Below are 55,690 nucleotides of genomic sequence, written 5' to 3' on the forward strand. Positions count from 1 at the left end.
GTGATGACCGCCTCGGTCACCTCCCGCCCGGTCGCGGCCTCGATATCCTCTTTCAGGCTGCGCAGCACGATCGCCGACAAATCTTCCGCCTTGAAGGCGTAGCGGCCGATCTTGATCGTCCGGTTGGTGCCGATAAAGCGCTTGAAGCTGGTGACCGCCTCGGCCGGTTTCAGCACCCAGTGATTGAGCGCGGGCTTGCCGACCAGTGTCGTGCCGTCGGGCAATATCGCGACCGCCGATGGCGTCAGCAGATCGCCCAATGCGTTGGGGATCAGCCGTGTCTCGCCATTTTCAAAGATTGCCGCTGCGCTGTTGGTCGTACCCAAATCGATGCCGACGATCATTCCGCCCCCAAGACCCCCGATAGCGGCGATCCCGATGATCGCGCCCCCAAAACGCGGCCTGCCTCAACTCGTTTCGTCGATCAATGCAAAGTTCATCCGTAAATCAATGCGCTTCGCCCCAGCTCTTGCCGATGCCGACCTCGACCTCGAGTGGGACCGACAGAGTCAGCGCGGGCTCGGCGGCGCCCGTCATGACGCGGCGAATCACGTCGCCCGCGGCTTCGGCCTTGTCTTCGGGCGCCTCGAAGACGAGTTCGTCGTGGACCTGGAGCAGCATCTTGACTTCGGCGAGGCCTGCGTACTCCAGCGCTTTCGGCATCCGCGCCATCGCGCGCTTGATCAGGTCGGCGCTGGTGCCCTGAATGGGCGCGTTGATCGCGGCGCGCTCGCTGCCCGCGCGTTCGTTCTGGTTCGGCGCCTTGATGCGCGGGAACCAGGTCTTCCGCCCGAACAGCGTCTCGGTGTAGCCGCGCGCCCGCGTCGTTTCGAGCGTGTCGGTGATATAGTCCGAGATGCCGGGGAAGCGCTCGAAATAGCGGCTGATGAGCGCCTGCGCCTCGTCGGGCGTGATCTCGAGGCGGTTCGCGAGGCCCCAGCGGGAAATGCCGTAGAGAATCGAGAAATTGACCGTCTTGGCCTTGCCGCGCGTGTCGCGATTGACCTCTCCGAACAGTTCGATCGCCGTGGCGGCGTGGATGTCCTGTCCCTGCGCAAAGGCTGCCTTGAGTTCGGGAACATCGGCCATATGCGCCGCGAGGCGGAGTTCGATCTGGCTATAGTCGGCCGCGATCAGCACCTTGCCCGGTGCGGCGATGAAGGCGTCGCGAATCTGGCGGCCGGTTTCGGTGCGGATCGGGATATTCTGCAGGTTCGGATCGGTCGACGATAGACGCCCGGTCTGCGCGCCGACCAGGCTGTAGCTGGTATGGACGCGGCCGGTCTTCGCGTTGATCTGCTGTTGCAGGGCGTCGGTATAGGTGGATTTGAGCTTCGCGAGCTGGCGCCATTCGAGGATCTTCCGCGCGATCGGCACCCCGTCGCGTTCGAGCCGTTCGAGTTCGCTCTGGTCGGTCGACCAGTCGCCCGACTTGCCCTTGCGCCCGCCTTTGAGCCCGAGCTTGTCGAACAGGATTTCGCCGAGTTGCTTCGGGCTTCCAATGGTGAAGGGCTGGCCCGCGAGTTCGTGAATCTCGCCTTCCATGCGCAGCATCTCGCTTGCAAATTCAGCCGACAGCTTCGCCAGATAGTCGCGGTTCACGGTGATGCCGACACGCTCCATCCCCTCGACGATCGCGGCGAGCGGGCGGTCGACCATTTCATAGACGCGCGTCCCGCCTTCGAGCGGCAGACGGAGTTTCAGCAGCTTCCACAGCCGCCACGCCACCTCGGCATCCTCGGCGGCATATTGGGTCGCCCGGTCGAGCGGCACTTCGGCGAAGCTGATCTGCGATTTGCCGGCGCCGCATATTTCCTTGAACGACAGGCAGACATGGTCGAGGTGCAGCTTCGACAGTTCGTCGAGGCCGTGACCGTGCTTGCCCGCGTCGAGTGCGAAGCTCATCACCATCGTATCGTCATAGGGCGCGACGGTCAGCCCATGCTGCGCGAGCACGCCGATGTCATATTTGAGGTTGTGGCCGACCTTGAGCACCGCATCGTCGGCAAACAGCGCGCCGAGCCGCGCGAGCGCCTCCTTCATCGGGATCTGCGCGGGCTTTTCGGCAAACATGTCGGTGCCGCCGTGGCCGAGCGGGATGTAGCAGGCCTTGCCTGCGCCCGTCGACAGGCTGACCCCGACGAGGTCGCCGGTGACGCTGTCGAGGCTCGCCGTCTCGGTGTCGACCGCAACGACATGGGCCGCGTGCGCCTCGGCAATCCAGCGGTCGAGCGCATCGAGCGTCGTCACCGTTTCATAGCGCGCACGGTCGATCGTCGGCCATGCGGGCAGGGCGGGCGTCGACGGGGCGACGGGAGCCGCGGGTGCAGGCGTTCCGTTCGCGCGCGGCAACGTCGGCGGCCCGCTCGGTGTCGTGCCATTGTCGAGTTTGGCCGAGAGCGAACGGAAGCCATGCTCGTCGAGAAAGGCTTTCAGCGGCGCGGGCGGGATCGCGCCGAGCTTCAACGAATCGAGCGGATCGGGCAGCGGCACGTCGCGCTTGAGGTCGACCAGGATGCGCGACAGTTCGGCCATGCTGCGATGCTCGATCAGATTTTCGCGCAGCTTGCTCGGCTTCATCGTTTCGGCGCCGTCGAGCGCGGCGGTCAGATTGCCATATTCCTGGATCAGCTTGGTCGCCGTCTTCGGTCCCACACCGCGCACGCCCGGGACATTGTCGACGCTGTCGCCCATCAGCGCGAGCACGTCGCCGACGAGGTCGGGGGTGACGCCGAATTTCTCGTCGACCGCCGCCAGCCCGAGGCGGACATTCTTCATCGTGTCGAGCATGTCGACGTGCGGGCCGTCGGCGGGTTCGCGGATCAGCTGCATCAAATCCTTGTCGGAGGACACGATGGTGACGTCCCAGCCTTCGCGCACCGCGGCTTCGGCGTAGGAGGCGATCAGGTCGTCGGCCTCGAACCCCTCCATCTCGATGCACGGCAACGAGAAAGCGCGGGTCGCGTCGCGGATCAGCGGGAATTGCGGGCGCAGATCCTCGGGCGGCTCGGGCCGGTTCGCCTTGTACTGGTCGTAGATTTCGTTGCGGAACGACTGGCTGCTATGGTCGAGGATGACCGCAAGGTGCGTCGGCCCGTCGGCGTCGTTGAGGTCCTTCGCGAGCTTCCACAGCATCGTCGTATAGCCGTAAACCGCGCCGACCGGCACCCCGTTCGGGTTCGTCAGCGGCGGCAGGCGGTGATAGGCGCGGAAGATGTAGCTGGAGCCATCGACCAGATAGAGATGATTCTTCTCGGACATGGCGGCGGTGTAGCAGCGGCGGCGCGGGCGGCCTAGCTGTGTCGGCGCGAGGCGCCGACGGGCCGTCTCGAATGTCTGTTTCGGGGGCGGCTATCCGTCATGCCGTCTTTCTCCATCGTGCGCCGGAATTCCAAAGTTCAGGAAAGTTCAGCCTTATGCGTTCCCCATTTTGGCCCGGAAGCGCCTCGCACGCCTCGCGGCGGCCGCAAGTTCGATCGCTTCTGTCCGATCGATGAAAGAGCGGTAGGAAGGCTGGCACAACGGGATAAAATAGGAAAGGCCTGTTTGAAGGCGGTGTCTGCTTTGGGGTGGGGAGCAGTCGCAAGCTCCTCCCTGTGGCGCAGCCATGGGGAGGGGGACCGCTCGCGAAGCGAGTGGTGGGCCGCGACGTCGGCGCGAAAGCCCCTCCGTCAGCGCTTCGCGCTGCCACCTCCCCATCGCTGCGCGACAGGGAGGATCTTATGGCCGCAACCTGTCGCTTCCGGTCGTTGCAGCAGGTGACCTTATCCCCGATATGCGATAGCCAGCCTTGCTGCCGCGGAAACTGCCGCGGCGCGCGCGTCGTCGGTGGTGCCGCCCGCAACTTTCGCCAGCGCGACGCCCATGCGGCGATACGGGCGCGTGACGGGCTTGCCGAAGATGCGGGCGTCGACCGCGGTCTGGGCATTCGGCGGGGTCAGCGCGTCGGCGAGACCGGTGATCGCGAAATCCTCAGCATCGCGGTCGGCGAGCAGCACCGCGCTGGCGCTGGCGTCGGGCGCGACAATCGCGGGGATGGGCAGGCCGAGGATCGCGCGGGCGTGAAGGTCGAATTCCGACAGTTCCTGCGAGATCAGCGTGACCATCCCGGTGTCGTGCGGGCGGGGCGAAAGCTCCGAGAAGATGACCTCGTCGCCCTTCACGAAAAATTCGACCCCGAAGATGCCGTGGCCGCCAAGTGCGTCGACCACCTTGGTTGCCATATCCTGCGCCGATTGCAGCGCCGCCCCCGACATTGCCGCGGGCTGCCAGCTTTCGCGATAGTCGCCGCGTTCCTGCCGGTGGCCGATGGGCGGGCAAAACGACACGCCATCCTTGTGGCGGACGGTCAGCAGCGTGATTTCATAGTCGAAGTCGATGAAGGCTTCGGCGATCACGCGCAGCCGGTCGCCGCGCATCCCTGCGGCGGCATAGTCCCACGCGGCGTCAACACCGTCGGCATCCCCGACCGTGCTCTGCCCCTTGCCCGACGAGGACATGACCGGCTTCACAACCAGCGGGAAGCCGATGCGTGCGGCGGCGGCGGCGAGTTCCTCGCGGCTCGTTGCATATTCGAAGGTCGACGTTTTCAGGCCGAGCTCGCTCGCGGCAAGATCGCGAATGGCATCGCGGTTCATCGTCAGCTGCGCCGCGCGCGCCGACGGGACGACATGGAAGCCCCCGGCCTCGACCTCGGCGAGGATTTCGGTACGGATCGCCTCGACCTCCGGCACGATATGGTCGGGCTGGTGCTTTTCGATCGCGGCGCGCAGCGCGTCGCCGTCGAGCATCGAGAAAACCTCGCGCGCGTCGGCGACCTGCATGGCGGGCGCGCCGTCATAGCTGTCGCACGCGACGACATGGCAGCCTAGCCGCTTTGCCGAGATCACGAACTCGCGCCCGAGTTCGCCCGAACCGAGCAGCAGGATTTTGGCGGTGGGGGTCATGGGCGCGCTCCGTGGATGGCTGGAATGCGGCGGCTCTAGTCGCGCCTGCCGGGATTCGCCAGTGCGGGTTTCATATGTCGAGGATGCGGATTTCGGGGATCAGCGCCCACCAGAGCAGGGCGCCGAGCGCGGCGAGCGCAGCCGCGAAGGCATAGGCGTAGCCACCAAGATAATCGACGATCAGTCCGGTGATAATCGGACCGACGGTCCCCGACACATTGCCAAACGCGTTCTGGACGCCGACCCAGCTTCCTGCTGCGCGCGGACCTGCAAAAATCTGCGCGACCGCAATTCGCAAGCCGTCCCCAAAGCCATGAGGGAGAGATCACAGGCGGCGGGGAGGCGCTCGACGAATTATGAGGGCCAGTGCGAGGTGTCGTGGTCGGGATGCTGGCGATTGCTCGCCCGGATGGCGCTGGCGACGCTGCTCATCGTCTCTTCGGTGGTGCCTTCCGCGCTGATCGGCAGGTTGGCGAAGAGGGGGAGCTGGCCTTCGACGCCGAATTGCATCCGCGGCGCGAACTTCGCGGGTTCGTCGAACGAGCCCGTCGTCAGGTTGATGTGCTTGCTGTCGAAATAGTCATAGGTGAGCGGCGTGCCGCAGTCGCGGCAGAAGCCGCGTGCGGCCTTGTCCGAACTGTTGAAGGTCGCCGGGCTCCCGCGCGTCCACGTCAGCGCGTCGCGCGGCACCCCGATCAGCGCCGCGAAGAAATTGCCGGCGGCCTTCTGGCACATCCGGCAGTGGCAGATGTGCGACGTGTCGAGCACCGCGGTGACATGCCAGCGCACCGCCCCGCACTGGCAGCCGCCCGAGGCTTCGGTTTCGATGCGTTGAGGGCTGTCCATCTCTTCTCACTCCGGTTGAACTGTCCGATGGTCCTTTAGGGTCCTGACCCTAAGCACCGAAACAGCAGCGGGCAAATTACCTCGTCGAAAACTGTTCGCCACCCTTCTGCCGAATCTCCGCAATCGGCCGGTCGGCGGCAGAATTGCGGGCGCGGCGCTCCAATAGCGGCCGTGCATCGAACCGATAGCCAAGGACGATTTTCCTGCGCGGCGGCGGCGCGCGATAACGCCCGCGACAATCTCTCGCAGGAGTTCCCCCATGAACCGCTTCAAGTTTCTGATCCCGCTATTCGTCACCGCTTCCTTCGCAGCGGCCGTCCCGGTCGCTCATGCACAGGCGGCGCCTGTCCGTGCCGAAACGGCCGCCGATGTCCTCTCGCTGCGCAGCGCCAACGGTTTCGATGAAACGGTCTCGAAACTTACCGCCGATGTCGCAGGGAAGGGCATTCGTCACTTTGCGACGATCGACCAGGCCGACCTCGCGCGCGGCGCGAACCTGCCGCTGAAGCGCTCGACGCTCGTCCTGTTCGGCAACCCGCCGCTGGGGGTGCAGTTCCTGCAATCGAACCCGCTCGCGGGGCTCGACTGGCCGGTACGGATGCTCGTGACCGAGGACGCTGCGGGCGCCGTCACCGTATCGTGGACCGACTTCGATGCCATCGCCAGGCGCTACCGGATCACCGACCGCGCCGCGCAGTTCAAGATGGCGGGCGAGGTCGCCGCCTCGATCGCGAGTGCCGCGACCCAATGATTCCGTCCGCTGGCATCCTTGCCGTGGCGCTCGTCTCCGCCGCGCTGATGGGGCTCGCCATCCAGCGCGGCGCGACCTGTATGGTGGCCGCGGTCGATGAGGCGATGAGCGAGGGGCGCTACGGGCGCGCCGCCGCGCTTGCCGAGGCCGCGATCTGGGTCGGCGGGCTGGCTGCGATCGCGGCGGCGGCGGGCTGGCTGCATATGACGCCCGCCGCCTATGCCGTCACCGGCTGGACCGTCGCGGGCGGCGTGCTGCTGGGTGTCGGCGCGTGGGTCAATCGCGCCTGCGTGTTCGGCGCGGTCGCCCGGATCGGGGCGGGGCAATGGGCGTGGCTGGCGACACCGGTCGGTTTTTTCCTCGGCTGCCTGGTTCCGGTGGAGGCACCGATGGGCCATGCGGGATCGTCGTTCGGCGCCGGGACCGAGGGCGCCGTAATCGTCACGCTGTTCGCGGCTTGCGCCATCTGGCGCGTCAGCCAGCTGTTTTCCGCCGAGCATATCGGACGCCATCTGTGGCACCCGCATCGCGCGACGCTGCTGATCGCGGTGACCTTCGTGACGACGCTGCTCAGCGCAGGGTACTGGGCCTATACCGACGCGCTCGCGGCGCTCGCGCGGTCGATGGATGCGATGCTGTCGCTGCGCGTGCTGATGGTCGCCGCGCTGCTCGGCGGAGCGGTGGCGGGCGGCGCGATCGCGGGCAAGCTGCGCCGCGAGCGACCGCGCGGGCCGGACGTGCTGCGCTGCCTCGCCGGCGGCGCGTTGATGGGCACCGGCGCCTCGCTCGTGCCGGGAAGCAACGACGGGCTGATCCTGCTCGGGCTGCCGGCGCTGCTGCCGCACGCGTGGGTCGCCGTTGCGACGATGGCGCTCGCCATCGCGCTGGCGATCCGGCTTGCGGCTGTAACCGGGGAGGCTGGCACCGCGAAGCCTTGAAACTGGCGGCGTCGGCCGGTTGCTGATAGTCTTGCTGCCGCGTTGCTTTGGGGACGACGCTTATGGAAATGCAACAGATCCGCTATTTCGTCGCGCTCGCGCAGACGCTCAATTTCACGCGCGCGGCGGAGCATTGCAACGTCAGCCAGCCCGCGCTGACCCGCGCGATCCAGCAGCTCGAGCATGAACTCGGCGGGCCGCTGTTCCACCGCGAGCGCAACAACACGCACCTGTCCGAACTCGGACGGATGATGATGCCCTATCTCGAGAGCGTGGCCGAAAGCGCGCGCGCGGCCAAGGCGGCCGCAGCATCGGCGAAGAAGGCCGAGCATGTCACGCTGACCCTGGGGGCGATGTGCACGATCGGTCCCGATCTGGTCGCCGACCTGATCGTCCGTTTCCAGGCTGCGCATCCCGATATCGAGGTGAAGGTCATCGACGGCGAGGCGTCGATGATGATCGACGCGCTGGAAAAGGGCGATATCCACCTGAGCCTTGTCGGCGTGCCCGACGATCTGCCCGAGCAATTCCACCAGCTGCCGATCTTCGAGGAACGCTTCGTGATCCTGTTGCCGCCGGGGCATCGCCTTGCCGAACGCAATGCGATCCGCGTCGGCGATCTCGATGGCGAGCCCTATGTCGGGCGGTCGACCTGCGAAGTGTTCAAGATGGTTGCGCGCGATTTCGCGAAGCAGGGCGTTTTCCCGAAGAAGGTGTTCAGCTCGCCGCGCGACGATTGGGTGCAAAAGATGATCAAGGCGGGCCTCGGTTTCGGATTTTTCCCCGAGAATAGCGTGACGGATCCCGACCTGGTCGTCCGCCCGCTGATCGAGCCCGAATATAGCCGCACCGTCTATCTCGCAACGGTGCGCGGGCGTCCGCATTCGCCCGCGGTGGGCGCGTTCGTCCGCGAGGCGCGGCGGCACAGCTGGCCTGCGCTCGAAGCCTGAAATCAGCAGCAGTCGGAAGACGCGCCGGTGCAGTCCACGAGCAGATCGTGGCAGTCGGCGATGGCGTCGATCGCCATCGCGACACCGGCATGGGCGGCGGTCTGGATCAACATCTCGATCACCTCCTCCTTGCTCCAGCCGACATGGAGCGCGGCCTCGACATGCTGGCGAAGCTGCAACGTCGACCGGCCGAGCGCGGCGAAGGCGGCGATCGCCCCCATTTCGCGCACGCGCAGGTCGAGGCCGGGGCGGGCAAAAATGTCGCCATAGGTGAAGCCGACGGCGGTTCGCACGAAGTCGGGCGCGACCTCGGCGGCGCGGTTGCGACGCTCGTCCTGCGTCGACCCGGTTTGCGAGAGGATGTCGATCCCGGCGCGATAGGAGTCGGTCAAATCAGTTTTCCTTGGGCAAGGATATGGGACGCGAAAACATGGGCGGTGCAGCACCGGCGACGATGCGCCGGTGCTGCGCCGGGAGCGGTCCGGGACGGAGGATTGGACACACTCGCTTGGCCTTGGGTCAGTCGCGCGCCTTGACGTCGGCCGACAGGAGTACGGCAGGAGTCTTTCCGTTGTTGCGCCACCAGTGCGAGATGCCGTCGGACTCGCTCGAGATGTCGCCGGCGGCGTGGTCGATGCCGACCGAGCAGCTGCTGCGATATTCGGTGACCGCGCCCGAAACGACGATGATCAGCGCGGGGCGTCCCGCGTGGCTGTGAAGCGGGACGATGCCGCCCGGCTGGACGACAAGGCGGCGCATTCTGAGGTCGCGGTTCGCAACGCCGATTTCCTTTGCAAGGTCGACCGAACCGATCACGGTGTCGGTGACGTTGGAGGGAGCGGTCGGCGCGCTGTCGAGGGCGTTGGCGGCGGTCTTGCCCGCGGGGCAGGTGCCCGCGAAGGCCGGGGTGGCGGCCACGAAGCTGGCCGTTGCGGCGAGAACCGCGAGGGTCATGCGATTGAACGTCATTGCGATATTCCTTTTGCCTGAAAGAAAACTGAAGCCCCGGAAAGCGGCGATGCCGACGCAAGGGAGCGGGGGTCGGTAACGGCTGCGCCGCTTCCCGGGGCTCGATCAAACTAGCCGGGGGCATCCCGCGCGGACATTCGATTGTCCGCATGGTTTCGATGCACGAACGGCATTTCAGCGGCCGCGTCGGCGTCGGCATAGTTTTTCCGGACCCAATGGAGGAGAAGCATGATGACCGTTCAGCCGCTGGCCGAACTCAAGCCCGACCGGCCGCTCGCCGGGCGCGTTGCCATCGTTACCGGATCGACAAGCGGGATCGGCCTGGGGATCGCCCGCGCGCTGGCCGCGGCGGGCGCCGACATCGTGATCAACGGGCTCGGCGACGCAGCGCAGATCGAAACGGCGCGCCGCGAGCTTGCGGACGCACACGGCGTTCGGGTGGATTATGACGGCGCCAACCTGCTGCAGCCCGATGGTGCGGTGGCGCTGGTCGACAACAGCCTGTCGCGCTTCGGCCGCGTCGACATCCTCGTCAACAACGCCGGCATTCAGCACGTCAGCCCGATCGAGGATTTTCCGGCGGACAAATGGGACGCGATCCTGGCGCTCAACCTCTCGGCCGCCTTCCACGCGATCCGCACCGCCTTCGGCCCGATGAAGGAAGCTGGCTGGGGACGGATCATCAACGTCGCGTCGGCGCACGGTCTGGTCGCCTCGCCCTTCAAGAGCGCCTATGTCGCCGCGAAACATGGCATCGTCGGGCTGACGAAAACTGTCGCCCTTGAAGGCGCGCGGCACGGCGTGACCTGCAACGCGATCTGCCCCGGCTATGTCTGGACGCCGCTGGTCGAGAACCAGATCGGCGATACCGCGAACGCGCGCGGGATCAGCCGCGAAGAGGTGATCGAAAACGTCCTTCTTGCCGCGCAACCGAGCAAGAAATTCGCGAGCGTCGACGAGCTCGGCGCGCTGGCGGCGTTTCTCTGTTCGGAGGGTGGACAGTCGATCACCGGCACCGCCTTGCCGGTCGATGGCGGATGGACGGCGCAATGACGCCCCCGGCCCGAATGCGCGCGCCGTTGCCGCCGCACCTTGCAGCTTTCTTCGTGTCCAGGCCGGTGCAACCGGCGCCGCGCGGCGAGGGGACCGTCCCCCCGCGCGGCGTTCTGGCCCAGTTCTTGCGGCGCAGCATCGGGCGATGAAGACCGACGGCTCCCCCCTGCATGTCGTGATCGTCGGTGCCGGCTTCGGCGGCCTGGCCGCCGCACGCGCGCTCGCGCGCGGCAATGTGCGCGTGACGCTGGTGGACCAGCGCAATCATCACCTGTTCCAGCCCTTGCTCTATCAGGTCGCGACCGCCGGATTGTCCCCGGCCGATATCGCGGCGCCGATCCGCTCGATCCTGCGCCATCACAAGAATGTCCGCGTGCTGCTCGACACCGTCGTCGACATCGACGCGGCGGATCGCCGGGTATTGCTCGCCAGCCGCCGCACGCTGCGCTTCGACCGGCTGATTGTCGCGACCGGCGCGCGGCACAGCTATTTCGGGCGCGAGGAGTGGGAGGCGCACGCCCCCGGCATCAAGTCGATCGACGACGCGACGACGGTGCGCCGCAAGGTGCTGCTCGCGCTCGAGCGCGCCGAGACCGAGCCCGATCCCTTGCGGCGGCAGGCGTTGCTGACCTTCGTCATCGTCGGCGGCGGGCCCACCGGTGTCGAGATGGCGGGCGCGGTTGCCGAGCTTGCGCGGCGATCGGTGTCGCAGGATTTCCGCAGCATCACGCCGCATTGCTCGAAGGTGCTGCTGGTCGAGGCGGGCCCGCGCCTGCTCGCTTCCTTTCCGCCCGCGCTGTCGGCCAAGGCGCGAAAGGCGATCGAGGATCTGGGCGTCACGGTGATGACCGACCAGCGCGTCAGCGCGATCACCGATGCCTATATCGAAGTCGGCGGGACTCGCGTGCCGACCCACACCGTCGTCTGGGCGGCAGGGGTTCGCGCCTCCGCCGCGGCGATGTGGCTGAAGGCCGAAGCCGATCGTGTCGGCCGCGTCATCGTCGATCCCGACCTGTCGGTGCCGGGGCACGACGGCATCTACGCGATCGGAGACACGGCGTCCTTCACCGACGCGGCGGGCCGCTGCCTGCCAGGCATCGCGCCGGTCGCGAAGCAGCAGGGGCGTCATGTCGGCGAGCAGATCCTGCGCGGCCGCACAAAGCCCTTCCGCTACCGCGACTATGGCAATCTCGCGACCATCGGCCGCCACCGTGCGGTCATCGATTTCGGCTGGCTGCGGCTGTCGGGCGTGTTCGCGTGGTTCGTCTGGACCACGGCGCACATTTTCTTCCTCGCGGGCTTTCGCAACCGGCTGCTCGTCGGGGCGAACTGGCTCTGGAACTACCTCACTTTCGAACGCGGCGCGCGGCTGATCACCGGCGGCGACGCCTCGCTGCATGGAGACCAAGCATGAATCTTTCCAAGGAACTCGAAGCCCACGGCCAGCAGGTGCTCGTGCTGCAGGGCGGCGGCGCGCTCGGCGCCTATCAGGTCGGCGTCTATCAGGCGCTCCACGAAGCGGGGGTCGAACCCGACTGGGTGATCGGAACCTCGATCGGCGCGATCAACGCCGCGATCATCGCCGGCAATGCGTTCGACGACCGGCTCGACTGCCTCACCGAATTCTGGCGGCGCGTCGAGCATGGGCATGTCTTCGACGAAGCGTTGCCCGCGCAGGTCGCGAGCTTCTTTCGCAACTTCACAACTGTGGTCGGCGGCCTGCCGACCTTCTTCACCCCGAATCCCGGCGCCTTCGGCAGCGTCTATGCGACGCTCGGCGCCGAGCAGGCGGGTTATTATTCGACCCAGCCGCTGCGCACGACGCTGTCCGACCTGATCGATTTCGACCGCATCAACGGCGGCAACATGCGCCTGACGGTCGGCGCATCGGCGGTGACGACGGGCGAGATGCATTATTTCGACTCGCGCGACCGGCCGCTCCGTCTCGACCATGTGATGGCGTCGGGCGCGCTGCCGCCGGCTTTTCCCGCGGTGCGGATCGATGGCGAGCTTTACTGGGACGGCGGTATCCTGTCGAACACGCCGGTCGAGGTCGTCTTCGACGATAATCCGCGCCGTGATTCGGTGGTCTATGCGGTCCATATCTGGAATTCGCACGGGCCCGAGCCGGAGACGATCTGGGACGTGATGAACCGCCAGAAGGACGTCCAATATGCGAGCCGCGCGGGCACGCACATCCGCCGCCAGCGCCAGCTCCACCGCCTCCGCCACGTTATCACCGAACTGACCGCGCTGCTTCCCGAGGGAAGCCGCGAGAAGCCGGGGGTCGCCGAACTGGCGGCTTACGGCTGCCCGACACGGATGCATGTGATCCGGCTGCTGGCGCCCGCGCTCGCGAACGAGGATCACAGCAAGGATATCGACTTCAGCCCGTCGGGCATTCGCCAGCGCCGCGAGGCGGGATATGCCGACACGATGCGGACGCTGGAGGCGGCGCCGTGGCGCGGCGACTTCGACCCGCTCGAAGGCTTCATCCTGCACGAGGCAATCGGCGGCCATATGGTCGAGCCGACCTGCGGATGACGGCTTTCGCATCGAAACGATGCGTTCTGGGTAGCGGACGCGGCGCCCGTTTTGGCCGAAAGAACGGATACGCCCTTCGGGCGCCAACAACGGAAAGGTTTTTCATCATGAACAAGTCGACCATCGCGCTTGCCGCTGCCGCTCTTTCGGTCCTCGCCACCGCCGCCGTTCAGGCGGGTCCGGTCGCGCCGCAGCCCGGCAAGGACAAATGCTATGGCATTGCGCTCAAGGGCAAGAATGACTGCGCTGCTGGCCCGGGTACGAGCTGCGCCGGGACCTCGACCACCGATTACCAGGGCAATGCCTGGAAATATGTCGCGAAGGGCAGCTGCGCGAAAATCAAGACGCCGAAGGGCGTCGGTTCGCTGACCCCCAAGAAGCGCTGACGCGCCAATATTATCGAGGCGTCCCGGCCCTGCGCCGGGACACCCATCCTGTGGAGAGGATGCCATCATGTCTGATCTTGCTGCCGTCCGGCGGACGGTCGCCGACACGCGCTCGCGGTCGTGCGTTTCGCCGGGCGCCCATCATGCGATTCCGCCGTCCACCGCCGCCGAAGCGCTCGCCGCAAATTATCCGGTGGTCGGCGCGATCCTGGGGCATATGTCCTTTGCCGACCTCGCGGCCGAGTTCGTCGCCGAGGTGCCGCCGACCGACCCGAACCTCGCCGCCTATGGCTGCCGCTTTCCCGAATGGATCGTGGGCCGCAAGCTGGGCCGGGTATTGCCCTATCTGTCGTCGGTCGCGGCGATCGACCGATTGCATCACGCCGCGGCGCGGGCGCCCGCCGACACGCCGGTCTCGCGGGACGTCATCGCGGCCATGACGGCCCAGCAATGGTCGTCGAGCCGTGTCAAGCTGCATGCAGCGACGCGTTTCGGATGGTTCGCGGTGCCCGCTCCCTCGATCTGGCTCGGCCATTTCGCACCGTCGCGCGCCGAGGTCGCGACCGAATGGAAGGCGGAAGGGGTGCTGATCACCCGTCCAGCCGGTCGCGTCGAGGCCCGCCGGATCGGACCTGCCGCACACCGCATCCTGTCGGGCCTGCGCATCGGTGAAACCATCGGCGTGTCCACCGCGGCGGCGCACGCGCTCTATCCCGGCGCCGACATCACCGGGACGATCCATGATATGCTGGACAGCGGCGCGATCGCGGCGCTTCGCCCGCGGTAGCGCATCAGGCGGGTCAATGCGCTGAGGCCATCCCCTGACCATCATCGATAAGGAAAAATCAATGCTGCTTTCCCTGCTCGCAGCGACCGGCGCCGCCATGCAGCCGGCCGCCGGCGCGACCGAAGAGCCCTATGCGCGCACGTCGCAGAATGTCGTCGTCCCCGTGCAACGCGAACGCCAACGCGATCTGGAAGAATGGGGTTATGCGGATGCGGTCGTCGACGGAGACCGTGTGTGGCTGTCCGGCGTGGTGGCGGGGCTTCGCCCGGACGAGACGGTCGCGGATCAGGAAGCGGCTTTCGAGCGGGCGTTCCAAAGGATCGGCGACGTGCTCGAACGTTCGGGTGCGAGCTTCGACGGCGTGGTCGAGATAACCAGCTTTCACACCGATCTGCCCGCGCAGATCGAAGCCTTCAAGGCGGTGAAGCATCGCTATATCCGCGGGCCGTTTCCCGCATGGACCGCGATCGGCGTGACCCGCCTGGTCCCCGACCGGGGGTTGGTCGAAATCAAGATCGTCGCGCGCCGCAGGCCGGGATATGAAAGATCCGCACTGGCCTTGGCCTTTTCGGACTTCGCAATCCCAGGTCACCCCGGTCGCAATCGCCCAAGGCGGTGCGGATCCTATGGGGATCATGGCGCGCGACGGCTCCTTCGAAAGCGGGAAGTTCCAACGACCGGAAACACTATGGGAAATTGTTTCCTCGAGGGGCCGCGGTCGGGACGCCTGATCGGGCGCGCGAAAGGCGGACTGCTCCGCCTTCGCGCTCGCTGCCACCGGCACCTCTCGGCCCTGATCGACGAGTCGTTACCTTGGGGGCTCCCGATAATTGGTCATTCTGCGCGATTTGCTATTCCCACTCGATCGTGCCCGGCGGTTTCGACGTATAGTCATAGACCACGCGGTTGATGCCTTCGACCTCGTTGATGATACGGGTCGCGCAGCGCGACAGGAAGCTCGCGTCAAAGGGATAGATGTCCGCCGTCATGCCGTCGGTCGAGGTGACCGCGCGGAGCGCGCAGACGCTGTCATAGGTGCGATAGTCGCCCATCACGCCGACGGTGCGGACCGGGAGCAGCACCGCGAACGCCTGCCAGATCGCGTCGTAGAGGCCGGCGTTGCGGATCTCCTCCAGATAGACCGCGTCGGCCTTGCGCAGGATGTCGCAGCGTTCCTTCGTCACTTCGCCGGGGATGCGGATCGCGAGGCCGGGGCCGGGGAAGGGGTGTCGGCCGACGAAGATGTCGGGAAGGCCGAGTTCCTTGCCCAGCAGGCGCACCTCATCCTTGAACAGCTCGCGCAGCGGTTCGACCAGCTTCAAGTTCATGCGTTCGGGCAGGCCGCCGACATTGTGATGGCTCTTGATCGTGACGCTCGGGCCGCCGGTGAAGCTGACGCTCTCGATGACGTCGGGATAGAGCGTACCCTGGGCAAGGAAGTCGGCGCCGCCGATCTTCTTCGCCTCTTCCTCGAACACATTGATGAATTCGCCGCCGATGAACTTGCGCTTCGCCTCGGGGTCGGTGACGCCGGCGAGGCCGCTCATGAAGCGTTCCTCGGCGTCGACGACTACCAGCGGGATATTGTAATGGTCGCGGAACAGGCGCTCGACCTGCTCGCGTTCGTTCATGCGGAGCAGGCCGTGGTCGACGAAGACGCAGGTGAGCTGCTCGCCGATCGCTTCGTGGATCAGCACCGCCGCGACCGCGCTGTCGACGCCGCCCGACAGCCCGCAGAGCACGCGCTGGTCGCCGACCTGTTCGCGGATCTCGGCGATCTTGGTGGCGCGGAATTCGGCCATCGTCCAGTCGCCCGAGCAGCCGCAGACGTGGCGGACGAAATTGGCGATCAGCCTGGCGCCGTCGGGCGTATGCACGACCTCCGGATGGAACTGGGTGCCGTAATATCGGCGCTCGTCATTGGCGATCACCGCAAAGGGAGCGCCATCGCTGACCGCGACGATGCGGAAGCCGGGCGCGAACTCGGTCACGCGGTCGCCGTGGCTCATCCACACCTGATGGCGTTCGCCGACGTTCCACAGCCCGTCGAACAGCACGCAGGGTTCGGTGACGGTCAGGAAGGCGCGGCCGAATTCGCCGTCGCGCTCGCCATCGACGCCGCCGGGTTCGACGCGGCCGCCGAGCTGCTGACTCATCACCTGCTGGCCGTAACAGATGCCAAGGACGGGCAGCCCGCTGTCGAACACCGACTGCGGCGCGCGCGGGCTGCCGTCGGCGGGTACCGATGCGGGCGAACCCGACAGGATCACGCCCTTCGGCTGCATCCGCGCGAGCGCGGCTTCGGCGGCGTTGAACGGGACGATTTCGCTATAGACCCCGGCTTCGCGGACGCGGCGTGCGATCAGCTGGGTTACCTGGCTTCCGAAGTCGATGATCAGGATCGATTCAGGCGCATCGGATTTGGGGGCGGCGGGAGAGTCGGGAGTCGGCATGGCTGGCCGATAAAGAGGCGCGCCCCTGCTGTCCAGCGGTCGATATCGGCCGTTCGTGGAACAGCGATGGTCCCGACACATTGTTGCGACAATTGCGACATAGCTGAACCGCGAACAAAGAGCCGTGTCAGGCCGTGTTAAGCGCCGGCGTGGCAAGAAAAAACCAAGATAGACAAGAACAAGGCCTCTCCCCCATGAAACAATATCGCCTCTCGCTTTCCACTCGCGCGATCCTGCTGGCCGCAGGCGCGTCGCTTGCGATGCCCGCGATGGCGGAGGACGAAGGCGCCGCTGCCACCGCCGCGGTTGCCGATCAGCCCGCCGCCGATCCGGCGCCGTCGACGGCCGACGACGATTATGACGATCTGGATGGTGACGAGATCGTGGTCACCGCGCCGCGGTTGGCCGGCCAGCTCGAGACCGACATCGCGGCCGAGGCCGAGCTCGATGAAGCGGCGATCGCGAGCTATGGCGTGTCGAATGTCGCCGACCTGATCACCGCGCTGGCGCCGCAGACGCGCTCGGGTCGCGGACGCGGCAGCGGACGGCCGGTGATCCTCGTCAACGGACGCCGTATCGGCGGCTTCGGCGAGGTGCGCAACCTGCCGCCCGAGGCGATCGCGAAGGTCGAGATCTTCCCCGAGGAAGTTGCGCTCCAATATGGCTATTCGGCCGACGAGCGGGTCGTGAACCTCGTGCTCAAACCCAATTTCCGCCAGTTGGCGATCGAGGCCGAGGGCGGCATTCCGACGCAGGGCGGCCGTTTCCAGAGCGAGATCGAACCGAGCTTCGTCGCTATCGGCCAGAACGGCCGCGTCAACCTGAACGGCGGTTGGGAGCACAGCACGATGCTCCTCGAACGGGAGCGCGATCTGGGCGATACCGGACGCAGCCTGCTCCCCGAAACGGATACTTATTCGATCGACGGGACGATCCAGCGCAGCCTCGACAAGGTCACCGACGCCTCGCTCAACATCCGCTTCGACCAGACCGACAGCCTGTCGTTCCTGGGTCCCCGGAACGGCGATGTCGACGATCCGCTGACCCGCGACAGCCGCAGCACGAACCTGACCTCGACCGCGAGCGTCAACGGGATGCTCGGCGACTGGCGCTGGTCGCTGTCGGGCAATTATGCCGATGCCGACCAGCGGACCTTCACCGACCGCGACAGCGGCGCGCGCGACCGGTTCGACAGCAGCCAGCAGACCTTCGGGGGCAGCGGCAATCTGTCGGGGACCGTGACCGAGGGCTGGGCGGGGCCGATCCGCCTGTCGATGACCGGCAGCTATTCGGGCATCCGCTACGACAGCCGTTCCGAACGCTCGGGCGCGGTCACGACGAGCGACCTTGGCCGTGACCTGCCGAGCGTGTTCGGATCACTGACCATGCCGTTGCTCGATCCCGACTATCATGTGGGCAAGATCGGCACCGTGTCGCTGACGCTGAGCGGCCAGGCGGCGAACCCCAGCGATTTCCAATCGCTGACGAGCTGGGGCGCGAACCTCAACTGGGGGATCACCAGGAATTTTTCGCTGATCGCCAGTTTCAACAATGACGAGGCCGCACCCGGCATCCAGCAGCTCGGCGCCGCGCCGCTGGTGACGCCGGCGGTGACCTATTACGACTTCGCGACCGGCCAGACGGTGCAGATCACGACGACGACGGGCGGCAATCCCTTCCTCCGCGCCGAACAGCGCCGCGACCTCAAGCTCGGGCTGAACTGGTCGCCGCCGATGGTCGAGGGGCTGAATGTCTCGGTCAATTACAACCGCAACAAAAGCTATGACACGGCGAACAGCTTCCCGCTGCTGACGCCCGAGATCGAGGCGGCTTTTCCCGACCGGGTGACGCGCGATGCGAACGGCGCGTTGGTCGCGCTTGATCAACGGCCGGTCAATTTCGATCGCACCGAAAACTCGCAGATTCGCTGGGGGTTCAACTTCGGCAAGAGCTTCGGCCAGCCCGCGCAGGGAGGACCGGGCGCGGGGCGTCCGGGCGGCGGTGCGGCACGCGGCGAAGGCGGCCCGCCTCCCGGCGGCGCACCCGGCGCGGAGCGTCCGCGTAGCTCCGGCGGTCCGGGTGGCGGAGGCGGCGGCGGCTTCCGCGGTCGCGGCGGTCCCGGCCTGTTCGGCCAGCCGCAGGGCGGGCGCTGGCAGGTCTCGCTCTATCATACGATCAAGCTGACCGACACGGTGCTGATCCGGCCGGGTGTGCCCGAACTCGACCTTTTGAACGGCTCGGCAACGGGCAATGGCGGCGGCAGCAACCGCAATCTGGTCGAGCTCGACGGCGGGGTCTTCTACAAGGGGCTCGGCGCGCGCGTCAGCGCGAAATATGACAGCGGCAGCACGGTCATCGGCGGCAGCGCGGGCGACCTGAAGTTCGGCGATCTTGCGACCTTCAACCTGCGCTTCTTCGTCGATTTCAGCCAGAAACCCGAAATAACGAAGAATCTTCCTTTCCTGAAGGGCTCGCGCCTGCGGTTGTCGGTCGACAATCTGTTCGACGCCCAGCGCCGCATCACCGACGCGAACGGGCTGGTGCCCATCAACTACCAGCCGGGATATACCGACCCGCTCGGTCGCTATGTCGAGCTTGAGTGGCGCAAGTCCTTCTAGGCGAGGCTGGGCGTGGCCATCAGCGGTTCGATCTCCGCGGTCTCGCCGGACGGGACGAAGGTCAGCGCCTGCAGGAACTGCGCGGTGCAGGCTTCCCAACTGTAGCGCGCGCCCAGCGCGGCCGCGTCGGCGCGGCGGCATGCAAGCGCCGCCGCGATCGCGCGATCGAGGCTTCCGTCGAGCGCACCTGCACTGTCGCGGATAATGTCGCCCGGCCCGGGAACCGGATAGGCAGCGACCGGCGTGCCGCACGACAGCGCTTCGATGACGACGAGCCCGAAGGTGTCGGTGCGGCTGGGGAAGACGAAGACGTCGGCCCCGGCATAGGCGGCGGCGAGCGTTTCGCCGCCGAGCTTGCCAAGGAAGCGGGCTTCGGGATAGCGCGCCTGCAAGTCGGCGAGCGCGGGGCCGTCGCCGACGATGACCTTTGTTCCGGGCTGCGCGGTTTCGAGGAAAGCCTCGATATTCTTTTCGACCGCGACCCGGCCGACGTAGAGCTGGATCGGCCGCTGCAAGCCGTCGAACGCACGGAGGGGGGCGCGGTCGGGGTGGAACAGCACATGGTCGACGCCGCGTTCCCACATCATCGTCTGTGTCAGGCCCTGTTCGGCAAGCTCGTGCGCGAGGCTGCGCGTTGCGACCATGATGTGGCGCGCCGGGCGGTGGAACCAGCGGATGAAGCGCCAGACGAAGTCGGGCGACACCGGCAGCCGCGCCGCGACATATTCGGGGAAGCGCGTGTGATAGGCGGTGGTGAAGGGGAAATGATTCTGCAGGCACCAGCGCCGCGCCGCTAGGCCGAGCGGTCCTTCGGTCGAGATGTGAATCGCCTGCGGCGCAAAGGCGCGGATGCGCCGCCCGACCGCGCGCCGCCCGGCGAACGCCAAGCGGATTTCGCCGTAGGTCGGGCAGGGGACCGACCGGAATAGGTCGGGCGAGATCACGCCCACCTCATGCCCCTTGGCGCGAAGTTCGGCGATCGTCGCCTGCAACGTCCGGACGACGCCGTTGACCTGCGGGGCCCAGGCGTCGGTGACGACCAGGATTCTCACGCGGTGCGCCTCAGGCCGCCTTGGCCGGTGCGGGCAGCGACATCTGCGCGGGGGCGTTGCGCGCCGCGACTTCCTGCGCCCAGTGCAGGATTTCCATGCGTCCGTCGTGGTGCTCGACCAGCGCGGTGCATCCCTCGACCCAGTCGCCGTCGTTGTAGTAATTGACGCCCTCGATCTCGCGCATTTCGGCGCTGTGGATGTGGCCGCAGACGACGCCGTCGACCCCGCGCGAGCGCGCCGCGTGCGCCACGACTTCCTCGTAGCGGCCGATGAACTGGACGGCGTTCTTGACCTTGTGCTTCGCGACCATCGACAGCGACCAATAGGGCAGGCCGAGCTTGTGGCGCACCCAGTTCACCACGACGTTGCACTTCATCAGCCCGGTGTAGGCGGCATCGCCGACAAAGGCGAGCCAGCGGTGCGCGAGCATCACCGCGTCGAATTCGTCGCCGTGAACGATCAGCAGTTTCTTGCCGTCGGCGGTTTCGTGGACAGCCTCCCGCCGGATTTCGACGCCGCCGAAGTCGAAGCCGTCGAAGGGGCGGACCATCTCGTCGTGGTTGCCGGGAACATAGACGACGCGCGTGCCGCGCTTTGCGCGCTTCAGCACGCGCCAGACGACGTCATTATGTTCGGGCGGCCAGAAGTGGCGCTTCTTGAGCCGCCAGCCGTCGATGATGTCGCCGACCAGGTACAGCGTCTCGCAATCGACATGGTCGAAAAAATCGATCAGCAGCGGCGCGTTGCAGCCGCGCGTGCCGAGGTGGATATCGCTGACCCATACGGTGCGATAGCTTCGCCGTTCGCCGATCACGCGTTCCGGAATATGGGGATCGGTCGTGAAGGGGTCGGCAAAACGGGCGGGGATCGGCAGGGTCGAGATCGATGCCATGTCGTACTCCGTAAGCAGCCTTGGCTGCCCACGGCCTAGACAGGAGTTTTGTTACAGGGTGCGACGCGAAGCCGGGACAGTTTGAAGAAAGTTTTGCGGCGGTTCGGTGACGGTCCTCCTTGTCCTCCCTGTCGCGAAGCGATGGGGAGGTGGCAGCGCGGAGCGCTGACGGAGGGGCGACAGCGCCGGCGTCGCTGCCCCTCCACCGCTTGCTTCGCAAGCGGTCCCCCTCCCCACGGCTTTGCCGCAGGGAGGATCAAACGCGCCGGATCACCAGGTTCCGGATTTCGCTCATGTCCTCGATCGCGAAGCGCACGCCTTCGCGACCAAGCCCGCTGTCCTTCACCCCGCCATAGGGCATATTGTCGACGCGGTAGGAGGAGACGTCGTTGACGACGACGCCGCCGACGTCGAGATGGTCCCACGCTTCCAGCACCTTGTGGATGTCGCGCGTGAAGATGCCCGCCTGCAGCCCGAATTTACTGTCGTTGACTTGGGCGAGCGCGTCGTCCCACTTGCTGAACTTCGACAGGACCACGACGGGACCGAACGCCTCTTCGCGCACAACGTCGGTGTCGGCCGGAACATTCTCCAGCAATGTCGCTTCGAGCATGTTGCCCTCGCAGCCGCCGCCCGCGAGCAAGGTCGCGCCGGCGCCAACCGCGGCGTCGATCCAGCGTTTCAGCCGCTGGGCTTCCTTCGCCGAGATCATCGGGCCGATGAAGGTGTCGCGAAGCTTCGGATCGCCCGATTTCAGCGTCTTGACCTTCGCCGCGAGCATGTCGCGGAAGCGGTCGTAGATATCCTCGTGGATAATCGTGCGCTGCACATGGATGCAGCTTTGCCCCGATTGATAGTAGCCGCCGAAGATGATCCGCGCGAGCGCATGGTCCAGGTCGGCGTCCTTGTCGACGATCACCGCGGCATTGCCGCCGAGTTCGAGCACGACCTTCTTCTTGCCCGCCTTGGCTTTGAGATCCCAGCCGACACCGGGCGAGCCGGTGAAGCTGAGCAGTTTCAGCCGTTCGTCGGTGGTGAAGAGGTCGGCGCCGTCGCGGCTTGCGGGCAGGATGCTGAACGCCCCCTCGGGCAGGATATCGCATTCGGCAAGCACCTCGCCCATGATGATCGCGCCCAGCGGGGTCATCGACGCGGGCTTCATCACGAAGGGGCAACCGATTGCGATCGCCGGCGCGATCTTGTGCGCGGCGAGGTTGAGCGGGAAGTTGAAGGGCGAGATGAAGCTGCACGGGCCGATCGGCACGCGTTTCCACATCCCCATATAGCCCTTCGCCCGCGCCGAAATGTCGAGTGGCTGGACCTCGCCGTAATTGCGCGTGGCTTCCTCGGCGGCGATGCGGAAGGTGTCGATCAGGCGTGTAACCTCGCCCTCGCTGTCGGCGATGGGCTTGCCCGCCTCGACGCAAAGGGCGTAGGCCAATTCGTCGAAGCGCTCGCGGAAACGCGCGACGCAGTGGTTGAGGACATCCTGCTTCTCGAAACTCGCCAGCCGCGCCATCGGCTCGGCGGCGCGGACCGCCCCGGCGATCGCCTCGTCGATGACGTCAGGGGTCGCGAGCGCGGTGCGGAACGCGACCTCGCCGGTATATTTGTCGATCACCTCGAGGTCGGTGTTCGGCTGCACCGCCTTGTTGTTGAGGTAGAGCGGATAGACGTCCTTCAACTTCACAATCATTCTCCAACGCTCGCCAACGCTGTCATCCCCGCGAAAGCGGGGACCCAGAGCGGCATTAACCGTTCACTCGATCGTAGAGATCGAGCCATTGCGGATTGGCACGTTCGATCAATTCCAGTTTCCACGCTCGCCGCCATTTCTTGATGGCCTTTTCGCGAGCGATCGCTTCGTTCACATCGGCAAAGGCTTCGGCATGCACCAAGCGATGAACGCCATATTTAGAAGCAAATTTTGAACCCTCGCCATTCCGATGCTGCCAAATCCGCTGGGACAAATTGGCCGTCACGCCGGTGTAAAGCGTGCCATTGCGTCCGCTGGCGAGGATATAGACGTGATAGGTTTGTTCCATTCGACTCCTGGGTCCCCGCGTTCGCGGGGATGACAAGAAGGGGCGCCCATCTGTCATCCCCGCGAAAGTGGGGACCCAGGAGCGGCCAAACTCGATCCTATAATTCCTTCGACAGCTTCTTGATGTCGATGTTAAGGATCTGGTCGTTCTCCGAATAATCGACCGGGCAGTCGATCAGATGCACGCCCGGCGTGTCGCGGGTATGCGCGAGCAGTTCCTTCAGATGCGCGGCGCTTTCGACACGGTGCCCGTGCGCGCCATAGCTTTCGGCATATTTGACGAAATCGGGGTTGCCATAGGTCAGGCCCCAATCCTTGAAGCCCATGTTCGCCTGTTTCCAGCGGATCATGCCGTAACTGCTGTCGTTCAGGATCAGCACGGTGAGGTTGAGGCCGAGGCGCACCGCGGTCTCCATCTCCTGGCTGTTCATCATGAAACCGCCGTCGCCGCAGATCGCCATGACCTTGCGGTCGGGATAGACCATCGCCGACATCATCGCCGACGGCAGGCCGGCGCCCATCGTCGCGAGCGCGTTGTCGAGCAGCACGGTGTTCGGCTTGCACGCCGTATAGCCGCGCGCGAACCAGATCTTGTACACGCCATTGTCGAGGCAGATGATCCCGTCGTCGGGCATCGCGTCGCGGATCGACTGCACCAGATGCGGCGGAAAGATCGGGAAGCGCGTATCGGCGGCGAGCGGCGCGGTATGGTCGACCTCGGCCTTGCGGAAGGCGAGCATATGGTCGAACCTCCACCCGCCGTTGGGGACGATGTCTTCCTTCATCTGCCAGACGGCGTTGGCGATGTCGCCGATGACCTCGATATCGGGGAAATAGACAGGATCGACCTCGGCGGTCTTGCTCGACACATGGATCACCGTCGGGCCGCCCTGCTTCATGAAAAAGGGCGGCTTTTCGATCACGTCGTGACCCAGGTTGACGATGCAGTCCGACGCCTCGACCGCGCGGTGGACGAAATCGCCCGCCGACAGCGCGGCACAGCCGAGGAACTTCGGATGCCGTTCGTCGATCACGCCCTTGCCGAGCTGGGTCGTCAGGAACGGAATGCCGGTCTTTTCGATGAACTGCAGCAGCATCCGGCTGGTCATCGTGCGGTTCGCGCCCGCGCCGATCACCAGCACAGGCGATTTGGCGTTTTCAAGAGCCTTCACCGCCTCGCGGATCGATTTCACATCGGCGTTCGGGCGGCGCGAATGGCTCCGCTTCAGCGGCGTCGAGTCCGTATGCTCGTCGGCAATATCCTCGGGCAGCTCGATATGCACCGCGCCGGGCTTTTCCTCCTCGGCAAGGCGGAAGGCTTCGCGCACGCGGCTCGGGATATTGTCCGACGACGCCATCTGGTGCGTATATTTGGTGATCGGCGACATCATCGAGCAGACGTCGAGGATCTGGAAGCGGCCCTGCTTCGATTTCTTGATCGGCTTTTGCCCCGTGATCATCATCATCGGCATCCCGCCGAGCTGCGCATAGGCAGCGGCGGTGACGAAGTTGGTTGCGCCCGGCCCGAGCGTCGCGAGACAGACGCCGGTCTTGCCGGTGTGGCGGCCATAGGTTGCGGCCATGAAACCCGCGCCCTGTTCGTGGCGGGTCAGGATCAGCTTGATCTTCGTCGAGCGCGAGAGGCTGTCGAGAAAGTCGAGATTTTCCTCGCCCGGAACGCCGAAGATATATTCGACGCCTTCTTCCTCCAGGCACTCGATGAACAGGTCGGATGCTTTTTTCACGGTCAGTCGCCCCCTCAGCCGGCACCCTCTATGGTGCGGTCCTCAGTCGGTGCCGGCGACCCCTCAGCACAATGATGATGCAGCGGTTCCCGTCGTAAGCCCCGCGAGTCCCTGCTGCGTCGGGGAAGGTTTGTAACGAGGGTATAAAGGCTTGTCACCCACCCGTGGCGATCCGCTTCGGGCCGGCCGCCCGCTCAATCGATGTCGAACAGTCCCGCCAATTGCTCGACCATCGTGCCGCCGAGCTGTTCGGCATCCATGATCGTGACCGCGCGGCTGTAGTAGCGGGTGACATCGTGCCCGATGCCGATCGCGCAAAGTTCGACCGGCGACTTCTTCTCGATCCACTCGATCACCTGGCGGAGGTGCTGGTCGAGATAGGCGCCGTGGTTGACCGACAGGGTGCTGTCGTCAACCGGCGCGCCATCGCTGATCACCATCAGGATGCGGCGTTCCTCGGGACGGCCCACGATCCGGTGGTGTGCCCACATCAGCGCCTCGCCGTCGATATTTTCCTTGAGCAGCCCTTCGCGCATCATCAGGCCGAGCGACTTGCGCGCGCGGCGATAGGGTTCGTCCGCGGGCTTGTAGATGATGTGGCGAAGGTCGTTGAGGCGGCCGGGATGCGGCGGCCGTCCGGCGGCCAGCCAGTCCTCGCGGCTTTGCCCGCCCTTCCAGGTGCGCGTCGTGAAGCCGAGGATTTCGGTTTTCACGCCGCAGCGCTCGAGCGTGCGCGCGAGAATATCGGCGCTGATCGCGGCGATGCTGATCGGCCGACCGCGCATCGATCCCGAATTGTCGATCAACAGCGTCACGACGGTGTCGCGGAAATCGGTGTCGCGCTCGACCTTGTAGGACAGCGAACTGCCCGGCGAGACGACGACGCGCGCGAGGCGCGCTGCGTCAAGCTGGCCTTCCTCCTGATCGAAATCCCACGCGCGGTTCTGCTGCGCCATCAGGCGGCGCTGCAGCCGGTTCGCGAGCTTGGTCACCGCGCCCTGCAGATGCGTCATTTGCTGGTCGAGATAGGCGCGCAGCCGCGCCAGCTCGTCGGCGTCGCAGAGGTCTGTCGCGGCGACGATCTCGTCATGCTTCTCGGTGAAGCGGACATAGTTGAAGTCGGGGACGTCGGTCGGCAGGCGGTTGGGACGGACGGGCAACATCCCCTCGTCGCCTTCGCCGCCCATCTCGGGCTCGCCGTCGGCTTCCATCTCCTGCGCGTCGGGGTCGCTGTCGCCATCGTCGGCCTGATCGCCCGCCATCTCGGCGCGCGCGTCGACCTGGCTCTCGCCGCTGCCGCCGTCTTCGCTTTCCTGCTCCTCCTGGCTTTCGTCGGCCTCGGATTCATCCTCTTCGCCGCTATCCTCGCTTCCTTCCTCCATCGGCTCGTCGCCATAGATGAGGTCGAGGTGGCGGAGCGCGACCTTCGCGGTTTCGGCGAACGCGGCCTGATCGTCGATCAGCATCGCCAGCGCGTCGATGTCGCTGCCGGCTTCCTTGGTGATCCACTCGCGGACCAGCGACAGTCCGGTCTCCGTGCCCTGCGGCGCCCGTTCGCCGGTCAGCGCCTCGCGCAGCAGCAGTTCGAGCGCGCTCGATACCGGCACATCATCCTTCGCCTGCGCGCGGCTGATCGGATCGCTGCGCATCCGCATCTGGAGCGACGCAGAGAGGTTCTGGCGCATCCCCGCCATGTTGCGCGCGCCGAGCGCCTCGATCCGCGCGCGCTCCATCGCGTCGAAAGCCGCGGCGGCGAGCGGTTCGGCGGGGCGGGCGGCGTTGTGGATCTTGTCGCTGTGATGCTTCATCCGCAGTGCATAGCTGTCGGCGAAGCCGCGCGCTTCGGCGACCTGATCGCGCGGCAACGTCCGCGACGGGGTCGGCACCTTGATCGCCTTGCCGATCTGCACCGGCGCATCGGCCGTGAAGCCGACCTCGACTTCTGCGTCGCGGGTGACCGCGCGCGCGACGCTCGACAGCGCGGCCTTCAGATCGTCGAGGGGAGATTGGGTTGCCATATCGAGTCGGCTCTAACCAGCTTTTGGGGCGGAAGGAAGAGAGGGAGGCGCGCCGCGCCGCTCAATCCTCTTCGTCGCCGGGCGTGCGGCTGCAAACCGCATTGTCGTCCGGCTTGGGATCGGCAGGGTCGGGGACAAGGCGAAAGACATGCGAGAGGTGCGTCGCGACGCGCTGCGCCCGCGTTCGCTTGTCGGCGATGACGTCGACAAAATCGCGGCACGCGGCTGCGCTGCGCAGGAAATTGCTGTGCCCCGACGCCCCGCGCGATACATCGGTCGTGTCGACCACGGTCAAGCCCGGAACCCCCGCGGGATAGCAGCGCTCGGGCAGCCCCTTCGCCTTGAGATCCGCGGCCTGGAACGGATCGAAGCAATAGGGAGAGCCGAGCCGCGGATAGCCGTGAAGCGCCCGCGACAGCGCCAGCGCCTTGTCCTTCAGCGACGTATAGACGGTGATCCGCCGCCCGAGCGCGACGCGGTCGGGAGCCAGCACCTCTTCGACGATGTCGCGCTCGAACGTTTCGCGGTCGACGTCGGGCGAGGCGAGGATGATGTTGGAGATATTGCCCGTGCGTTCGGCGCGGCGCGACAGCCGGTCGGCGGCCCCGATCGCGGGGATTACCAGCCGCGCGCCCAGCGAATGCGAGACGATCACGATCTCCTTCACCCACGGCTTGTCGGCAAGGCTGCGCAGGAAATCGCGGAAGTTCCGCACGTCGTGGTACATGTTGGTTTCGTCGACCGCATATTTCAGCACTTCGCCCTGCGAGGGCCAGCTATATTCGACGATCGGCCCGTCGAAGCCGGTCATGCGCGCGATTTGTGCGGCGTCCTTCGATGTCGTCTCGAACGTCTCGCGATAGCCATGGACATAGAGCAGCACGCGTCCCTGCCGCCGGTCGGTCTCGGCCTGCAGCGCGCGCCACCAGTCGCCCTCTTCCTGAAATGCCATCGGCGTGCGCAGCGTCTTGTTGCCGGCCTTCTCGGCCCGCCCCGGCGCGGCGAAGCGGCCGAAGCGCGTCCGGTCGCCCCGGTAACCGAGCAGGCGAACTTCGTCGGTCCGGCAATCGGGCAGGCGGGTCGTGACGAAAAACAGCGGCAGCGCCTCACCGTCGACGGGGGCGCCCGCCTGCGCGGTGCAACGCGGGTCGGCGACATAGTCGGTATGGCGAATCTTGCCGTAGTCGACCGGCGAGATGCAGCCCGAAAGCGTCAGCGCCGTGGCCGCCACCATCAGGTGGCGCGGACGCATCACTTTCCGACGACCCCCTCGGGCAAGTCTTCGCCGAACACGCGCTGGTAATATTCGGCAACGATCATCCGCTCGGCCTCGTCGCACTTGTTGAGGAACGACAGGCGGAAGGCGAAGCCGAGGTTGTTGAAGATCGCGGCATTCTGCGCCCAGCTGATCACCGTGCGCGGCGACATGACGGTCGAGATGTCGCCGTTGATGAAGCCCTGGCGGGTCAGATCGGCGACCTTCACCATATTGGCGACGGTCGCATCGTCGGTGCCGGGAACCTTGGCGAGGATGATCGCGCTTTCGGTCGCGGCGGGCAGATAATTGAGCGTGACGACGATGTTCCAGCGATCCATCTGGCCCTGGTTGATCTGCTGCGTCCCGTGATAGAGCCCGCTGGTGTCGCCGAGGCCGACGGTGTTGGCGGTCGCGAACAGCCGGAAATGCGGGTTCGGGCGGATCACCCGATTCTGGTCGAGCAGGGTCAGCTTGCCCTCTGCCTCCAGCACGCGCTGGATCACGAACATCACGTCGGGGCGGCCGGCGTCATATTCGTCGAAGACGAGCGCGGTCGGCGTCTGCAGCGCCCAGGGGAGCAGGCCTTCGCGAAATTCGGTGACCTGCTGGCCGTCCTTGAGGACGATCGCGTCGCGGCCGACAAGGTCGATGCGGCTGATGTGCGCGTCGAGGTTGACGCGGATGCACGGCCATTTGAGCCGCGCGGCGACCTGTTCGATGTGCGTCGACTTGCCGGTGCCGTGATAGCCCTGGACCATGACGCGTCGGTTGAACTTGAATCCCGCAAGGATCGCGAGCGTCGTGTCGCCGTCGAAGACATAAGCCGGGTCGAGGTCGGGCACGCGCTCGTCGGCTTCGCTGAACGCCGGGATCTTCATGTCGATATCGACCCCGAACATCTCGCGTGCATCGACCTCGGTATCGGGCGCGGCGAGGAGCGTCGAGCCGTGGTGGTCGGGCAGGCTGTTCGGGATGTCGGTCATCGTGAATCTCTATAGGGATGTACCAAGGTGCGATTTTCGGGGCTGAGTAGAAGCCGCGACCGCGCGGTGCAAATCTTTTTGCGTTCCGTCTTCAGTCCGGTGCTTTATTTTTATTGCGGATCAACCGGTAAAAATAATCTATCATGACCTGCTCGTTGCAATTGGCCAGTGCGAAGGCGCGCGCATTCGTGCCAAGCCGTTCGACGAATGCGGGTTCATCGCGCAGCCGCTCGATTGCAAGGCGAAATGCCCGCGAGTCGCGTGGCGGGACGAGCAATGCCGTTTTTTCATGTTCCACATAGTCGGTCACGCCGGATGACCGGGTCACGATCTGGGCCTTCCCCAGATGCATCGCACCGACGATCGTGACGTGGCCGTTTGGCGTGCTGGCGGTGCGGAGCGGCACCAAGGACGCTTCGGCATGACAGACGAGGCTCCAAGCCTCGTTGAAGGGAAGATTGACATGCACGGTGACATTATCCGGCAGCGAAAGCTTGGCAAGATTGTGTGGACGCACGACGAAGACAAAGCGCGTCGAAGGCATAGAGCGCGCGGTTTCGGCAAGTGTTGCATAGTCGCGCGCTTCGCCGCCCAACGCCACGAAATAGGGCTCGGCGATCACGCGTGGCCCTGGCCTCTCGATGGGCGGGGCGACGCTCCAGCGGACAAAGTCGAAACGCTCCTCAGGGATTTCGAACAGGCGTGAGTAGAGACCTACCTCCATCTTCGAATAGACGGCGAAACGCTCGATCCCGCGAAATGCGCGGATCATCAGACGGCGCAAAACCGGGCCGGGCAAGTCGGTGAAATTGAATGAGATCGCGCAGTGCCTTGTGCCGTCGCGCTTTCCTGTCGCGGATGCCGTGTAGAAAGCGAGATGGGGACCATGTGTGATGATAAAATCGGCGGGCCGTGTCCCAAGCGTTCGGCGGACTTCGATTCCGGCGCGGACGCGGCCCATGTGCGGAAACGGCATCCGCCTCTCGAACGCGTTGCGCTTGCGCGCGCTTACAAAGCGCCAGTCGTCCGCTTCCGGGCCCGAAAGGCGCGGTCGAATCCACTGCCACGCCAGATCGGCCTCGGCATTATTGATGATCGACGGCGCGTTCCCGGTCACCGGAAAGCCGGAGCGTTGCGTAAATGATTATAGGCCTCGATGACCCGCTGCAGCGCCTTTTCGCGGCTCCGGTCGCCACCGTTGCGGTCTGGATGATAACGCCGGACCAGTTCGGAGTAACGGCCGCGCAACGCACGCCGGTCGGCATCCAGGTCGAGCCCCAGCACCCCAAGCGCATTGCGGTCTTCACTCGAGAGCGACTTCCCATCTTTGCGTTCGGTCGGCATCGCTTCCTGCATCCTCTGACGAAACCGCGCGCCGACGGCATCCATCGGATCCTTGAAATCGGCCCAGCGCGGCGGCAGGTCGGCGCTGCCCGCGGGACGGAAGGCGCGGCTTTCGGTTTCCCAGCCCGCGGTCGGCGACTGCGCCGCCATGATCTGGTCGGCGGTCATGCCCTCGAAGAAATTATAGCCCGCGTTGAACTCGCGAACATGGTCGAGGCAGAGGTAGCGGTACGGCGGCGGGCCATCGGGCGAGCGGTGCGAGGAAACCGGCGCGCGAAATTCGCCGGGCTCGCGGCAGCCGGGAACGGCGCAGGGCGCGTCGCGCGGAATGCGGCCGTGGAATCGGGGGGAGCGGGGACTTGTCATGTGGGGTATCCGCGCCCAACATGGGGGCATGATGCAAAAAGGTCCAGTGCAACGCGAGATGGAGGAGCTGCTGACCGCAGCTTTTCCCGATGCGAATTTCACCCTCAGCAACGACAGCGCGACGCATCGTGGCCATGCCGGCGACGACGGATCGGGCGAGTCGCATTTCAGCCTCAGCATCGAATGGGCGGGTTTTGCCGGCCAGAACCGCGTCGCGCGGCAGCGTGCGGTCAACAAGGCGCTTGGCGACCTGCCCGGCCAGCGCGTCCACGCGCTCGCGATCAGGGCGACGGCGCCGGGAGAAGGATGATGGTCGACAAGGTCAATCTCGCCGAAGCCTTCGCCAGCTTCCACGATTATTGGAACCCGCGCGTCGCGGGCGATATCAATGATTTCCAGGTCAAGCTGGTCAAGCTCGACGGCAAGTTCGACTGGCATCATCACGCGCAGGAGGACGAGCTTTTCCTCGTCGTCGCGGGCCGGATGAAGATGGCGTTCCGCGACCGCGACGTGATCGTCGAGCCCGGCGAGTTCATCATCGTCCCGCACGGCGTCGAACATTGTCCCGAGGCGCTCGACGGCGAATGCCACGTGCTGCTGCTCGAACCGGGCTCGACCCGGAATACCGGCAATGTCGAAACCGACAAGACCCGCAAGACGCTCGAAAGGGTCGGCTGATGTTTACCGTCATCACTCCCTCGACCCATGACATCGGCGCGTTCGACGTGCGGCGCACCTTGCCGAACAAGGAGCGGACGATGGTCGGCCCGTTCATCTTCGTCGACCAGTTCGGCCCGGCGCATTTCGACATCGGGCAGGGGATGGACGTGCGCCCGCACCCGCACATCAACCTGTCTACGCTGACCTATCTGTTCGAGGGCGCGATCGACCATCGCGACAGTCTCGGCACCTATGCGACGATCCGTCCCGGTGCGTGCAACCTGATGACCGCCGGGCGCGGGATCGTCCATTCGGAGCGTACGCCGGCGGCCGAGCGCGCCAGCGGTTCGCCGATCTCGGGCATGCAGACCTGGCTCGCGCTGCCCGACGGCAAGGAAGAGGTCGATCCGGCGTTCGAGCATGTCGCCGCCGAGGATCTGCCGATCGTCGAGGACGGGCAGGTGTCGGCGCGCGTGATCATGGGCAGCCTGTGGGGCGTCACCGCACCGACGACGCAGCATAGCGCGACGATCTATGCCGACATCCTGATGAACGCCGGGGCGTCGTTGCCGGTCGAGGCCGAGGCCGACGAACGCGCGGTGCTCGTCGCGATGGGCGACGCCCGTCTCGATGACGAGGCGCTCGACCGATATAGCCTTTATATATTGAAGCCGGGGCAGGCGATGACGTTGCGCGCCGACAGCGACGCGCGCGTAATGCTGCTCGGCGGCGAGGCCTTCACCACCCCGCGCCATCTGTGGTGGAATTTCGTCAGCTCGTCGCGCGACCGGATCAACGAAGCGAAGCACGACTGGAAGAACCGCAAATTCCCTCTCGTCCCCGGCGACACCGAGGAATTTATTCCGCTGCCGGGGATGCCGAAAGTGCCTGGCTATCCCTGAGCGGTGATTTTCGGCCGGACCACGGCATTTATGGCATGACGGGAATCGCGGGGCAGCTTCCCGCCCAAAAAGCAGACGCTCCGGCCAGACCCTACAGCAGGAACTCCCCCGCCAGCGTGGTCACGCAGCGCCCGGAAAGCTCGACCCGATCGCCCAACAGGCGGCACCCCACATGCCCGCCGCGCGTGCTTGCCTGATAGGCCGCGAAACGATCGCGGCCGAGACGCGTCGCCCAATAGGGCGCGAGTACGCTGTGCGCCGAACCGGTCACGGGATCCTCCGGGATTCCAGCGCCGGGCGCGAAGGCGCGGCTGACGACGTCGGCGCCCGACGGGTCGCCGGCACCGGGTGCGGTCGCGATATAGAGGATGTCGCCCTCGCTCAGCGCCGCGAGATCGGGCGTCAGCGCGCGGACCTCCTCGGCGCCGTGATAGACGATCAGCGCATAGCCGCCGTCGTGCCAGAGCGTCTCGACGATATCGCCGCCCATGGCGCGCGCGACGTCGGGCAGCGGCCTGGCCGTCGCGCGATACGCCGGGAGCGTCATCCGATAGGAATCGTCGTCGCCGCTGCGGGTGACCTGCAATATGCCCGCCTTGCGCGTGCGGAAGCGCATTTCGTTCCGCCACTGTGCCGCCGATAGCAGGACATGCCCGCTGGCAAGCGTCGCATGGCCGCACAGCGCGACCTCGAGCGTCGGGGTGAACCAGCGCAACTCGTAATCGGCCTCGCCGCTGTCGTCGGGGACGAGGAAAGCGGTTTCGGCAAGATTGTTCTCGGCCGCCATCGCCTGCAGCAGATCGTCGCCGAGCCATTCCTCGAGCGGCATCACCGCGGCGGGATTGCCGGTAAAGGGCCGGTCGGCAAAGGCGTCGACGCGGGTGATCGGGAAGGAGCGCAGCGCGGTCATGGGTAGAGAAGCCCTTTCGTCCATCCTTCGCCGCTGCGGACATAGAGGTTACGCTCGTGAAGGCGATGTTCGCGGTCCTGCCAGAATTCGATCCGTTCGGGCGTGACGCGCCAGCCCGACCAGCGCGGCGGGCGCGGCACGTCGTGCCCCGCGAACCGCGCCTGCATTTCGGCGAAGCGGGCTTCGAATGTCGCCCGGGTATCGAGCGGGCGTGACTGGTCGCTCGCCCAGGCGCCGAGCTGGCTGTCACGGCTGCGCGTGGCGAAATAGGCGTCGGCGGTGGCATCGTCGACCGGCGTGACCATCCCCTCGATGCGAATCTGCCGCCGCAACGATTTCCAGTGAAAGAGCAGCGCCACATGCGCGTTCGCGGCGAGTTCGCCCCCCTTGCGGCTGTCGAGGTTCGTGTAGAAGACGAAACCGTCGGGGCCGTGGCCCTTCAGCAGCACCATCCGCACCGAAGGCCGCCCGTCGGGCGTGCTCGTTGCCAGGGCCATGGCATTGCCGTCGTTGGGCTCGCTCGCGCGGGCTTCGGTGAACCAGATGTCGAACAGCGCAAAGGGATCGTCGGTCATGCGCGCCTCATAATGCCGGGCGCGGCGATGGTCGAGCGAAAGCGGCGGCCTTGACCCTTCTCGGCAATGCTCCCACATCGCCCGCTAATGGGCCTTCACGGCCAGTCACTTATCAGGCTATTGGATACAGATGGCAGATCCTTATTCGACCCTTGGCATATCGAAGAGCGCGACCGAGGCGGAAATCAAGTCCGCGTACCGCAAACTCGCCAAGGAACTGCACCCCGACCGGAACAAGGACAATCCGAAGGCGTCGGAGAAGTTTTCCGACGTGACCAAGGCCTATGACCTGTTGTCCGACAAGGCGAAGCGCGCGCAGTTCGACCGCGGCGAGATTGACGCCGACGGCAACCCGGCGATGCCCTTCGGCTTCGGCGGCGGTGGCGGCGGTTTTCGGGGCGATCCGCGCGGCCAGCCACAGGGCGGTTTTGGCGGGTTCGGCGGCGACGGCGCCGATTTCGGGGATATTTTCGAGGGACTGTTCGGCGGCCGCGGCGGCGGCGGGCCGTTCGGTTTCGGCGGCCACAGCGCGCCGCCCGCGAAGGGCGCTAACGTCGGCTACCGGCTGTCGGTCTCCTTCATCGACGCCGCGACCCTGGCGATGCAGCGGATCACGCTGTCCGATGGCAAGACGATCGACCTCAAGCTGCCTGCCGGGGTCGAGACGGGCACGCAGATGCGCCTCGCGGGGAAGGGGCAGCCGGGTCCCGGCGGCAATGGCGACGGCATCGTCACCATCGCGGTCAAGGATCACCCCTTCTTCGAACGCGACGGCGACAACATCCGTCTCGACCTGCCGGTCACGCTGAACGAGGCGGTCAGGGGCGCAAAGATCAAGGTGCCGACCGTCGACGGCCCGGTGATGCTGTCGATTCCTGCCGGTTCGACGTCGGGCAAGGTCATGCGCCTCAAGGGCAAGGGTTTCAGCCGGAAGGGCGGCGGCCGCGGCGACCAGCTGGTGCGGCTGATGGTCGACCTGCCCGCGAACGATGCCGACCTTGCGAAGGCGTTGGAGGGATGGACCGACAGCCGCGCGGTGCGAGCGGATCTTGGCGTGTGATGCGTGGCTGATCGCAAGCCGGACAAGACTGCCGCCGCGCTCGAGCGCGAGGTGGCCGAGGAAGTCGGCCAGGAATTTCTTGCCGAGGGGCATTCGCCCCATTCGCCCGAAGCCCGCGCCGAGCGCGCCAAGCGCACGCATCTGCGCGCGCGGGCGCAGGGGGTCATCGAGCGCGGGCGCGAGACGCTGGGGCCGGGAACGCGCGCCTTTCGCGTGCTGCGCCGCGTCGTCGTCGGCACGTACACCGACGGCTTCATCCACGCGGGCAATCTCGCTTATCTGGCGCTGATTGCGCTCTTTCCGTTCTTCATCCTGCTCGCGGCGGTGCTGAGCGTCCTGGGTGGGAGCTTCGGCGGCGAGCGCGCAATCGAGGCGGTGTTCTCGGTGATGCCGCCGACGGTGGCGCGCGCGCTGGAAGGCCCGATCCGCGAGGTGATGACCGCGCGCACCGGGCTGTTCCTCTGGCTTGGCGCGCTCGTGGCGTTGTGGACGGTGGGCAGCTTCATCGAAACGATGCGCGACATATTGCGCCGCGCCTATGGCACGCATTTCTCGCGCGGCTTCTTTCACTACCGCCTGCTGTCGATCGGCATCATATCGGGCGCGGTCGTGCTGATGCTGATCTCGTTCAGCATGCAGGTGCTGATCGTCGGCATCGAACAGTTCGTCGAGCGCGTGCTGCCGCCCGCCTATCAATCGGCCGGGGTGGTCGCCATCTCGCGCGGGGTGTCGGGTTTCGGCCTGTTCGTCGCGATCTACCTGCTCTTTTATTCGCTGACCCCGTCCAAATACCGCGCAAGGCAATTCCCCAAATGGCCGGGCGCGCTGTTCACGACGTTGTGGTGGATCGCGGTCACGCTGGCGTTGCCGCCGCTGCTTGCCAGCCTGTTTCGCTATGACGCGACCTACGGCAGCCTTGCGGGCGTGATGATCGCGCTGTTCTTTTTCTACCTCGTCGGATTGGGTATGGTGATCGGCGCCGAACTCAACGCCGCGCTGGTCGAGGTTGAGGATTTGGGCCACGACGCTATTGGGCGCGCGGACGATATGATGATCGAAGACGAAGAGGCCGGAGAAAAAGAATGACGGGTCTGATGAAGGGCAAGCGCGGGCTGATCATGGGTCTCGCGAACGACAAGTCGCTCGCCTGGGGCATTGCCAAGGCGCTGCATGCGCATGGCGCCGAGCTGGCGATTTCCTATCAGGGCGAGGTGATGGAAAAGCGGGTGAAGCCGCTCGCCGATCAACTCGGCTGCGATTTCCTGATCGATTGCGACGTCGCCGACATGGACAATCTCGATGCGGCGTTCGCGACGCTGGCAGCACGCTGGCCGACGATCGACTTCGTCGTCCATGCGATCGGCTATACGAACAAGGAGGCGCTGCGCGGCCATTATGCCGACGTCGGACTCGAAGACTTTCTGATGACGATGAATATCAGCGTGTACAGCTTCACCGCAGTCGCCAAGCGCGCGGCGGCGATGATGACGCCCTTCGATCCCGAAACGGGCACCGGCGGCGGCTCGCTGCTGACGCTGAGCTATTATGGCGCCGAAAAGGTGATCCCGCATTACAACGTCATGGGCGTCGCCAAGTCCGCGCTCGAGACCAGCGTCAAATATCTCGCCAACGATTACGGCCCGCGGGGCGTGCGCGTGAACGCGATCTCGGCCGGCCCGATCAAGACGCTGGCCGCGTCGGGGATCGGCGACTTCCGCCTGATCCTGAAATGGAACGAATATAACGCGCCGCTGCGCCGCAATGTCACGATCGACGATGTCGGCGGCTCGGCGCTGTACCTGCTGAGCGACCTGGCGGCGGGCGTGACCGGCGAAACGCACCATGTCGATGCGGGTTATCATACGGTCGGCATGAAGCAGGAAGACGCGCCGGACATTGCGCTTGCCTGACGGCATCGTCATCCGTGCCGCGACGGCGGCGGATGGCGACGCGATCGACGCGGTGATCCGCACGGCCTTTGCCGGCACCGGATTCGGGTATCAGGGCGAGGCTGGGCTGGTGCGGATGATCGAGGACGATGGCGACGTGCTGACGTCGCTTGTCGCCGAGCGCGACGGCGGGGTCGTGGGGCATGTGCTGTTCAGCCGGATGGATGTTCAGGCCGACGGCGCGGCGTTGTCGGCGGCCGGTCTCGCGCCCGTCTCGGTCTCGCCGATGCTGCAGGGGCAGGGGATCGGCGATGCGCTGATTCGCGCGGGGCTGGGCGATCTGCGCGCGCAGGGCGTCGCGATCAGCTTCGTTCTCGGTCATGAATCCTACTACCCGCGCTTCGGCTATTCGCCCGATCTCGCCGCGCGGTTCGCGTCGCCTTTTGCGGGGCCGCATTTCATGGCGATGATGCTGGACAGCGGCGCCGATTGGCCGCAATGCGGCCGCGCGGATTACGCACCCGCATTCGGCCGCTTGGGGTAGGGACATGAGTTTCAACAGCTTCGGACGCGTTTTGCGATTCACGACCTGGGGCGAGAGTCACGGGCCCGCGCTCGGTGCCGTGGTCGACGGTTGCCCGCCGCGCCTGTCGCTGTCCGAAGGCGATATCCAGCCGTTCCTCGACAAGCGCCGCCCCGGCCAGTCGCGCCACACGACGCAGCGGCAGGAACCCGACCGGGTGCGCATCCTGTCGGGCACCTTCGAGGGCAAGACGACGGGGACGCCGATCAGCCTGATGATCGAGAATGTCGACCAGCGCTCGAAGGATTATGGCGAGATTGCGCAGGCCTATCGCCCCGGTCACGCCGACTATGCCTATGACGCGAAATACGGCATCCGCGACTATCGCGGCGGCGGCCGGTCGAGCGCGCGCGAGACCGCGGCACGCGTCGCGGCGGGCGGGGTCGCGCGGCTGATCATTCCCGAGGTGCAGATCCACGCCTGGGTCGCCGAGATCGGCGGCGATGCGATCGATCCTGCGAACTTCGACCTTGAGGAAATTGATCGCAATCCCTTTTTCTGCCCCGATCCCGCCGCAGCGCAGCGTTGGGAAGGGCTGATGGACGCGGCGCGGAAGGCAGGCAGTTCGCTCGGCGCGGTGATCGAATGCGCCGCCAGCGGCGTGCCCGCCGGCTGGGGCGCGCCGATCTATGCCAAGCTCGACAGCGATCTGGCCGCCGCGATGATGGGCATCAACGCCGTCAAGGGCGTCGAGATCGGCGCAGGCTTCCACGCGGCGCGCCTGCGCGGCGAGGAAAATGCCGACCCGATGCGCCCCGCAAGCGACGGCAGCAACCGCCCCGATTTCCTGTCGAACAATGCCGGTGGCATCGCGGGCGGCATCTCGACCGGCCAGCCGGTGGTCGTGCGCGTCGCCTTCAAGCCGACCAGCTCGATCCTCACCCCGGTGCCGACGATCAACGCGGCGGGCGAGGCCGCCGATATCGTCACCAAGGGGCGGCACGACCCTTGCGTCGGCATCCGCGGGGCGCCGGTGGTCGAGGCGATGATGGCGCTCGTCCTCGCCGACCACAAGCTGTTGCACAGGGCGCAGAACGGCTGACATGATCGAGGCGGTCCAAACGTTCGTCGAAGCGCATCAGGCCGTCCTTTCGCTCATCATCCTCGCCGCGATATTCGTCGGCTTCCTGATGGAGCGGTTGCCCGCGACGGTCATCGCCATCCTCGGTGCCTGCACCTATCTCGCGCTCGGCATTCTCGACGCCGACGGGCTCTATTCGGTCTTCTCCAACTCCGCGCCAATCGTCATCGGGGCGATGTTCGTGCTGTCGGGTGCGCTCATCCGCACCGGCGTGATCCAGCGCGTTGCCGATGCGATCATGAAGCGCGCCGAGAAGAATCCGCGGCTGGCGATCGTCGAAGTGTTGGTCGGGGCGCTCGTCGCGTCGGCCTTCCTGAACAACACGCCGGTCGTCGTGGTCTTGCTGCCGATCATGCTCAAGCTGGCGGAGGTCACCGGCGTCAGCGCCAAGCGCCTGCTGATGCCGCTGTCGATCGTCGCCGTGCTCGGCGGAACGCTGACGTTGATCGGGACATCGACCAACCTCGTCGTCGACGGAATCGTGCGGCAGGCCGGGTTGGAGCGCTTCGGCATATTCGAGATCACCCCGATCGGGCTCGTCACCGCGGCATCGGGGATGGTCGGCCTGGCGCTGATGTGGTGGCTCCTGCCGACCGACAAGCCGGTCAAGGGGCCGGCGGGGACACATGACGCGCACCAATATCTGACCGAACTGGTGCTCGGCGACGATGACGATCTCGTCGCGATGACGGTCGAGGCGTTTCGCGACCTTCCGCGCTCGGCGCGTATCGTCGGCGTGCGGCGCGCGACAACGGTCGTCCATGGGGCCGACCTGGAGAATTGGACGCTGGCCGCCGGCGATCGCATTATCCTTCGCGTCGATGGCGCCACGCTGATGACCTGGCGCGACCAGGGACGCTTCGGGCTGGGGATCGGCAACGGGGAACCGGCAGAGGGCGATGTGGTTGTCGAAACGATGATCGCGGCGAACCATCCCTCAATCGGGCAACGATTGATCGATATCCCGTTCCTGCAAAAGATTCGCGCGCGGATCATCGGCCTCGACCGGCCGGCGCACGAACCCGGCCCCGACCTCGCCAGCGTCCGCATCCGCCCCGCCGACCGCCTGCTCGTCGCGGCCGGACCGCGCGAAGTCGAGGCGCTGCGCGACAACCCGCACCTGATCGGCGCCGACCTCGCGAAGGTTCGCGCCTTTCGTCGGGGCAAGGCGTGGATCGCGATCCTGTGCATGGCATCGGTCGTCGCGCTTGCCGCGCTCGATATCATGTCGATCGGGGTGGCCGCGATCATTGCCATCGGCGTCATCCTGGTGACGCGCTGCATCGACAGCGAGGAGGCGTGGGGGACGATCGACGGCGATGTGCTGATCCTGATCTTCGCGATGCTCGCCGTCGGGCTGGCGCTCGAGCAGAGCGGGGCGGTGGCGATGATGGTCGGCTGGGCGCAGCCGATGCTTGCCGGGCAACCGGCGTGGGTGCTGGTATTCGGCATCTATTTCTTCGCGCTGATCTTGTCGGAACTGCTCAGCAACAATGCGGTCGCAGCCCTGATGACGCCCGTGACACTGGCAATGGCGTCAGAGCTTGGGGTCGATCCGCGTCCGTTGGTTATCGCGCTGATGATCGGCGCGTCGGCGTGCTTCGCGACACCGATCGGCTATCAGACGAACACGATCGTCTATGCCGCCGGCGATTATCGCTTCGTCGATTTCGTCAGGATCGGTGTGCCGCTGAACATCATCACCGGTGTATCGACGTGCCTGGCGATCGTGTTTTTCCTGACCTGAGATTGCCCGTCGCCGACCAGCCTGTTACCCCCGCATCATGAAACGCCTGCATCAGCAGGACAGGGGAGTTCTGGATGGCACGTCGCCTCACTTTATACATCTTGCTCGGCATGGTCCTCGGGATCGTTGTCGGCTTTCTGGTGCGGAGCTTCGTGCCCGCCGACAGCGCGGAATTCGAATATTGGCTGAAGGGCTTCGGGACCCTCGCCACCATCTTCCTCAACCTCATCAAGATGCTCGTCGCGCCGCTGATCCTCGGCACGCTCATCGCCGGCATCGCGCATATGGGCGACAGTTCGGCGCTCGGCCGCATCGGTACCCGCGCGATCGCATGGTTCATCCTCGCCAGCCTGATCTCGATCAGCCTCGGCCTGATCATGGTCAATTTGCTCGAACCCGGCGCGGGCCTTCATCTGGCGGTCGGCGCGCATTCGGCGGCCGAGGTCGGCGAGGTCAAGAAACTCGATATGTTCGAGTTCATCGAGCATATCTTCCCGAAGAACGTCATCCAGGCGATGGCGGACAACAACGTCCTCCAGATCCTGGTCTTTGCGCTGTTCGCGGGGGTCGGCCTGTCGGCGCTGGGCGAGAAGGGCAAGCCGCTCGTCCGCGGCGCCGAGGCGCTCGCCGAGCTGATGCTCCAGATCACCGGCTATGTCATGCGTCTGGCGCCGTTCGCGGTGTTCGGCGCGCTGGCCAAGGTGGTCGCGCAATATGGCCTCGGCATTCTCGCGACCTACGCGGAGCTGCTGACCGAATTCTATATCTCGCTCGTGCTGCTGTGGCTGATCCTGCTCGGCGTCGGCGCGCTGTTCCTCGGCAGGCGGATCGTCCAGCTCGTTCGCTACGTGCGCGAGCCGCTGCTGATCGCTTTTTCGACCGCGTCGTCGGAAGCGGCGATGCCGAAACTGTTCGAACAGCTCGACCGCTTCGGCGTGCCGCGCCGCATCTCGGGCTTCGTGCTGCCGCTCGGCTACAGCTTCAACCTCGACGGGTCGATGATGTACGCCAGCTTCGCGACGATCTTCATCGCCCAGGCCTATGACATCGACATACCGATCGCGACACAGATCCTGATCCTCCTCACCCTGATGGTGTCGTCGAAGGGGATCGCGGCGGTGCCGCGCGCCAGCCTCGTCGTCATCACCGCGACGCTGGCGATGTTCGACCTGCCGGTCGAGGGCGTCGCGATCGTCTTTGCGATCGACCATTTCCTCGACATGGGGCGCACCGCGACCAACGTCGTCGGCAATGCCGTCGCGACCAGCGTCATCACCAAATGGGAAGGGATGCTCGAAGAGCCGGACCCGGCCTTCGACGAGCGGCCGCACGCGCCCGCGCACACCACCCATCATGGCGCGCGCGGGCTCGATCTTCAGGAGGACATGGTCGCCGACAAGCGGACGCCGCCGGCCGACGCCTGACGCGCCGCGTCAGTCCTTGTCGGGGGTGATCGACCGCTCGAACCGCTGCGACCGCTCGGGTGCCGGCGCCTGACGCTGCGCAGGCGGCGTGTAGCGCGGCGCTGCGGATGGCGGCGCGGCCGGGGGTCGCACCGCAGCCGGCCGGTCCGTCGAGGGCGCCGGACGCGGCCGGACCGCTTCGGGACCGCGCGGCGTGCCGCCGCCCTGCGGCGGCGCCCACGTTCGCACGGGGCGCTGCGCACCGGCCGGGCGATCCGTCGTCGCCTCGCCTTGCGCCACCGGCGGCGCCGGACGCGGGCGGACATAGCCGCCGCCTTCGCCGCGCGAGGGGCGCGGGTGGACGGCCGAGGGGCCGCCGCCGGGGCGAACCGGATTGGTCGTGGTCGGCGGATTGCCGCCTTGGCCGCCGCTGCCCCCGCCCGGGCGCGTTCCACGCTGGCCATCGCCGCCGGGATGGCCGGTCCAGCCGCCGGGGCGCCCCGGGCGACCATCGCCATTCCCGTCACCATGACCCGGCTGCCCGTTCCAGCCACCGGGACGGCCGGGACGTCCGTCGCCGTCACCTCGTCCCGGACGGTTCCAGTTGCCGTCGCCATGACCGCCATGGTGCTTCCACCAGGCGCGCCGCCCGCCCCAATAGTTCAGATACTGGCCGCGCAGCGGATAGCGGTTGCGATGGATGTCGAAGAGCCAGAGGCCGTAGCCCGGATAATAATAATTGTCGTACCAGCCGCCACCAAAGCCGATCTGCGCAAAGCCGCCGCCATAGTCCGACGCATCATAGCAGTCATAGCCATAACCGTCGTCATAGGCATAGCCGTCATAATCGTAATAGTCGGCGCCATAGCGCGATGCGCAGTCGCCGCCCGAGGCGTAGCTGCTGCCGTACACATCGCCATAATAGCAGCCGCCGAGCGCCGTCGTGGCGAGCGCGCCAAGCGTCACGGCGAGGGAGGGTCGGAATGCCTTGGCCATGACTTTATCCTTTGAGAGTCCAAACGGATGCGACTGAGAGTCCAAACGGATGCGACCCGCCATCTTGCCGCGAGATTGCGCGAGTCGAGTTGAATTTGCGGTGAATGGAGCCCGGGCGCTGCGACGCGCGCTACTTGCATCGATGTCAGTAGTTCGATAGCCTGCCGCCAATCGCAACGACCGACGAGGTTTTCTATGAACGCCCCAGCGAAGTTCAACTGGTCCGAAGGCCGCTTCGGTCCCGACACCGCGCACTGGCTGCCGCGCAATCCCGACGCCGCGCTCGACCATATACCGGGCGAGGACGGGATGCCGGTGATCGGCAACACGCTCGAACAGCTTCGCGACTATCCCTCGTTCACGCGGCGCATGGTCGGCAAATATGGCCGCGTCTATCGCAACAACAGCTTCGGCGGGCGCAGCGTCGCGCTGCACGGGCCCGAGGCGAACGAACTGGTGATGTTCGACCGCGAGAAAATATTCTCGTCCGAACAGGGGTGGGGACCGGTACTCAACCTGCTGTTCCCGCGCGGGCTGATGCTGATGGACTTCGAGAAACATCGCGCCGACCGCAAGGTTCTGTCGGTCGCCTTCAAGCCCGAGCCGATGCGGCACTATGCTGACTCGCTGAACGAAGGAATCCGCGACCGGGTCGCCGCTTGGAGCGGCAAGACCTTCCAATTCTACCCTGCGATCAAGGAACTGACGCTCGACCTTGCCGCGACCAGCTTTCTCGGCATCCCGTGGGGACCGGAGGCGGACAAGGTCAACAAGGCCTTCGTCGACATGGTGCAGGCGTCGATCGGGGTCGTGCGCCGTCCGCTGCCCTTCACCGCGATGGGCCGCGGCGTGAAGGGGCGCGCTTATCTCGTCGACTATTTCGGCAAGATGGTGCCCGAGCGCCGTGACGGCGCGGGCGAGGATATCTTCAGCCAGATCTGCCGCGCGAGGGACGATGACGGCGAATATCTGACGACCGGTGCGATCGTCGATCATATGAATTTCCTGATGATGGCGGCGCACGACACGATCACCAGCTCGATCACCACGATGGTGTACCAGCTCGCGAAACATCCCGAGTGGCAGGACCGGCTGCGCGAGGAGATGCTGAGCGTCGCGCCGGCGGGCGAGGGGGTCGGGCATAACGGCCTCGGCGAGCTGGAATTGACCGAATGGGCGTTCAAGGAGTCGCTTCGTCTCGTCCCCCCGGTGCCAAGCTTCCCGCGCCGCGCGCTCAAGGATTTCGAATATGGCGGCTATCGTATCCCGGCGGGTACTTCGGTCGGGGTCAGTCCGGCCTTCACGCATATGATGGAGGAGCATTGGCCCGAACCCGAAAAGTTCGACCCGATGCGCTTCGCCCCCGAACAGGCGCGCGAGCGGCATAAATATGCGTGGGTTCCCTTCGGCGGCGGCGCGCATATGTGCCTGGGGTTGCACTTCGCGTACATGCAGGCGAAAATCTTCTTTCACCATGTCGTGACAACGCATCGCATCGTGGTGCGCGACGGTTACGCACCCGAATGGCAGATGCTCCCGATCCCGCGTCCGAAGGACGGGCTGACGGTGACGTTCGAGCCGCTCTGAACTTGCCCGTCGGCGCGCCGCGCGCCATCTGGGACGAATGAAAGGCGTGCGCCCCTATCTGATCTGGTTCGCGATCGCCATCGTGCTGGCGGTCGGCGCGATCCGCGTCATGCAGTGGGTGCGCGCGCATCCCGAGCATGTCCCCGGCGCGCGCTTCGAATTCGAGCATCCGAAGGGCTGGGCGACGCACCGCAAGCTGATGAATTTCGCGGGGGACGATGCCGCCTGCTTCGCGGCGTTCGATCGCGCGAAGGCAGGCTATGAGCGGCGGCCGGTCGTCGGGACGGGGCAATGCCGCGCGAGCCAGCGCATGGTGCTGACCGGCAACGCTCTTGTGCCGACCATGCGCCCCGCCAATGCCGCGCCCGGCTGCGCCGTCACCGCGGCGATGGCGCTTTGGACCCGCGACGTCGTGCAACCCGCGGCGCGGAAATATTTCGGCCGAAATGTCGTCGAACTCGAAAATCTCGGCAGCTACAATTGCCGCAAGATCGCGGGCCGCGACGCACAAAGCGAGCATTCGACCGCCAATGCGATCGATATTTCCGGCTTCGTCCTTGCCGATGGGACGCGGATCACGCTGGCGAACGACTGGACGCCGGGTGACAAGCGCAGCGAGTTTCTGCACGCTGTGCGCGACGGATCGTGCGATCTCTTCTCGACGGTGCTGTCACCCGATCACAACGCCGCGCACGCCGATCATTTCCATCTCGACATGGCGGTGCGGACGGCGGGTTGGTCGATCTGCCGCTAGTTAGACGGTGAAGCTCTCGCCGCAGCCGCACGCGCCCTTGGCGTTCGGGTTTTCGAACACGAAGCCGGCGGCGAAGTCGTCCTCGACCCAGTCCATCGTGCTGCCGATCAGGTACAGCACCGACGCGCCATCGATGTAGAAAGTGCCGCCGGGCGTCTCGATCTTCTCGTCGAACTTTGCCTCTTCGGTGACGTAATCGACCGAATAGGCGAGCCCCGAGCAGCCGCGACGCGGGGTCGACAGACGGACGCCGATCGCTCCCTCGGGAGCGGACGCCATCAGCTTGGCGATGCGCTCTTCGGCGCCGGCGGTAAGCGTCACCGCAGCAGGGCGTGCACGGGTTTTCGTTTCGGCCATCACAGCATTCCCAGTTCGAGCCGCGCTTCGTCGCTCATATTCTGCGGGCTCCACGGCGGATCCCAGACCAGATTGACCTCGGCATCGCCGACGCCGGGTACCGCGCCGACGCGCAGTTCGACTTCGCCCGGCATCGATTCGGCAACCGGGCAGTGCGGCGTGGTGAGTGTCATCGTGACCATCACATGCCCCTCGTCGATCTCGACATTGTAGATGAGGCCGAGGTCATAGATGTTCACCGGAATTTCGGGGTCGTAGATTTCCTTGAGCGCGTCGATCACGGCCTCGTAAAGGTCGCCGCCGACCGCGTGGGGATCGACCGCCGCGGGCTTGGCCGCCAGGAAGCCCTCCAGATAGTCGCGCTTGCGCTCCAGTTTCTCGGGTGCGGTTTCGACGTCCCCGACGCGCGCCTTTGGCGGCGCCTCGACGCTTTCCACTTCCTCGACCCTGATCGTCCGTTCGTCGGTCATCCGAAAATCCTTTCGACGCGGGCGAGGCCATCGATCAGCGCCGCCACATCGTCGTCGTTGCTGTAAACGCCAAAACTCGCGCGCGCGGTTGCCGGCACGCCCAGATGCTCCATCAGCGGCTGCGCGCAATGGTGCCCGGCGCGGATCGCGACCCCGCTTTCGTCCAAGATAGTGCCGATGTCGTGCGGATGAACCCCCGCCATCGAAAAACTCACGATTCCGGCGCTGTTTTCAGGGCCGTAGAGCGTGATGCTGTTCTTGCGCGCGAGCTGTTCGCGCAGCGACGCGACCAATGAAACCTCATGCGCGTGGATCGCCCCGACCCCGATGCCCTCGACAAAATCGACGGCCGCTGCGAGCCCCAGCGCCTCGACGATCGCCGGCGTGCCTGCCTCGAAGCGGGTGGGGGCGGGGGCGTAGGTCGTGCGCTCAAAGGTCACACGGTCGATCATCGATCCGCCGCCCTGCCACGGCGGCAGCGTATCGAGCTTGTCGCTCCACAGTACGCCGATGCCGGTGGGGCCGTACAGCTTGTGGCCCGAGAAGGCGTAATAGTCGCAGCCGAGCGCAGCGACATCGACCGGCAGGCGCGGCACCGCCTGGCAACCGTCGATCAGCAGTTCGGCGCCGACGCGGTGCGCGATCCCGGCGGCGCGCGCGACGTCGAGCGGGCTGCCGAGCACGTTCGAGACGTGCGCGAAGGCGACCATATTATGTTCGGGGGTGAGCAGCTTTTCGGCAGCGTCGAGGTCGATGCAGCCGTCCGCTGTCAGCGGACAGACGTCGACTTGCCAGCCCGCAAGCTGCCAGGGCACGATATTGCTGTGATGCTCGAGCATCGACAACAGCACGCGGCCTTTCTTCGGATGCGAATAAGCAACGAGGTTGATCGCCTCGGTCGCGCCGCGCACGAAGGTCACGTTGTTCTCGCGCGCGCCGATGAAGGCCGCGATCCGCCGACGCGCGGCTTCGTAGGCGAGGGTCATATCGGCCGATCGCGCATAGACGCCGCGATGCACGGTCGCATAGTCGCGGCCCATCGCGTTGACAGTGGCGTCGATCACCGCCTGCGGCTTTTGCGCGGTCGCGGCGGTGTCCAGATAGTGCCAGCCGCGGGTGAGGCCGGGGAAATCGGACCTTATGTCCCCCTCCCGCAGGCGGGAGGGGTTAGGGGAGGGCATGTCGAGACCGGGCGCTGGCGAAACAGGCCCTCCCGTGACGGGAGGCACGTGACTCCCGTCACCCCCTCCCGCCTGCGGGAGTGGAGACGAGATGTCGGCGGTGCTCACACCAATTCCCCCAACTTCGCCAGCGCAAGCGCCTGCAACTGCTCCTCATCTTCGGCGCCGTCGAACACGCCCGCAACGAAGGCCTGCAGCAGGATCTTCTTCGCCTCGGCGGGCGGCAGGCCGCGCGACTGGAGATAATAGAGGCTCATCGCATCGAGTTCGCCGATCGCGCAGCCGTGCGCGCATTTGACATCGTCGGCGAAGATTTCGAGCTCGGGCTTGGCGTTGGCGGTCGCGCTGCGACCCAGCAGCATCGCCTTCACATCCTGTTCGCTGTCGGTCTGCTGCGCATCGCGCGCGACGGCCACCTTGCCGAGGTAGGTGCCGGTGGCCGTGCCGCCGAGCACCGATCGGACCATCTGCCGCGACGTCGCGCCTGGTTCGGCGTGTGTGACGGTGGTGACGATTTCGAGATTCTGCTCGCCGCCGCCGATCTGCGCCGCCCCGAACCTGAAGTCGGCGCCTTCGTGCAGCGTCACTGCGAGTTCGATACGGCCATAGGCGCCGCCGATGTTGAGAACATGCAAATGAGCGACCGCACCCTTGCCGAGCACCAGTTCAATCTGGCGGATTTCGCCGGCGTCCTGCACGATTGCACGTGCAAATTTACCGCCCGCGGGCACGATGATGCTCTCGGGTGCGGGCAGCGGCCACGCCGCGGTCACCGCGTCGATGTCGCTATAGCGCCAGGCTTCGTCGCGCCGGGTGGGAAGAGTGGCGGTCGTCAAACCACGACCTCCCACACGTCGTCACCCCGGACTTGATCCGGGGTCCACGCGGCCAAGGATGCCGGATCAAGTCCGGCATGACGATGGAAGGGAAGGCGCAGGGGAATGATCATGCCGCGATCTCCGCATAGCCTTCGCGTTCGAGCTCGAGCGCGAGTTCGGGGCCGCCCGATTTGACGATGCGCCCCGCCGCCAGCACATGCACGAAATCGGGCTGCACATAGTCGAGCAGGCGTTGATAATGGGTGATCAGCAGCACCGCCTTGTCGGGGCGGCGCATGATCGCGTTGATCCCGTCGCCGACGACGCGCAGCGCGTCGATGTCGAGGCCGCTGTCGGTCTCGTCGAGGATCGCGAGCTTGGGGTCGAGGATGCCCATCTGGACCATCTCGTTGCGCTTCTTCTCGCCGCCCGAAAAGCCGACGTTCACGGGACGCTTGAGCATGTCCATGTCCATCTTGAGCAGCCCCGCCTTCTCGCGCGCCAGCTTCAGGAAATCGCCGCCCGACAGCGGCTCTTGCCCACGCGCCTTGCGCTGGGCGTTGAGGCTTTCGCGCAGGAACTGGACGTTCGACACGCCGGGGATTTCGACCGGATATTGGAAGCCGAGGAACAGGCCCGCCGCGGCGCGTTCGTGCGGGTCGAGGGCGAGGAGGTCGATGGCTTCCCCCTCATCGTCACCCCGGACTTGATCCGGGGTCCATTCCGTCGCCGCAGCCGTGGATGCCGGATCAAGTCCGGCATGACGAGGGGCGGTGAACATCACCGATCCTTCGGTGACCTCATAACCCGGCCGCCCGCCGAGCACATAGGACAGCGTCGACTTGCCCGCGCCGTTGGGACCCATGATCGCGTGAATCTCGCCCCTATTGATGCTGAGCGAAAGACCCTTCAGGATCGGCTTGTCGGCGACGGTGGCGTGGAGGTTTTCGATTTTGAGCATCAAACGGACTTGCCTGAAAATATGAGGGAAAAGAGAAGAACGAGGAATGCTGCGCCAGCGACGGCATTCAAAGTCCATGCGCTAATACCGAGCCAAAACTGGACTGGCTGCGCCTCACGATGAGCCATCCATCCGCGGCTCGTCACAAAGCCCCTGCGAAAAGAAACTGCAATTTCGCGCACGAAGTACGAAACAAAGATCAGGAGAAAGAAAAACGCGACGTAGATCACCTCACGCTCCCTTCTAGATTAATCCCGAGCAATATCTGCGCCTCGACCACTTCAAGCCCCTCCCCTTCAGGGGAGGGGTTGGGGTGGGGCCTTTCGGCCTGACGTACCGCCTGGGCGATGAACGTCAGCACGCCGTCCATATTCTCCATGACGTCGGCGTTCGTCACCCGAACCACACGAAATCCGTGGCCGGCGAGAACATCGTCGCGCAGCCGGTCTTTCGCTTCATCATGCGTATCGCCATCGACCTCGACGATCAGCTTGACCGAAGGGCAGCCGAAATCGGCAATGAAATGGCCGATCACCTGCTGGCGGCGAAATTTGAGCCCGCCGAGCTGGCTGTTCGACAGATGCCGCCACAACCGCTTCTCGGGCTCGGTCGGATTGCGGCGCATATCCGCGGCACGGCGATGCAGCTCGGCGAGGCGTTCGGCCGATAGGCCCCACCCCCGACCCCTCCCCTGAAGGGGAGGGGCTTGGGTTTGTTTCGCGTGGTCGTTTAAGGTCAGCTGCGTCATCCCGCGCGCCCCTCGACACCCGCAGCAGTCTTTAGCGGCTGGCGACGCAAATCAGCGCCCGTCAACCTTTTGGCGGCGAGCCGGACCGCGCCTATTCGGCGGCGAAGATTTCCACCAGTTCGGAATTGCCGACCTCTTCCAGACTGATCACGCTGGTGTTCTGCAATTGCTGCAGGCGCCGGATCAGCAGGTTGATGGCATGGTGCGGAATGGTGATCACGTCGTCGCGATCCCCGCGTTCCGATGATCCCTTCTGCTGCCGGATGGCGACCCCCTGTTGCGTCGGATAGGCGGCGATCGCCTGGACCGGATGTACGACCAGATCGGCCTCTGCCCAGTTGAATTCCAAACCGCGTGCCATAGCGCTGCCTCCAGACCGAATCGGACCGAAGAAAACAATAGGACAGGGGCGTGTTTCGCCATGTCCCCGGATGCGGACTGAAGGAAATTATAGTTAACAAGCGCCCATCTTCGGCGTCGTTATCGGACCGGAGACGGAAGGTTGTATCAGTTTGGGGCATCATCCGACGCTTCCCTCGAGGCTGATCCCCAACAGCTTTTGCGCCTCGACCGCGAATTCCATCGGCAATTGCTGCAGCACTTCCTTGGCGAAGCCGTTGACGATGAGCGCGACCGCTTCTTCCTGCGACAGCCCGCGCTGCATGGCATAGAAGAGCTGGTCGTCGCTGATCTTGCTCGTCGTCGCTTCATGCTCGACCGTCGCGCTCGGGTTGCGGACCTCGATGTACGGCACGGTGTGGGCGCCGCACTGGTCGCCGAGCAGCAGGCTGTCGCACTGGGTGAAGTTGCGCACGCCCTCGGCGTTCGGCGCCACGCGCACGAGGCCGCGATAGGTGCCGTTCGACTTGCCCGCGCTGATCCCCTTGCTGACGATGGTCGAGCGCGTGCGCTTGCCGTTGTGGATCATCTTGGTGCCGGTGTCGGCTTGCTGGTAGTTGTTGGTGACCGCGACCGAATAGAATTCGCCGACGCTGTCGTCGCCGTTGAGCACGCAGCTTGGATATTTCCAGGTGATCGCGCTGCCGGTTTCGACCTGCGTCCACGAAACCTTGCTGCGGTGTCCCAAGCAGAGCGCGCGCTTGGTCACGAAATTATAGATGCCGCCCTTGCCCTCGGCGTCGCCCGGATACCAGTTCTGGACCGTGCTGTACTTGATCTCGGCATCGTCGAGCGCGACCAGTTCGACCACCGCGGCATGGAGCTGGTTCTCGTCGCGCATCGGGGCGGTGCAACCTTCGAGGTAGCTGACATAGGCGCCCTTGTCGGCGATAATCAAAGTCCGCTCGAACTGCCCCGTATTTTCGGCATTGATACGGAAATAGGTCGAAAGCTCCATCGGGCAGCGCACGCCCTCGGGCACATAGACGAACGTCCCGTCCGAAAAGACCGCGCAGTTCAATGTCGCGAAATAATTGTCGTGCATCGGCACGACACGCCCAAGCCACTTCTTCACCAGCTCGGGATATTCGCGAATCGCTTCGGAGATCGACAGGAAGATCACGCCCGCGCGTTTCAATTCCTCGCGAAAGGTCGTCGCGACGCTGACGCTGTCGAACACCGCGTCGACCGCGACCTTGCGCGCGCCCTCGACCCCCGCGAGCACCTTCTGCTCCTCGATCGGGATTCCGAGCTTCTTGTAAACTTCGAGAATTTCGGGATCGACCTCGTCGAGGGACGACAGCTTCGGCTTCGCCTTCGGCGCTGCGTAATAATACGCGTCCTGGTAGTCGATCGGCGGCACATTCAGCTTCGCCCAATCGGGCGTTTCCATCGTCTGCCAGTGGCGGAATGCCTTCAACCGCCAGTCGAGCATCCATTGGGGCTCGTTCTTCTTGGCCGAGATGAAGCGCACCGTATCCTCGGTCAGCCCCTTGGGCGCGAACTCCTGTTCGATGTCGGCGGACCAGCCATGTTCATAGTCCGCGACTTTCGCGGCGGCGTCGTGCGCTGCCTGATCCTTGACGGGTGCTTGGCTATTGTCGGTCATAATCTGATCTCGTCGCCGGCGAGCGCCGGCCGGGGGGCGCGGGGTTCAGGGGCAACGACGAGGCTGGCAAGGCTGATGTCGGCGAGCGCGCCGCGCACAGCGCCGTTCACGACGCCCCAGTGCGGCTGGACCTTGCAGTTCCCTTCGAGCGAGCAGTCGTGCCGTCCCTCGGCGACGCACGAGGTGAGGGCGATCGGTCCTTCGACCGCCTCGATGATGTCCGCAACGCTGATCGCCGCCGCGGGCCGCGCGAGCCGCACCCCGCCGCCGCTGCCGCGCGAGGCGACGACCAGACCGGCGCGCGCGAGCTGGCTTACCAGTTTCTGCGCCGTCGGCCCGGGGATGCCGGTCTGCTCGGCGAGCAGCCCGGCGTGGATCGCCACCGACCCGCACTGGCGCGCGGCGGCGCTCATCAGCACCACGGCATAATCGGCAAGGTTCGACAGGCGCACGTTTCTTCCCGCTGGAATTGCGAATGATTCTTAACTGGAGTAAATTACTCCACTTATATAGGCGAGCGGTTCGCGCGGCGCAAGAAAGGCTGGTTTGCGGGCCCCAAAGAAAAGAGGCACCCGCCCGGCCGGAGCCAAGCGGGTGCCAAGATGAAGGTCTCGGTCCTCGTCAGAGGAAGAGCTCTTCTGGGTCGCAGGAACGGATTATGCCTCGCGCATGATTCGCGATTGTACGAAAACGCCAAATCGGCATTCGGCGCTATTTTATTTCGTTTCGTCGCTGGCAGGCTTCGCGGTCAGGTATCCGAAACGAGCGGGCTTACCTTGCCCGCCAGTTGCTTGCGCCCTCGCGTCGTCGCTTCGGTGTAGCGTGTCGGATTGGCGAGTTGGCCGGGCGTTGCCCCGGCGAAACGCTTCATTTCGCGGATCAGGTGCGACTGATCGTAAAAGGCGTCGCCAAGCTGCGCATCGTCGAGCGTCTGGCCGCGGGCGATCGCCGAGGCCGCGCGCACCGCGCGATATTTGCGCGCCAGCATCCGCGGCGACAGGCCGTAATAATGTTTGGTCATCCGCTCGACCGAGCGGATCGACATGCCCGTCGCCTCGACCAGTTCCGGAACCTGCGGACTGGGCGACTCGGTCAGCCACTGGTCGACCGTCCGTGTGAACCAGGCGGGGGCGGGCTGGTTCTTTTTCAGGATCTCGCGCGCCAGATTGTTCGCGATGACCAACCGTTCCTCCGTGCTCGCGGCCTTCGTCAGCGCGCCGACCGCGTCGTCGATCCAGTTGCCGAACAGGTCGGCGGCATCCATCGCCCGATCGGTCAGCTTGTCGGCATGGTCGCCCATCAAGGTCGCCCAGCCGACCGGCAGCAACCCGAAGCCATAGATACGCAGCGGCCCCGTGCCGCGCGCACGCACGCTGCCGCTCGTCGGGCCGACGATCGTCGCCCGCGCGGCGGGGAAGCAATGGCCGTCGGGAAAGATATATTCGCCCGCGGTACTGCTCATGATGCGGAACTGCGGGCGGTCGGCGCGCTCATATTCGTCGAACACCGGCATGTCGATGCGCACGAAGTAAAAGCTGGACACCATCTCCGCGAGATCGGGATCGGGCGGAAAATATTGGAGCTCGAACGGCGTTTCGCCGTCTGCGCCCGGTGGCGTAGAAGTGACTTCCGACATGACGAGACCGACCCTGGGCAGCTTTATTGCCGCCTTTTTGGCGCGACTATAATTTTCCATTTGCCGCCAAGCGTCAACCCGCAATTGTCTGTTAACGTTCCTTCGTTTTCGCAATCCACGCATCGACGCGCCGCTCGAGGATATCGAGCGGGACCGGACCCGATTCGAGCACCACATCGTGAAAGGCGCGAAAGTCGAACTTCGAACCCAGCGCGGTTTGCGCGCGCGTCCGCAGGTCCATGATCTTGAGCTTGCCGATCAGATAGGCGGTGGCTTGTCCCGGATAGACGATATAGCGCTCGATCGCCTTCTCGATATCGCCGTCGGGATTGGGGGTATTGTCCTTCAGATACTGGATCGCCTGCTCGCGGCTCCAGCGCTTGTCGTGGATGCCGGTATCGACGACGAGCCGGCACGCGCGCCACAGCTCCATGCCAAGCCGCCCGAAATCGCTGTAGGGGTCGGTGTAAAATCCCATGTCCTTGGCGAGCTCCTCCGAATAGAGACCCCAGCCTTCGGTATAGGCGGTAAAGCCACCGAAACGGCGGAAGGGCGGCAGGCCGGTCAATTCGGTCTGCACCGCGCGCTGCAGATGATGGCCGGGAACGCCTTCATGATAGGCGAGCGCCTCGAGCTCGGTCTTCGACATGTCCTTGAGATCGTAGAGATTGACATAATAGGTGCCCGGCCGCGAGCCGTCGGGCGAGGGCGACTGGTAGAAGGCCTTGCCCGCCGATTTCTCGCGGAACGCCTCGACCGCCTTTACCTGCAGCGGCGCCTTGGGCAGCGTGTTGAAGAAAGCGGGCAGCCGTGCCTCCATCGCCTTCACCTTCGCCGCGACGTCGGCCAGATAGGCCTCTCGCGTCGTATAATAATATTGCGGACTGGTGCGCAGATGCTCGAAGAATTGCCGCAGCGTCCCCTTGAAGCCGACCTTTTTCTTGATAGCCTCCATCTCGCCATGGATCCGCGCGACTTCGGCGAGGCCGAGGTCGTGGATCTGCGCCGCGGTCATGTCGGTCGTCGTGTAATTGGCAAGCAGCACCTCGTAATAAGCCTTGCCGCCGGGCATCCGCCACACGCCGTCCTGCGTCGGCGCCACGGCTTGCTGGCGCGTCATTTCGACTTTCAGACGGGCGTAGGCGGGGCCGGCGCTTTCGCTCCATGCCGCCTTCGCCGCAGCGATCAGCCGTGCCTTCTCGGCGGCGTCGATCTCGAGCTTGCCGACCTTGGCCCCGATGTCCTCGATCACCGCATTGTCGGGCTTCAGCAGATTGTCGATATCCGAGATGACATAGGCATAGACCCATTTGGGCGGCGCATAGCCCTTTGCGGCGCGCTCCGCCGACTGCGCCGATAGCTGATCGAGCAAGGGCCCGAGCCCGCGAATGCGCGACACATAGGCCTCGGCCTCGGCGACGTTGGCGACGCGGTGGATGTTGATCAGGAAGGCGGGAAGCTGGCTTTGCGAGCCGTTCATCTGGTCGAAGATATAAGCATGATCGCGCCAGGCGAACAGGCGGTCGGCACGCTCGGCCTGCGCGTTGAAAAGCTCGAAGGAAAGCGCATCGTCTGGCGAGAGCGTGTTGGGATCGAAGCTGCTCCGCATCGCCGCCGCGCTCGCCTGCTGCAATTTCTGGTTCGCCACCGCAGCCTCGTCGCTGACGTCGTTCCAGCGGCCGTAATCCTCGTCGCGAATGCCGCGATAGGCCTTGCCTTGCGGGCTCAGCGAGAGCTGCGCGGCGTCATATTTATCGAAGAATTGCGCAAGCGTCGCGCCTGCGGGCGCTACCGGCGGGGCTTCGGTCGATGCCGTCGCGGGCGCCTCGCTGACCGCCGCCGGCGTACAGGCGGTCGCGGCGATCAGAATCAGCGCGGCGGGCAACGCTGTGGACAGACGGGCGGCTCGGCGAAGCTGCGACACTTTGATCTCCCTGTTTTTTGAATGGGCACGGGCTTGCCATAGCGCCCCGGCACGCGCAATGGCGGGCCATGTCGCTCTTCGCCTCCGCCGCCGATGCCGCCTATGCGCTCGTCCGTCCGCTCGTCCACGCGACCGACGGAGAAGCCGCGCATAATCTGACGCTGAACGCGCTCCAGCCGCTGCCGCGCGCACGCCACGCGCTGACCAGCGCGGCGCTCGCGACCGAACTTGCGGGACTGCATTTCCCCAACCCCGTCGGCCTCGCGCCGGGCTTCGACAAGGATGCGCGCGTCGCGCACGCGATGCCGCACTTCGGCTTCGGCTTCGTCGAGGTGGGGACGCTGACGCCGCTGCCGCAGGAGGGCAATCCGCGCCCGCGCCTGTTCCGGCTGGTCGAGGATCGCGCGGTGATCAACCGCATGGGGTTCAACAATGGCGGGCAGGAAAAGGCGGCCGAGCGCATCGCCTGCCTGCGCCGCTACGGGCTGCCGGTGCCG

Annotated in this window: 56 protein-coding genes (2 of these 56 only partly in view); 23 read left to right on the plus strand and 33 right to left on the minus strand. The window is 65.6% G+C overall.

Features of this window, described 5'->3' with window-relative positions; all coding sequences use genetic code 11:
- From J1N50_RS01050 to J1N50_RS01070, 5 genes are all read right to left on the minus strand, one after another.
- On the minus strand, window positions 1-344 hold the 5' portion of the coding sequence (locus J1N50_RS01050) for an Hsp70 family protein (protein WP_215349334.1). Its footprint begins 1,354 nt before the window's first position; the window shows 344 of its 1,698 coding nt (coding positions 1-344); it begins with the start codon at window positions 342-344; its stop codon lies beyond the left edge, outside the window.
- Between the two features lie 103 nt (window positions 345-447).
- Entirely contained in the window at window positions 448-3,261 is a 2,814-nt protein-coding gene (gene polA / locus J1N50_RS01055; protein ID WP_215349337.1) for a DNA polymerase I, read from the minus strand.
- Between the two features lie 503 nt (window positions 3,262-3,764).
- Window positions 3,765-4,946, minus strand: a complete 1,182-nt coding sequence (gene purT / locus J1N50_RS01060; RefSeq protein WP_215349340.1) for a formate-dependent phosphoribosylglycinamide formyltransferase — start codon at window positions 4,944-4,946, stop codon at window positions 3,765-3,767.
- Window positions 4,947-5,016: 70 nt separating this feature from the next.
- The gene (locus tag J1N50_RS01065) at window positions 5,017-5,244 is read right to left on the minus strand and encodes a hypothetical protein (RefSeq protein ID WP_215349342.1); all 228 of its coding nucleotides are present in this window, start codon (window positions 5,242-5,244) and stop codon (window positions 5,017-5,019) included.
- A 56-nt stretch (window positions 5,245-5,300) separates the two neighbouring features.
- Complete coding sequence (locus tag J1N50_RS01070) at window positions 5,301-5,792, minus strand: GFA family protein (protein ID WP_215349345.1); 492 nt, start codon at window positions 5,790-5,792, stop codon at window positions 5,301-5,303.
- 259 nt (window positions 5,793-6,051) lie between these two features.
- On the opposite strand from J1N50_RS01070, the gene J1N50_RS01075 reads away from it, so the two are divergent.
- From J1N50_RS01075 to J1N50_RS01085, 3 genes are all read left to right on the plus strand, one after another.
- Window positions 6,052-6,543: a DUF302 domain-containing protein gene (locus J1N50_RS01075; protein WP_215349348.1), complete on the plus strand. Its 492-nt coding sequence runs from the start codon at window positions 6,052-6,054 to the stop codon at window positions 6,541-6,543.
- On the plus strand, window positions 6,540-7,481 hold the full coding sequence (locus tag J1N50_RS01080; protein WP_215349351.1) for a YeeE/YedE thiosulfate transporter family protein: 942 nt from the start codon (window positions 6,540-6,542) through the stop codon (window positions 7,479-7,481). Before J1N50_RS01075 ends, J1N50_RS01080 begins: the two co-directional genes overlap by 4 nt.
- Window positions 7,482-7,543: 62 nt before the next feature.
- Window positions 7,544-8,431, plus strand: coding sequence for a LysR family transcriptional regulator (locus J1N50_RS01085; RefSeq protein WP_215349355.1), 888 nt, complete (start codon window positions 7,544-7,546; stop codon window positions 8,429-8,431).
- A 2-nt stretch (window positions 8,432-8,433) separates the two neighbouring features.
- Here the strand turns inward: J1N50_RS01085 and J1N50_RS01090 are convergent, their stop codons facing one another.
- Complete coding sequence (locus J1N50_RS01090) at window positions 8,434-8,823, minus strand: carboxymuconolactone decarboxylase family protein (protein ID WP_215349358.1); 390 nt, start codon at window positions 8,821-8,823, stop codon at window positions 8,434-8,436.
- A gap of 127 nt (window positions 8,824-8,950) precedes the next feature.
- On the minus strand, window positions 8,951-9,400 hold the full coding sequence (locus J1N50_RS01095) for a cupin domain-containing protein (protein ID WP_215349361.1): 450 nt from the start codon (window positions 9,398-9,400) through the stop codon (window positions 8,951-8,953).
- Between the two features lie 228 nt (window positions 9,401-9,628).
- On the opposite strand from J1N50_RS01095, the gene J1N50_RS01100 reads away from it, so the two are divergent.
- From J1N50_RS01100 to J1N50_RS01125, 6 genes are all read left to right on the plus strand, one after another.
- Window positions 9,629-10,453: a 3-hydroxybutyrate dehydrogenase gene (locus tag J1N50_RS01100; protein ID WP_281414794.1), complete on the plus strand. Its 825-nt coding sequence runs from the start codon at window positions 9,629-9,631 to the stop codon at window positions 10,451-10,453.
- A gap of 145 nt (window positions 10,454-10,598) precedes the next feature.
- Window positions 10,599-11,867, plus strand: a complete 1,269-nt coding sequence (locus J1N50_RS01105; protein ID WP_215349363.1) for an NAD(P)/FAD-dependent oxidoreductase — start codon at window positions 10,599-10,601, stop codon at window positions 11,865-11,867.
- The gene (locus J1N50_RS01110; RefSeq protein WP_215349367.1) at window positions 11,864-12,997 is read left to right on the plus strand and encodes a patatin-like phospholipase family protein; all 1,134 of its coding nucleotides are present in this window, start codon (window positions 11,864-11,866) and stop codon (window positions 12,995-12,997) included. Before J1N50_RS01105 ends, J1N50_RS01110 begins: the two co-directional genes overlap by 4 nt.
- Before the next feature lie 107 nt (window positions 12,998-13,104).
- On the plus strand, window positions 13,105-13,383 hold the full coding sequence (locus tag J1N50_RS01115; protein WP_215349372.1) for a BufA1 family periplasmic bufferin-type metallophore: 279 nt from the start codon (window positions 13,105-13,107) through the stop codon (window positions 13,381-13,383).
- A 67-nt stretch (window positions 13,384-13,450) separates the two neighbouring features.
- Entirely contained in the window at window positions 13,451-14,170 is a 720-nt protein-coding gene (locus J1N50_RS01120) for an HvfC/BufC family peptide modification chaperone (RefSeq protein ID WP_215349376.1), read from the plus strand.
- Between the two features lie 61 nt (window positions 14,171-14,231).
- Window positions 14,232-15,080: a RidA family protein gene (locus tag J1N50_RS01125; RefSeq protein ID WP_215349379.1), complete on the plus strand. Its 849-nt coding sequence runs from the start codon at window positions 14,232-14,234 to the stop codon at window positions 15,078-15,080.
- On the opposite strand, the gene guaA is transcribed toward J1N50_RS01125, so the two are convergent.
- Entirely contained in the window at window positions 15,022-16,623 is a 1,602-nt protein-coding gene (gene guaA / locus J1N50_RS01130; RefSeq protein WP_215349382.1) for a glutamine-hydrolyzing GMP synthase, read from the minus strand. The two genes, J1N50_RS01125 and guaA, sit on opposite strands and share 59 nt — an antisense overlap.
- A 194-nt stretch (window positions 16,624-16,817) precedes the next feature.
- On the opposite strand from guaA, the gene J1N50_RS01135 reads away from it, so the two are divergent.
- Window positions 16,818-19,241, plus strand: coding sequence for a TonB-dependent receptor (locus J1N50_RS01135; protein ID WP_215349385.1), 2,424 nt, complete (start codon window positions 16,818-16,820; stop codon window positions 19,239-19,241).
- Here J1N50_RS01135 and J1N50_RS01140 read toward each other — a convergent pair.
- The 10 genes from J1N50_RS01140 to J1N50_RS01185 all read right to left on the minus strand — a co-directional run bounded on the left by J1N50_RS01140 (window position 19,238) and on the right by J1N50_RS01185 (window position 30,943).
- Complete coding sequence (locus J1N50_RS01140; protein ID WP_215349388.1) at window positions 19,238-20,293, minus strand: glycosyltransferase family 4 protein; 1,056 nt, start codon at window positions 20,291-20,293, stop codon at window positions 19,238-19,240. The genes J1N50_RS01135 and J1N50_RS01140 overlap by 4 nt on opposite strands.
- 10 nt (window positions 20,294-20,303) lie before the next feature.
- The gene (locus J1N50_RS01145; protein WP_215349392.1) at window positions 20,304-21,185 is read right to left on the minus strand and encodes a UDP-2,3-diacylglucosamine diphosphatase; all 882 of its coding nucleotides are present in this window, start codon (window positions 21,183-21,185) and stop codon (window positions 20,304-20,306) included.
- A 256-nt stretch (window positions 21,186-21,441) separates the two neighbouring features.
- Entirely contained in the window at window positions 21,442-22,881 is a 1,440-nt protein-coding gene (locus J1N50_RS01150) for an aldehyde dehydrogenase family protein (protein ID WP_215349397.1), read from the minus strand.
- A gap of 55 nt (window positions 22,882-22,936) precedes the next feature.
- Complete coding sequence (locus tag J1N50_RS01155) at window positions 22,937-23,230, minus strand: GIY-YIG nuclease family protein (protein WP_215349399.1); 294 nt, start codon at window positions 23,228-23,230, stop codon at window positions 22,937-22,939.
- 97 nt (window positions 23,231-23,327) lie between these two features.
- Complete coding sequence (locus tag J1N50_RS01160) at window positions 23,328-24,974, minus strand: acetolactate synthase large subunit (protein ID WP_215349402.1); 1,647 nt, start codon at window positions 24,972-24,974, stop codon at window positions 23,328-23,330.
- A 194-nt stretch (window positions 24,975-25,168) separates the two neighbouring features.
- Window positions 25,169-26,992, minus strand: a complete 1,824-nt coding sequence (cobT, locus tag J1N50_RS01165; protein WP_215349406.1) for a cobaltochelatase subunit CobT — start codon at window positions 26,990-26,992, stop codon at window positions 25,169-25,171.
- 61 nt (window positions 26,993-27,053) lie between these two features.
- Window positions 27,054-28,244, minus strand: a complete 1,191-nt coding sequence (locus tag J1N50_RS01170; protein ID WP_215349409.1) for an alpha/beta hydrolase — start codon at window positions 28,242-28,244, stop codon at window positions 27,054-27,056.
- Window positions 28,244-29,233, minus strand: a complete 990-nt coding sequence (gene cobS, locus J1N50_RS01175) for a cobaltochelatase subunit CobS (RefSeq protein WP_215349412.1) — start codon at window positions 29,231-29,233, stop codon at window positions 28,244-28,246. Before cobS ends, J1N50_RS01170 begins: the two co-directional genes overlap by 1 nt.
- Before the next feature lie 91 nt (window positions 29,234-29,324).
- A complete protein-coding gene (locus J1N50_RS17990; RefSeq protein WP_215349415.1) occupies window positions 29,325-30,350 on the minus strand; it encodes a glycosyltransferase family 4 protein in 1,026 nt (341 codons plus the stop codon).
- Window positions 30,347-30,943 (minus strand): J domain-containing protein, encoded by a 597-nt coding sequence (locus J1N50_RS01185; RefSeq protein WP_215349417.1) that lies wholly within the window; start codon window positions 30,941-30,943, stop codon window positions 30,347-30,349. The genes J1N50_RS17990 and J1N50_RS01185 overlap by 4 nt, the downstream gene beginning before the upstream one ends.
- A 28-nt stretch (window positions 30,944-30,971) precedes the next feature.
- Between J1N50_RS01185 and J1N50_RS01190 the strand changes: the two genes are divergently transcribed.
- Genes J1N50_RS01190 through J1N50_RS01200 form a run of 3 tightly spaced genes read left to right on the plus strand, consistent with a single transcriptional unit; the run spans window position 30,972 to window position 32,505 of the window.
- Entirely contained in the window at window positions 30,972-31,253 is a 282-nt protein-coding gene (locus J1N50_RS01190; RefSeq protein WP_425516922.1) for a BolA family protein, read from the plus strand.
- On the plus strand, window positions 31,253-31,621 hold the full coding sequence (locus J1N50_RS01195; protein WP_246552875.1) for a cupin domain-containing protein: 369 nt from the start codon (window positions 31,253-31,255) through the stop codon (window positions 31,619-31,621). The genes J1N50_RS01190 and J1N50_RS01195 overlap by 1 nt, the downstream gene beginning before the upstream one ends.
- Window positions 31,621-32,505, plus strand: coding sequence for a pirin family protein (locus J1N50_RS01200; RefSeq protein WP_215349424.1), 885 nt, complete (start codon window positions 31,621-31,623; stop codon window positions 32,503-32,505). The genes J1N50_RS01195 and J1N50_RS01200 overlap by 1 nt, the downstream gene beginning before the upstream one ends.
- A gap of 91 nt (window positions 32,506-32,596) precedes the next feature.
- On the opposite strand, the gene J1N50_RS01205 is transcribed toward J1N50_RS01200, so the two are convergent.
- Window positions 32,597-33,415, minus strand: a complete 819-nt coding sequence (locus J1N50_RS01205; protein ID WP_215349427.1) for a PhzF family phenazine biosynthesis protein — start codon at window positions 33,413-33,415, stop codon at window positions 32,597-32,599.
- Window positions 33,412-33,990 (minus strand): pyridoxamine 5'-phosphate oxidase, encoded by a 579-nt coding sequence (pdxH, locus tag J1N50_RS01210; RefSeq protein ID WP_246552877.1) that lies wholly within the window; start codon window positions 33,988-33,990, stop codon window positions 33,412-33,414. The genes J1N50_RS01205 and pdxH overlap by 4 nt, the downstream gene beginning before the upstream one ends.
- A 130-nt stretch (window positions 33,991-34,120) precedes the next feature.
- Between pdxH and J1N50_RS01215 the strand changes: the two genes are divergently transcribed.
- From J1N50_RS01215 to J1N50_RS01245, 7 genes are all read left to right on the plus strand, one after another.
- Window positions 34,121-35,050, plus strand: coding sequence for a DnaJ C-terminal domain-containing protein (locus J1N50_RS01215; RefSeq protein ID WP_215349433.1), 930 nt, complete (start codon window positions 34,121-34,123; stop codon window positions 35,048-35,050).
- 3 nt (window positions 35,051-35,053) lie between these two features.
- Window positions 35,054-36,136 (plus strand): YihY/virulence factor BrkB family protein, encoded by a 1,083-nt coding sequence (locus J1N50_RS01220; RefSeq protein WP_215349436.1) that lies wholly within the window; start codon window positions 35,054-35,056, stop codon window positions 36,134-36,136.
- Window positions 36,133-36,960, plus strand: coding sequence for an SDR family oxidoreductase (locus J1N50_RS01225; protein WP_215349440.1), 828 nt, complete (start codon window positions 36,133-36,135; stop codon window positions 36,958-36,960). The genes J1N50_RS01220 and J1N50_RS01225 overlap by 4 nt, the downstream gene beginning before the upstream one ends.
- The gene (locus J1N50_RS01230; RefSeq protein ID WP_215349443.1) at window positions 36,953-37,483 is read left to right on the plus strand and encodes a GNAT family N-acetyltransferase; all 531 of its coding nucleotides are present in this window, start codon (window positions 36,953-36,955) and stop codon (window positions 37,481-37,483) included. The genes J1N50_RS01225 and J1N50_RS01230 overlap by 8 nt, the downstream gene beginning before the upstream one ends.
- 4 nt (window positions 37,484-37,487) lie before the next feature.
- Complete coding sequence (aroC, locus tag J1N50_RS01235; RefSeq protein ID WP_215349446.1) at window positions 37,488-38,564, plus strand: chorismate synthase; 1,077 nt, start codon at window positions 37,488-37,490, stop codon at window positions 38,562-38,564.
- 1 nt (window position 38,565) lies between these two features.
- A complete protein-coding gene (locus tag J1N50_RS01240) occupies window positions 38,566-40,350 on the plus strand; it encodes an SLC13 family permease (RefSeq protein WP_215349449.1) in 1,785 nt (594 codons plus the stop codon).
- Window positions 40,351-40,424: 74 nt separating this feature from the next.
- Window positions 40,425-41,774: a dicarboxylate/amino acid:cation symporter gene (locus J1N50_RS01245; protein ID WP_215349452.1), complete on the plus strand. Its 1,350-nt coding sequence runs from the start codon at window positions 40,425-40,427 to the stop codon at window positions 41,772-41,774.
- A 9-nt stretch (window positions 41,775-41,783) separates the two neighbouring features.
- On the opposite strand, the gene J1N50_RS01250 is transcribed toward J1N50_RS01245, so the two are convergent.
- A complete protein-coding gene (locus tag J1N50_RS01250) occupies window positions 41,784-42,749 on the minus strand; it encodes a hypothetical protein (RefSeq protein ID WP_215349456.1) in 966 nt (321 codons plus the stop codon).
- 195 nt (window positions 42,750-42,944) lie between these two features.
- Here J1N50_RS01250 and J1N50_RS01255 point away from each other — a divergent pair, with 195 nt between their 5' ends.
- Window positions 42,945-44,336, plus strand: a complete 1,392-nt coding sequence (locus J1N50_RS01255; protein ID WP_215349459.1) for a cytochrome P450 — start codon at window positions 42,945-42,947, stop codon at window positions 44,334-44,336.
- 37 nt (window positions 44,337-44,373) lie between these two features.
- Entirely contained in the window at window positions 44,374-45,090 is a 717-nt protein-coding gene (locus tag J1N50_RS01260; RefSeq protein WP_215349462.1) for an extensin-like domain-containing protein, read from the plus strand.
- On the opposite strand, the gene J1N50_RS01265 is transcribed toward J1N50_RS01260, so the two are convergent.
- From J1N50_RS01265 to J1N50_RS01320, 12 genes are all read right to left on the minus strand, one after another.
- Window positions 45,091-45,447 (minus strand): HesB/IscA family protein, encoded by a 357-nt coding sequence (locus tag J1N50_RS01265; protein ID WP_215349466.1) that lies wholly within the window; start codon window positions 45,445-45,447, stop codon window positions 45,091-45,093.
- Window positions 45,447-45,917 (minus strand): SUF system Fe-S cluster assembly protein, encoded by a 471-nt coding sequence (locus J1N50_RS01270; protein WP_215349469.1) that lies wholly within the window; start codon window positions 45,915-45,917, stop codon window positions 45,447-45,449. Before J1N50_RS01270 ends, J1N50_RS01265 begins: the two co-directional genes overlap by 1 nt.
- On the minus strand, window positions 45,914-47,098 hold the full coding sequence (locus tag J1N50_RS01275) for an aminotransferase class V-fold PLP-dependent enzyme (RefSeq protein ID WP_215349473.1): 1,185 nt from the start codon (window positions 47,096-47,098) through the stop codon (window positions 45,914-45,916). The genes J1N50_RS01270 and J1N50_RS01275 overlap by 4 nt, the downstream gene beginning before the upstream one ends.
- Window positions 47,099-47,202: 104 nt before the next feature.
- The gene (locus J1N50_RS01280) at window positions 47,203-47,934 is read right to left on the minus strand and encodes a SufD family Fe-S cluster assembly protein (RefSeq protein ID WP_215349476.1); all 732 of its coding nucleotides are present in this window, start codon (window positions 47,932-47,934) and stop codon (window positions 47,203-47,205) included.
- A 109-nt stretch (window positions 47,935-48,043) separates the two neighbouring features.
- Entirely contained in the window at window positions 48,044-48,877 is an 834-nt protein-coding gene (sufC, locus tag J1N50_RS01285) for a Fe-S cluster assembly ATPase SufC (RefSeq protein ID WP_215349479.1), read from the minus strand.
- Window positions 48,877-49,107, minus strand: a complete 231-nt coding sequence (locus tag J1N50_RS01290) for a hypothetical protein (RefSeq protein WP_215349482.1) — start codon at window positions 49,105-49,107, stop codon at window positions 48,877-48,879. The genes sufC and J1N50_RS01290 overlap by 1 nt, the downstream gene beginning before the upstream one ends.
- Window positions 49,104-49,625 carry an endonuclease domain-containing protein gene (locus tag J1N50_RS01295; RefSeq protein WP_215349487.1) on the minus strand — a complete coding sequence of 174 codons (522 nt, stop codon included), beginning with the start codon at window positions 49,623-49,625 and terminating at the stop codon, window positions 49,104-49,106. Before J1N50_RS01295 ends, J1N50_RS01290 begins: the two co-directional genes overlap by 4 nt.
- Before the next feature lie 91 nt (window positions 49,626-49,716).
- Window positions 49,717-49,986 carry a hypothetical protein gene (locus tag J1N50_RS01300; protein WP_058455376.1) on the minus strand — a complete coding sequence of 90 codons (270 nt, stop codon included), beginning with the start codon at window positions 49,984-49,986 and terminating at the stop codon, window positions 49,717-49,719.
- A gap of 159 nt (window positions 49,987-50,145) precedes the next feature.
- Window positions 50,146-51,633 carry a Fe-S cluster assembly protein SufB gene (gene sufB, locus J1N50_RS01305; RefSeq protein ID WP_215349490.1) on the minus strand — a complete coding sequence of 496 codons (1,488 nt, stop codon included), beginning with the start codon at window positions 51,631-51,633 and terminating at the stop codon, window positions 50,146-50,148.
- Entirely contained in the window at window positions 51,630-52,085 is a 456-nt protein-coding gene (locus tag J1N50_RS01310) for an SUF system Fe-S cluster assembly regulator (RefSeq protein ID WP_215349494.1), read from the minus strand. Before J1N50_RS01310 ends, sufB begins: the two co-directional genes overlap by 4 nt.
- Before the next feature lie 296 nt (window positions 52,086-52,381).
- Window positions 52,382-53,329 carry a helix-turn-helix domain-containing protein gene (locus J1N50_RS01315; protein WP_246552879.1) on the minus strand — a complete coding sequence of 316 codons (948 nt, stop codon included), beginning with the start codon at window positions 53,327-53,329 and terminating at the stop codon, window positions 52,382-52,384.
- Window positions 53,330-53,360: 31 nt separating this feature from the next.
- A complete protein-coding gene (locus tag J1N50_RS01320; protein WP_215349497.1) occupies window positions 53,361-55,193 on the minus strand; it encodes a DUF885 domain-containing protein in 1,833 nt (610 codons plus the stop codon).
- Between the two features lie 68 nt (window positions 55,194-55,261).
- Here J1N50_RS01320 and J1N50_RS01325 point away from each other — a divergent pair, with 68 nt between their 5' ends.
- Window positions 55,262-55,690, plus strand: partial view of a quinone-dependent dihydroorotate dehydrogenase gene (locus tag J1N50_RS01325; RefSeq protein WP_215349500.1) — the beginning only. It continues 642 nt past the right edge of the window; 429 of the gene's 1,071 nt are visible here — the first part of the coding sequence; its start codon is at window positions 55,262-55,264; the stop codon falls past the right edge of the window.

The organism is Sphingopyxis soli (assembly GCF_018682675.1).
GTDB classification, from domain to species: Bacteria; Pseudomonadota; Alphaproteobacteria; order Sphingomonadales; family Sphingomonadaceae; genus Sphingopyxis; species Sphingopyxis soli.

What these genes read in the sequence shown, in the direction of transcription:
- polA (WP_215349337.1), bottom strand. Translation starts at nt 3,261, where the DNA reads ATGTCCGAGAAGAATCATCTCTATCTGGTCGATGGCTCCAGCTACATC.
- purT (WP_215349340.1), bottom strand. Translation starts at nt 4,946, where the DNA reads ATGACCCCCACCGCCAAAATCCTGCTGCTCGGTTCGGGCGAACTCGGG.
- J1N50_RS01070 (WP_215349345.1), bottom strand. Translation starts at nt 5,792, where the DNA reads ATGGACAGCCCTCAACGCATCGAAACCGAAGCCTCGGGCGGCTGCCAG.
- J1N50_RS01075 (WP_215349348.1), top strand. Translation starts at nt 6,052, where the DNA reads ATGAACCGCTTCAAGTTTCTGATCCCGCTATTCGTCACCGCTTCCTTC.
- J1N50_RS01080 (WP_215349351.1), top strand. Translation starts at nt 6,540, where the DNA reads ATGATTCCGTCCGCTGGCATCCTTGCCGTGGCGCTCGTCTCCGCCGCG.
- J1N50_RS01085 (WP_215349355.1), top strand. Translation starts at nt 7,544, where the DNA reads ATGGAAATGCAACAGATCCGCTATTTCGTCGCGCTCGCGCAGACGCTC.
- J1N50_RS01095 (WP_215349361.1), bottom strand. Translation starts at nt 9,400, where the DNA reads ATGACGTTCAATCGCATGACCCTCGCGGTTCTCGCCGCAACGGCCAGC.
- J1N50_RS01100 (WP_281414794.1), top strand. Translation starts at nt 9,629, where the DNA reads ATGATGACCGTTCAGCCGCTGGCCGAACTCAAGCCCGACCGGCCGCTC.
- J1N50_RS01105 (WP_215349363.1), top strand. Translation starts at nt 10,599, where the DNA reads ATGAAGACCGACGGCTCCCCCCTGCATGTCGTGATCGTCGGTGCCGGC.
- J1N50_RS01110 (WP_215349367.1), top strand. Translation starts at nt 11,864, where the DNA reads ATGAATCTTTCCAAGGAACTCGAAGCCCACGGCCAGCAGGTGCTCGTG.
- J1N50_RS01115 (WP_215349372.1), top strand. Translation starts at nt 13,105, where the DNA reads ATGAACAAGTCGACCATCGCGCTTGCCGCTGCCGCTCTTTCGGTCCTC.
- J1N50_RS01120 (WP_215349376.1), top strand. Translation starts at nt 13,451, where the DNA reads ATGTCTGATCTTGCTGCCGTCCGGCGGACGGTCGCCGACACGCGCTCG.
- J1N50_RS01125 (WP_215349379.1), top strand. Translation starts at nt 14,232, where the DNA reads ATGCTGCTTTCCCTGCTCGCAGCGACCGGCGCCGCCATGCAGCCGGCC.
- guaA (WP_215349382.1), bottom strand. Translation starts at nt 16,623, where the DNA reads ATGCCGACTCCCGACTCTCCCGCCGCCCCCAAATCCGATGCGCCTGAA.
- J1N50_RS01135 (WP_215349385.1), top strand. Translation starts at nt 16,818, where the DNA reads ATGAAACAATATCGCCTCTCGCTTTCCACTCGCGCGATCCTGCTGGCC.
- J1N50_RS01145 (WP_215349392.1), bottom strand. Translation starts at nt 21,185, where the DNA reads ATGGCATCGATCTCGACCCTGCCGATCCCCGCCCGTTTTGCCGACCCC.
- J1N50_RS01150 (WP_215349397.1), bottom strand. Translation starts at nt 22,881, where the DNA reads ATGATTGTGAAGTTGAAGGACGTCTATCCGCTCTACCTCAACAACAAG.
- J1N50_RS01155 (WP_215349399.1), bottom strand. Translation starts at nt 23,230, where the DNA reads ATGGAACAAACCTATCACGTCTATATCCTCGCCAGCGGACGCAATGGC.
- cobT (WP_215349406.1), bottom strand. Translation starts at nt 26,992, where the DNA reads ATGGCAACCCAATCTCCCCTCGACGATCTGAAGGCCGCGCTGTCGAGC.
- J1N50_RS01170 (WP_215349409.1), bottom strand. Translation starts at nt 28,244, where the DNA reads ATGCGTCCGCGCCACCTGATGGTGGCGGCCACGGCGCTGACGCTTTCG.
- cobS (WP_215349412.1), bottom strand. Translation starts at nt 29,233, where the DNA reads ATGACCGACATCCCGAACAGCCTGCCCGACCACCACGGCTCGACGCTC.
- J1N50_RS01185 (WP_215349417.1), bottom strand. Translation starts at nt 30,943, where the DNA reads ATGACAAGTCCCCGCTCCCCCCGATTCCACGGCCGCATTCCGCGCGAC.
- J1N50_RS01190 (WP_425516922.1), top strand. Translation starts at nt 30,972, where the DNA reads ATGATGCAAAAAGGTCCAGTGCAACGCGAGATGGAGGAGCTGCTGACC.
- J1N50_RS01195 (WP_246552875.1), top strand. Translation starts at nt 31,253, where the DNA reads ATGGTCGACAAGGTCAATCTCGCCGAAGCCTTCGCCAGCTTCCACGAT.
- J1N50_RS01200 (WP_215349424.1), top strand. Translation starts at nt 31,621, where the DNA reads ATGTTTACCGTCATCACTCCCTCGACCCATGACATCGGCGCGTTCGAC.
- J1N50_RS01205 (WP_215349427.1), bottom strand. Translation starts at nt 33,415, where the DNA reads ATGACCGCGCTGCGCTCCTTCCCGATCACCCGCGTCGACGCCTTTGCC.
- pdxH (WP_246552877.1), bottom strand. Translation starts at nt 33,990, where the DNA reads ATGACCGACGATCCCTTTGCGCTGTTCGACATCTGGTTCACCGAAGCC.
- J1N50_RS01215 (WP_215349433.1), top strand. Translation starts at nt 34,121, where the DNA reads ATGGCAGATCCTTATTCGACCCTTGGCATATCGAAGAGCGCGACCGAG.
- J1N50_RS01225 (WP_215349440.1), top strand. Translation starts at nt 36,133, where the DNA reads ATGACGGGTCTGATGAAGGGCAAGCGCGGGCTGATCATGGGTCTCGCG.
- aroC (WP_215349446.1), top strand. Translation starts at nt 37,488, where the DNA reads ATGAGTTTCAACAGCTTCGGACGCGTTTTGCGATTCACGACCTGGGGC.
- J1N50_RS01240 (WP_215349449.1), top strand. Translation starts at nt 38,566, where the DNA reads ATGATCGAGGCGGTCCAAACGTTCGTCGAAGCGCATCAGGCCGTCCTT.
- J1N50_RS01245 (WP_215349452.1), top strand. Translation starts at nt 40,425, where the DNA reads ATGGCACGTCGCCTCACTTTATACATCTTGCTCGGCATGGTCCTCGGG.
- J1N50_RS01250 (WP_215349456.1), bottom strand. Translation starts at nt 42,749, where the DNA reads ATGGCCAAGGCATTCCGACCCTCCCTCGCCGTGACGCTTGGCGCGCTC.
- J1N50_RS01255 (WP_215349459.1), top strand. Translation starts at nt 42,945, where the DNA reads ATGAACGCCCCAGCGAAGTTCAACTGGTCCGAAGGCCGCTTCGGTCCC.
- J1N50_RS01260 (WP_215349462.1), top strand. Translation starts at nt 44,374, where the DNA reads ATGAAAGGCGTGCGCCCCTATCTGATCTGGTTCGCGATCGCCATCGTG.
- J1N50_RS01265 (WP_215349466.1), bottom strand. Translation starts at nt 45,447, where the DNA reads ATGGCCGAAACGAAAACCCGTGCACGCCCTGCTGCGGTGACGCTTACC.
- J1N50_RS01270 (WP_215349469.1), bottom strand. Translation starts at nt 45,917, where the DNA reads ATGACCGACGAACGGACGATCAGGGTCGAGGAAGTGGAAAGCGTCGAG.
- J1N50_RS01275 (WP_215349473.1), bottom strand. Translation starts at nt 47,098, where the DNA reads ATGCCCTCCCCTAACCCCTCCCGCCTGCGGGAGGGGGACATAAGGTCC.
- sufC (WP_215349479.1), bottom strand. Translation starts at nt 48,877, where the DNA reads ATGCTCAAAATCGAAAACCTCCACGCCACCGTCGCCGACAAGCCGATC.
- J1N50_RS01295 (WP_215349487.1), bottom strand. Translation starts at nt 49,625, where the DNA reads ATGACGCAGCTGACCTTAAACGACCACGCGAAACAAACCCAAGCCCCT.
- J1N50_RS01300 (WP_058455376.1), bottom strand. Translation starts at nt 49,986, where the DNA reads ATGGCACGCGGTTTGGAATTCAACTGGGCAGAGGCCGATCTGGTCGTA.
- sufB (WP_215349490.1), bottom strand. Translation starts at nt 51,633, where the DNA reads ATGACCGACAATAGCCAAGCACCCGTCAAGGATCAGGCAGCGCACGAC.
- J1N50_RS01315 (WP_246552879.1), bottom strand. Translation starts at nt 53,329, where the DNA reads ATGGAAAATTATAGTCGCGCCAAAAAGGCGGCAATAAAGCTGCCCAGG.